The organism is Streptococcus sp. A11 (genome assembly GCF_043674225.1).
GTDB lineage: Bacteria > Bacillota > Bacilli > Lactobacillales > Streptococcaceae > Streptococcus > Streptococcus suis_V.
In genome coordinates this window covers 1-56,921 of sequence record NZ_JBIMJS010000009.1, presented here as the reverse complement: position 1 = coordinate 56,921, position 56,921 = coordinate 1, and the positions used below count along the sequence as shown (strand labels likewise).

The 56,921-nt window shown below is 45.3% G+C and carries 58 protein-coding genes and 3 pseudogenes (1 of these 61 running past the window's edge); 12 read left to right on the top strand and 49 right to left on the bottom strand.

Going from position 1 to position 56,921, the window contains the following annotated elements:
• The 4 genes from ACHBIF_RS06560 to ACHBIF_RS06545 form a co-directional block, all read left to right on the top strand.
• On the top strand, positions 1-413 hold the end of the coding sequence (locus tag ACHBIF_RS06560) for a PTS system mannose/fructose/sorbose family transporter subunit IID (RefSeq protein WP_105118524.1). 499 nt of this gene lie to the left of the window's left edge; only the last 413 of its 912 coding nucleotides appear in the window; its start codon lies beyond the left edge, outside the window; it ends in the stop codon at positions 411-413.
• A gap of 63 nt (positions 414-476) precedes the next feature.
• On the top strand, positions 477-851 hold the full coding sequence (locus tag ACHBIF_RS06555; protein ID WP_105160027.1) for a DUF956 family protein: 375 nt from the start codon (positions 477-479) through the stop codon (positions 849-851).
• A 214-nt stretch (positions 852-1,065) separates the two neighbouring features.
• Complete coding sequence (gene serS / locus ACHBIF_RS06550) at positions 1,066-2,340, top strand: serine--tRNA ligase (RefSeq protein ID WP_394719421.1); 1,275 nt, start codon at positions 1,066-1,068, stop codon at positions 2,338-2,340.
• Between the two features lie 18 nt (positions 2,341-2,358).
• The gene (locus ACHBIF_RS06545; RefSeq protein ID WP_172060284.1) at positions 2,359-2,574 is read left to right on the top strand and encodes a PspC domain-containing protein; all 216 of its coding nucleotides are present in this window, start codon (positions 2,359-2,361) and stop codon (positions 2,572-2,574) included.
• A 293-nt stretch (positions 2,575-2,867) separates the two neighbouring features.
• On the opposite strand, the gene ACHBIF_RS06540 is transcribed toward ACHBIF_RS06545, so the two are convergent.
• From ACHBIF_RS06540 to ACHBIF_RS06515, 6 genes and pseudogenes are all read right to left on the bottom strand, one after another.
• A complete protein-coding gene (locus ACHBIF_RS06540; protein WP_394719419.1) occupies positions 2,868-4,457 on the bottom strand; it encodes a type I restriction-modification system subunit M in 1,590 nt (529 codons plus the stop codon).
• A 47-nt stretch (positions 4,458-4,504) separates the two neighbouring features.
• Positions 4,505-5,023 (bottom strand): annotated as a pseudogene (locus tag ACHBIF_RS06535) (restriction endonuclease subunit S); the annotation flags it as partial.
• Between the two features lie 71 nt (positions 5,024-5,094).
• Positions 5,095-5,763, bottom strand: coding sequence for a Fic family protein (locus tag ACHBIF_RS06530; protein WP_394719417.1), 669 nt, complete (start codon positions 5,761-5,763; stop codon positions 5,095-5,097).
• A 12-nt stretch (positions 5,764-5,775) separates the two neighbouring features.
• Positions 5,776-7,032, bottom strand: a complete 1,257-nt coding sequence (locus ACHBIF_RS06525) for a restriction endonuclease subunit S (RefSeq protein WP_394719415.1) — start codon at positions 7,030-7,032, stop codon at positions 5,776-5,778.
• A 107-nt stretch (positions 7,033-7,139) separates the two neighbouring features.
• Entirely contained in the window at positions 7,140-10,346 is a 3,207-nt protein-coding gene (locus tag ACHBIF_RS06520) for a type I restriction endonuclease subunit R (protein WP_394719413.1), read from the bottom strand.
• Positions 10,339-10,914 carry a restriction endonuclease subunit S gene (locus ACHBIF_RS06515; RefSeq protein ID WP_257104856.1) on the bottom strand — a complete coding sequence of 192 codons (576 nt, stop codon included), beginning with the start codon at positions 10,912-10,914 and terminating at the stop codon, positions 10,339-10,341. The genes ACHBIF_RS06520 and ACHBIF_RS06515 overlap by 8 nt, the downstream gene beginning before the upstream one ends.
• A 120-nt stretch (positions 10,915-11,034) precedes the next feature.
• Between ACHBIF_RS06515 and ACHBIF_RS06510 the strand changes: the two genes are divergently transcribed.
• Complete coding sequence (locus ACHBIF_RS06510) at positions 11,035-11,961, top strand: site-specific integrase (protein WP_105111582.1); 927 nt, start codon at positions 11,035-11,037, stop codon at positions 11,959-11,961.
• Between the two features lie 79 nt (positions 11,962-12,040).
• Here ACHBIF_RS06510 and ACHBIF_RS06505 read toward each other — a convergent pair whose 3' ends face one another.
• The 17 genes from ACHBIF_RS06505 to ACHBIF_RS06425 all read right to left on the bottom strand — a co-directional run bounded on the left by ACHBIF_RS06505 (position 12,041) and on the right by ACHBIF_RS06425 (position 25,663).
• On the bottom strand, positions 12,041-12,706 hold the full coding sequence (locus ACHBIF_RS06505) for a CPBP family intramembrane glutamic endopeptidase (RefSeq protein ID WP_394719410.1): 666 nt from the start codon (positions 12,704-12,706) through the stop codon (positions 12,041-12,043).
• Between the two features lie 178 nt (positions 12,707-12,884).
• Positions 12,885-13,517, bottom strand: a complete 633-nt coding sequence (locus tag ACHBIF_RS06500; RefSeq protein WP_394719408.1) for a hypothetical protein — start codon at positions 13,515-13,517, stop codon at positions 12,885-12,887.
• Positions 13,510-13,875: a GNAT family N-acetyltransferase gene (locus tag ACHBIF_RS06495; protein ID WP_394719406.1), complete on the bottom strand. Its 366-nt coding sequence runs from the start codon at positions 13,873-13,875 to the stop codon at positions 13,510-13,512. Before ACHBIF_RS06495 ends, ACHBIF_RS06500 begins: the two co-directional genes overlap by 8 nt.
• Positions 13,876-13,939: 64 nt before the next feature.
• Complete coding sequence (locus ACHBIF_RS06490) at positions 13,940-14,713, bottom strand: acetyl-CoA carboxylase carboxyl transferase subunit alpha (protein ID WP_394719404.1); 774 nt, start codon at positions 14,711-14,713, stop codon at positions 13,940-13,942.
• Complete coding sequence (accD, locus tag ACHBIF_RS06485; protein WP_394719402.1) at positions 14,710-15,576, bottom strand: acetyl-CoA carboxylase, carboxyltransferase subunit beta; 867 nt, start codon at positions 15,574-15,576, stop codon at positions 14,710-14,712. The genes ACHBIF_RS06490 and accD overlap by 4 nt, the downstream gene beginning before the upstream one ends.
• Before the next feature lie 232 nt (positions 15,577-15,808).
• Positions 15,809-17,176 (bottom strand): acetyl-CoA carboxylase biotin carboxylase subunit, encoded by a 1,368-nt coding sequence (locus ACHBIF_RS06480; protein ID WP_394719400.1) that lies wholly within the window; start codon positions 17,174-17,176, stop codon positions 15,809-15,811.
• Between the two features lie 24 nt (positions 17,177-17,200).
• The gene (gene fabZ, locus ACHBIF_RS06475) at positions 17,201-17,623 is read right to left on the bottom strand and encodes a 3-hydroxyacyl-ACP dehydratase FabZ (protein WP_024378919.1); all 423 of its coding nucleotides are present in this window, start codon (positions 17,621-17,623) and stop codon (positions 17,201-17,203) included.
• Positions 17,620-18,096, bottom strand: coding sequence for an acetyl-CoA carboxylase biotin carboxyl carrier protein (gene accB, locus ACHBIF_RS06470; RefSeq protein ID WP_394719397.1), 477 nt, complete (start codon positions 18,094-18,096; stop codon positions 17,620-17,622). Before accB ends, fabZ begins: the two co-directional genes overlap by 4 nt.
• Positions 18,097-19,332: a beta-ketoacyl-ACP synthase II gene (gene fabF / locus ACHBIF_RS06465; protein WP_394719395.1), complete on the bottom strand. Its 1,236-nt coding sequence runs from the start codon at positions 19,330-19,332 to the stop codon at positions 18,097-18,099.
• 13 nt (positions 19,333-19,345) lie between these two features.
• Positions 19,346-20,080: a 3-oxoacyl-[acyl-carrier-protein] reductase gene (gene fabG / locus ACHBIF_RS06460; protein ID WP_105160814.1), complete on the bottom strand. Its 735-nt coding sequence runs from the start codon at positions 20,078-20,080 to the stop codon at positions 19,346-19,348.
• Positions 20,081-20,089: 9 nt separating this feature from the next.
• Positions 20,090-21,010 carry an ACP S-malonyltransferase gene (gene fabD / locus ACHBIF_RS06455; protein WP_394719393.1) on the bottom strand — a complete coding sequence of 307 codons (921 nt, stop codon included), beginning with the start codon at positions 21,008-21,010 and terminating at the stop codon, positions 20,090-20,092.
• A 1-nt stretch (position 21,011) separates the two neighbouring features.
• Entirely contained in the window at positions 21,012-21,977 is a 966-nt protein-coding gene (gene fabK / locus ACHBIF_RS06450; protein ID WP_248049831.1) for an enoyl-[acyl-carrier-protein] reductase FabK, read from the bottom strand.
• A gap of 165 nt (positions 21,978-22,142) precedes the next feature.
• The gene (locus ACHBIF_RS06445) at positions 22,143-22,367 is read right to left on the bottom strand and encodes an acyl carrier protein (protein ID WP_105111570.1); all 225 of its coding nucleotides are present in this window, start codon (positions 22,365-22,367) and stop codon (positions 22,143-22,145) included.
• A gap of 61 nt (positions 22,368-22,428) precedes the next feature.
• Complete coding sequence (locus ACHBIF_RS06440; protein ID WP_105111569.1) at positions 22,429-23,406, bottom strand: beta-ketoacyl-ACP synthase III; 978 nt, start codon at positions 23,404-23,406, stop codon at positions 22,429-22,431.
• Complete coding sequence (locus tag ACHBIF_RS06435) at positions 23,403-23,837, bottom strand: MarR family winged helix-turn-helix transcriptional regulator (RefSeq protein ID WP_105111568.1); 435 nt, start codon at positions 23,835-23,837, stop codon at positions 23,403-23,405. The genes ACHBIF_RS06440 and ACHBIF_RS06435 overlap by 4 nt, the downstream gene beginning before the upstream one ends.
• A 240-nt stretch (positions 23,838-24,077) precedes the next feature.
• A complete protein-coding gene (locus ACHBIF_RS06430) occupies positions 24,078-24,869 on the bottom strand; it encodes an enoyl-CoA hydratase (protein ID WP_394719389.1) in 792 nt (263 codons plus the stop codon).
• Positions 24,870-25,018: 149 nt separating this feature from the next.
• A complete protein-coding gene (locus tag ACHBIF_RS06425) occupies positions 25,019-25,663 on the bottom strand; it encodes an HAD family phosphatase (RefSeq protein WP_105122932.1) in 645 nt (214 codons plus the stop codon).
• Positions 25,664-25,808: 145 nt separating this feature from the next.
• Here ACHBIF_RS06425 and ACHBIF_RS06420 point away from each other — a divergent pair, with 145 nt between their 5' ends.
• Positions 25,809-27,164 carry an aspartate kinase gene (locus ACHBIF_RS06420; RefSeq protein WP_105122931.1) on the top strand — a complete coding sequence of 452 codons (1,356 nt, stop codon included), beginning with the start codon at positions 25,809-25,811 and terminating at the stop codon, positions 27,162-27,164.
• Between the two features lie 147 nt (positions 27,165-27,311).
• Here ACHBIF_RS06420 and ACHBIF_RS06415 read toward each other — a convergent pair whose 3' ends face one another.
• On the bottom strand, positions 27,312-28,526 hold the full coding sequence (locus ACHBIF_RS06415; RefSeq protein ID WP_105160820.1) for a pyridoxal phosphate-dependent aminotransferase: 1,215 nt from the start codon (positions 28,524-28,526) through the stop codon (positions 27,312-27,314).
• 312 nt (positions 28,527-28,838) lie between these two features.
• On the opposite strand from ACHBIF_RS06415, the gene ACHBIF_RS06410 reads away from it, so the two are divergent.
• Positions 28,839-29,291, top strand: a complete 453-nt coding sequence (locus ACHBIF_RS06410; protein ID WP_172079639.1) for a universal stress protein — start codon at positions 28,839-28,841, stop codon at positions 29,289-29,291.
• 33 nt (positions 29,292-29,324) lie between these two features.
• On the opposite strand, the pseudogene ACHBIF_RS06405 reads toward ACHBIF_RS06410, so the two are convergent.
• A pseudogene (locus ACHBIF_RS06405) lies at positions 29,325-30,687 on the bottom strand (Cof-type HAD-IIB family hydrolase).
• 70 nt (positions 30,688-30,757) lie between these two features.
• Here ACHBIF_RS06405 and ACHBIF_RS06400 point away from each other — a divergent pair.
• Both ACHBIF_RS06400 and ACHBIF_RS06395 read left to right on the top strand, forming a co-directional pair.
• The gene (locus tag ACHBIF_RS06400; protein ID WP_394719385.1) at positions 30,758-31,717 is read left to right on the top strand and encodes an asparaginase; all 960 of its coding nucleotides are present in this window, start codon (positions 30,758-30,760) and stop codon (positions 31,715-31,717) included.
• A gap of 36 nt (positions 31,718-31,753) precedes the next feature.
• Positions 31,754-32,395 (top strand): annotated as a pseudogene (locus ACHBIF_RS06395) (HAD family hydrolase).
• 50 nt (positions 32,396-32,445) lie between these two features.
• Here ACHBIF_RS06395 and hisE read toward each other — a convergent pair.
• The 11 genes from hisE to hisC all read right to left on the bottom strand — a co-directional run bounded on the left by hisE (position 32,446) and on the right by hisC (position 40,430).
• Positions 32,446-32,760, bottom strand: coding sequence for a phosphoribosyl-ATP diphosphatase (gene hisE / locus ACHBIF_RS06390; RefSeq protein WP_105122925.1), 315 nt, complete (start codon positions 32,758-32,760; stop codon positions 32,446-32,448).
• Between the two features lie 13 nt (positions 32,761-32,773).
• Positions 32,774-33,088 (bottom strand): phosphoribosyl-AMP cyclohydrolase, encoded by a 315-nt coding sequence (gene hisI / locus ACHBIF_RS06385; protein WP_105111558.1) that lies wholly within the window; start codon positions 33,086-33,088, stop codon positions 32,774-32,776.
• Positions 33,081-33,845 (bottom strand): imidazole glycerol phosphate synthase subunit HisF, encoded by a 765-nt coding sequence (hisF, locus tag ACHBIF_RS06380; RefSeq protein ID WP_394719382.1) that lies wholly within the window; start codon positions 33,843-33,845, stop codon positions 33,081-33,083. Before hisF ends, hisI begins: the two co-directional genes overlap by 8 nt.
• Before the next feature lie 2 nt (positions 33,846-33,847).
• A complete protein-coding gene (hisA, locus tag ACHBIF_RS06375) occupies positions 33,848-34,567 on the bottom strand; it encodes a 1-(5-phosphoribosyl)-5-[(5-phosphoribosylamino)methylideneamino]imidazole-4-carboxamide isomerase (protein WP_394719380.1) in 720 nt (239 codons plus the stop codon).
• Positions 34,568-34,578: 11 nt separating this feature from the next.
• Complete coding sequence (hisH, locus tag ACHBIF_RS06370) at positions 34,579-35,187, bottom strand: imidazole glycerol phosphate synthase subunit HisH (RefSeq protein ID WP_394719378.1); 609 nt, start codon at positions 35,185-35,187, stop codon at positions 34,579-34,581.
• 1 nt (position 35,188) lies between these two features.
• The gene (gene hisB / locus ACHBIF_RS06365; RefSeq protein ID WP_394719376.1) at positions 35,189-35,773 is read right to left on the bottom strand and encodes an imidazoleglycerol-phosphate dehydratase HisB; all 585 of its coding nucleotides are present in this window, start codon (positions 35,771-35,773) and stop codon (positions 35,189-35,191) included.
• Between the two features lie 71 nt (positions 35,774-35,844).
• A complete protein-coding gene (gene serB, locus ACHBIF_RS06360) occupies positions 35,845-36,492 on the bottom strand; it encodes a phosphoserine phosphatase SerB (protein WP_394719374.1) in 648 nt (215 codons plus the stop codon).
• Positions 36,479-37,762: a histidinol dehydrogenase gene (gene hisD / locus ACHBIF_RS06355; protein ID WP_394719372.1), complete on the bottom strand. Its 1,284-nt coding sequence runs from the start codon at positions 37,760-37,762 to the stop codon at positions 36,479-36,481. Before hisD ends, serB begins: the two co-directional genes overlap by 14 nt.
• Positions 37,759-38,406: an ATP phosphoribosyltransferase gene (gene hisG / locus ACHBIF_RS06350; RefSeq protein ID WP_394719370.1), complete on the bottom strand. Its 648-nt coding sequence runs from the start codon at positions 38,404-38,406 to the stop codon at positions 37,759-37,761. The genes hisD and hisG overlap by 4 nt, the downstream gene beginning before the upstream one ends.
• Positions 38,407-39,381: an ATP phosphoribosyltransferase regulatory subunit gene (locus ACHBIF_RS06345; protein ID WP_394719368.1), complete on the bottom strand. Its 975-nt coding sequence runs from the start codon at positions 39,379-39,381 to the stop codon at positions 38,407-38,409.
• On the bottom strand, positions 39,378-40,430 hold the full coding sequence (gene hisC, locus ACHBIF_RS06340; protein WP_394719366.1) for a histidinol-phosphate transaminase: 1,053 nt from the start codon (positions 40,428-40,430) through the stop codon (positions 39,378-39,380). Before hisC ends, ACHBIF_RS06345 begins: the two co-directional genes overlap by 4 nt.
• A gap of 401 nt (positions 40,431-40,831) precedes the next feature.
• On the opposite strand from hisC, the gene ACHBIF_RS06335 reads away from it, so the two are divergent.
• Positions 40,832-41,572: a PHP domain-containing protein gene (locus tag ACHBIF_RS06335; RefSeq protein WP_105111548.1), complete on the top strand. Its 741-nt coding sequence runs from the start codon at positions 40,832-40,834 to the stop codon at positions 41,570-41,572.
• A gap of 444 nt (positions 41,573-42,016) precedes the next feature.
• Here the strand turns inward: ACHBIF_RS06335 and sufB are convergent, their stop codons facing one another.
• From sufB to ACHBIF_RS06285, 10 genes are all read right to left on the bottom strand, one after another.
• Entirely contained in the window at positions 42,017-43,432 is a 1,416-nt protein-coding gene (sufB, locus tag ACHBIF_RS06330; RefSeq protein WP_394719364.1) for a Fe-S cluster assembly protein SufB, read from the bottom strand.
• A 92-nt stretch (positions 43,433-43,524) separates the two neighbouring features.
• Positions 43,525-43,959 (bottom strand): Fe-S cluster assembly sulfur transfer protein SufU, encoded by a 435-nt coding sequence (gene sufU, locus ACHBIF_RS06325; protein ID WP_125266147.1) that lies wholly within the window; start codon positions 43,957-43,959, stop codon positions 43,525-43,527.
• Positions 43,946-45,166 carry a cysteine desulfurase gene (locus ACHBIF_RS06320; RefSeq protein WP_125266148.1) on the bottom strand — a complete coding sequence of 407 codons (1,221 nt, stop codon included), beginning with the start codon at positions 45,164-45,166 and terminating at the stop codon, positions 43,946-43,948. Before ACHBIF_RS06320 ends, sufU begins: the two co-directional genes overlap by 14 nt.
• A gap of 9 nt (positions 45,167-45,175) precedes the next feature.
• Entirely contained in the window at positions 45,176-45,394 is a 219-nt protein-coding gene (locus ACHBIF_RS06315; RefSeq protein WP_394719361.1) for a hypothetical protein, read from the bottom strand.
• A 3-nt stretch (positions 45,395-45,397) separates the two neighbouring features.
• Positions 45,398-45,724 carry a GNAT family N-acetyltransferase gene (locus ACHBIF_RS06310; protein ID WP_394719359.1) on the bottom strand — a complete coding sequence of 109 codons (327 nt, stop codon included), beginning with the start codon at positions 45,722-45,724 and terminating at the stop codon, positions 45,398-45,400.
• 1 nt (position 45,725) lies between these two features.
• Positions 45,726-46,988, bottom strand: a complete 1,263-nt coding sequence (gene sufD, locus ACHBIF_RS06305) for a Fe-S cluster assembly protein SufD (RefSeq protein ID WP_394719357.1) — start codon at positions 46,986-46,988, stop codon at positions 45,726-45,728.
• Between the two features lie 16 nt (positions 46,989-47,004).
• Positions 47,005-47,778 carry a Fe-S cluster assembly ATPase SufC gene (sufC, locus tag ACHBIF_RS06300; RefSeq protein WP_105111544.1) on the bottom strand — a complete coding sequence of 258 codons (774 nt, stop codon included), beginning with the start codon at positions 47,776-47,778 and terminating at the stop codon, positions 47,005-47,007.
• A gap of 170 nt (positions 47,779-47,948) precedes the next feature.
• On the bottom strand, positions 47,949-49,130 hold the full coding sequence (locus ACHBIF_RS06295) for an undecaprenyl/decaprenyl-phosphate alpha-N-acetylglucosaminyl 1-phosphate transferase (RefSeq protein ID WP_172059647.1): 1,182 nt from the start codon (positions 49,128-49,130) through the stop codon (positions 47,949-47,951).
• The gene (gene mecA / locus ACHBIF_RS06290) at positions 49,127-49,834 is read right to left on the bottom strand and encodes an adaptor protein MecA (protein ID WP_172068288.1); all 708 of its coding nucleotides are present in this window, start codon (positions 49,832-49,834) and stop codon (positions 49,127-49,129) included. The genes ACHBIF_RS06295 and mecA overlap by 4 nt, the downstream gene beginning before the upstream one ends.
• Positions 49,835-49,952: 118 nt before the next feature.
• Entirely contained in the window at positions 49,953-50,789 is an 837-nt protein-coding gene (locus ACHBIF_RS06285) for an undecaprenyl-diphosphate phosphatase (protein WP_105160839.1), read from the bottom strand.
• Between the two features lie 292 nt (positions 50,790-51,081).
• Here ACHBIF_RS06285 and ACHBIF_RS06280 point away from each other — a divergent pair, with 292 nt between their 5' ends.
• Positions 51,082-52,647 carry an ABC transporter substrate-binding protein/permease gene (locus ACHBIF_RS06280; RefSeq protein ID WP_105160840.1) on the top strand — a complete coding sequence of 522 codons (1,566 nt, stop codon included), beginning with the start codon at positions 51,082-51,084 and terminating at the stop codon, positions 52,645-52,647.
• Positions 52,640-53,380 carry an amino acid ABC transporter ATP-binding protein gene (locus tag ACHBIF_RS06275; protein ID WP_105111539.1) on the top strand — a complete coding sequence of 247 codons (741 nt, stop codon included), beginning with the start codon at positions 52,640-52,642 and terminating at the stop codon, positions 53,378-53,380. The genes ACHBIF_RS06280 and ACHBIF_RS06275 overlap by 8 nt, the downstream gene beginning before the upstream one ends.
• Before the next feature lie 347 nt (positions 53,381-53,727).
• Here ACHBIF_RS06275 and ACHBIF_RS06270 read toward each other — a convergent pair whose 3' ends face one another.
• From ACHBIF_RS06270 to ilvA, 3 genes are all read right to left on the bottom strand, one after another.
• A complete protein-coding gene (locus ACHBIF_RS06270) occupies positions 53,728-53,937 on the bottom strand; it encodes a hypothetical protein (RefSeq protein WP_024391394.1) in 210 nt (69 codons plus the stop codon).
• Between the two features lie 86 nt (positions 53,938-54,023).
• Positions 54,024-54,902, bottom strand: a complete 879-nt coding sequence (locus ACHBIF_RS06265) for an SPFH domain-containing protein (protein WP_394719450.1) — start codon at positions 54,900-54,902, stop codon at positions 54,024-54,026.
• Positions 54,903-54,942: 40 nt separating this feature from the next.
• Positions 54,943-56,193 carry a threonine ammonia-lyase IlvA gene (gene ilvA, locus ACHBIF_RS06260; RefSeq protein WP_105111537.1) on the bottom strand — a complete coding sequence of 417 codons (1,251 nt, stop codon included), beginning with the start codon at positions 56,191-56,193 and terminating at the stop codon, positions 54,943-54,945.
• Positions 56,194-56,921 lie beyond the last annotated feature (728 nt).

Sequence of the window (56,921 nt, the reverse complement as noted above, 5' to 3'; positions counted from 1 at the left end):
AAGAAATCACTAAAGATATGTCAGGTGGTATCCTCCAAGACATCACTAAAGGGGCTTCTATCCTCGGTATGTTCATCCTTGCCGTACTTGCTCAACGTTGGGTATCTATCGGCTTCAACTTCACGGTTTCTGAAGTTCCACTCTCAGAAGGTGCCTACATCGAGTGGGATAAATTGCCAGAAGGCTACGAAGGTATCCAAAAAGCCTTTGAATTGGTTGGTCAAGGTTTGTCACAAACTCCAACTAAAGTTACTACTTTCCAACAAAACTTGGACGGTCTTATCCCAGGCTTCATGCACTTGCTTCTTACCTTCCTATGTATGTGGTTGTTGAAGAAAAAAGTTTCTCCAATCACTATCATCGTTGGTTTGTTCGCATTCGGTATCGCAGCTCGCCTACTTGGAATTATGTAATCCATTAAGAAACCCCGCTCATGCGGGGTTTTATGGTATAATTAAACAAGAAATGAGGTAACTATGGCACAATCATTAAACAAACACGTCGAACTATCCACAACAGGCGTTTCCTATCTCAGTCTTGCAGGTGGAACGGTTGGCAAGTTCCTGCTAGGTGATCAAGCTCTGGAATTTTATGCTGATAACAACGTTGAAAATTACGTTCAAATTCCTTGGACATCTATCGATCAAATCGGTGCCAATGTTTCCAACAAGAAAATCAGTCGCCACTTCGAAGTCTATACTGATAGCGGTAAATTCCTGTTTGCTTCTAAAGATTCTGGTAAAATCCTAAAAATTGCTCGTGAACATATTGGCAATGATAAGGTGGTCAAATTACCAACTCTCCTGCAAATTCTAGGACAGAAAATCTCAAATCTATTTGCAAAAAAATAAAAAATCAAGTATAATAAGACAAACGGATAAGTAGTATCAGGCGTTTTTCAGAAAGTCTGCGGTCGCTGTGAGCAGATAAACAAGGGATATGAAATTCTACCGTTGGCTAAAAATGACATACTTAAAGTGCACAGAATGTGAAGCTGGATGGAACCGCGGTAACTATCGCTCCAGCATCTCTCATTCTGTGTTTTTTATTCTAAAGGAGACATCTATGCTAGATATCAAACGTATTCGTACAGATTTTGACGGAGTAGCTGCCAAACTTGCTACTCGTGGTGTGGCTGCTGAAACCTTGGCAGACATCAAGGACTTGGATGCTAAACGCCGCGAAATCTTGGTTACTGTAGAAGAATTAAAAGCAGAGCGCAACACCGTTTCTGCGGAGATTGCCCAAGCAAAACGCAATAAGGAAAACGCTGATGACAAGATTGCTGCCATGCAAAAATTGTCTGCGGATGTGAAAAACTTAGACGCTCAACTCTTGGAAATTGATGAAAAACTAAATGCCATTCTTGCAGTTCTTCCAAATACGCCTCACGATTCTGTCCCTGTTGGTGCAGACGAAGAAGAAAACGTGGAAGTTCGCCGTTGGGGAACACCTCGTGAATTCACTTTCGAGCCAAAAGCTCACTGGGATTTGGGCGAAGACCTGGATATTTTGGACTGGGAACGTGGGGCAAAAGTAACCGGTGCCCGCTTCCTCTTCTACAAGAACTTGGGTGCCCGCTTAGAACGTGCCCTCTACAACTTCATGTTGGACGAGCATATCGCAGAAGGCTACCAGGAAATCATCACGCCTTACATGGTCAACCACGACTCTATGTTTGGTACTGGTCAGTATCCAAAATTCAAGGAAGATACTTTCGAGTTGGCGGATACCAACTTCGTCCTTATTCCAACTGCGGAAGTGCCATTGACCAACTACTACCGCAACGAGATTTTGGAAGAAAAAGATCTACCTATTTACTTCACTGCTATGAGCCCTTCTTTCCGTTCTGAAGCTGGTTCTGCTGGTCGTGACACCCGTGGTCTTATCCGCCTTCACCAATTCCACAAGGTTGAAATGGTCAAATTTGCCACACCGGAGCAATCTTATGATGAATTGGAAAAAATGACCGCAAATGCAGAAAATATCCTTCAAAAATTAGGCTTGCCATACCGCGTTTTAGCCCTCTGCACAGGCGATATGGGCTTCTCAGCTGCTAAGACCTACGACTTGGAAGTCTGGATTCCAGCCCAAAATACCTACCGTGAAATCTCAAGCTGTTCCAACACAGAAGATTTCCAAGCTCGCCGTGCCCAAATCCGCTACCGCGACGCTGCTGACGGCAAGGTTAAATTGCTCCACACCCTCAATGGGTCTGGTTTAGCAGTTGGTCGTACCGTGGCTGCCATCCTTGAAAACTACCAAAATGAAGACGGTTCTGTCACCATTCCAGAAGTTCTCCGTCCGTATATGGGTGGGGCGGAAGTAATCAAACCTTAGCCTTAGGAGGACAAGAGTATGAAAAAGACGTTATACAAAGATAAAAACCGCAAGGAGCTTGCTGGTGTCATCGCTGGCCTGTATGATTACTTCAATCTATACGAAAACTACGGTTGGAAATTAGAAAACGTTCGATTGGTAGTCATCTTCTTGGCCATTATCACTAATTTACCTTTTTTAACTGCCTATATCATTCTAGCCATACTTTTACCAGATAAATCTGAACTTAACTAAAGCTAACAAAGAACAGATGGATATAACAAAACGCATAAAAGCAAGTTTTAACTACATAATTTTATGCGTTTTTTTGTTTCGGAAAAAACTATAGACATTTGAATTAGCTTTGAAACATTGCAACTTTCGAATTGCTCTACTCTAGTACTGCCTGCACCTCAGTTCCTTGTCTGAAAGCTAATTCATTCGACTATATAAAAACCGGCAGCAGAATGGTAAGCGAATTCTGATTTGTATTGCAATTGTGGATATTCAAAAAGCAAGTAGAATTCCTACTCGCTCTTTTCATTTATCTAAAAATCTACTCCCAAAGTCTTTAATTGTTGACGAATCTTATCTTCTAGAGCCCGAATCTCTAGTCTATCTTGTTCTAGTTGCTGCGTTACTTGCCCGATATCAATCTCTTCCTCTTCCTCAAAAGTATCAACATAACGAGGAATATTTAGATTGTAGTCGTTTTCTACAATTTCTTCTATTGATGCCAAATGAGCATATTTGTCAACTGACTGACGATTGTGATAGGTCTCAACAATTTTTTCTACCATGTCATCGGAAAGGTGATTCTGGTTCTTCCCTTTTTCAAACTCCTTGCTCGCATCGATAAAGAATACATCCTTGGTCTGACGATTTTTTTTGAAGACTAGAATAGTGGTTGGAATGCCTGTGCCATAAAACAGGTTAGCTGGCAAGCCAATAACTGCATCCAGGTAATTTTTGTCAATAATCAGTTTGCGAATATGGCCTTCTGCCGCTCCCCTAAAGAGCACTCCGTGTGGTAAAACAATGGCCATGGTCCCTGTATTATTCAGATGATAAAGACTGTGTAAGATAAAAGCAAAGTCCGCTTTAGAGGCTGGTGCTAACTTACCGTATTCCATAAACCGTGGATCCTTCAATTTGGACTCACGATTGTCCCATTTAGCAGAGTAGGGTGGGTTTGCGACGACCGCATCAAAACTACGTGGCTGATCGATTCCAAGTTCATCCACCCCGTCCGGCCAGTCACTTTCTAAGGTATCAGCATTATTCAAAATCATATTGCTGTAGCCGACCTGATGCATCATCAGGTTCATCCGCGCCAAGTTATAAGTAGTTGTGTTCATTTCTTGGCCATAGAATTTGATATGCTGGCCCTGAGGTAGTTCATTACGCACTGTTAGTAGCAAGGACCCTGAACCCATGGTTGGATCGTAAACAGAGAAGCTAGTATCTGATTTTTCCAAACCTAAAGTAACAATCTTGGCTAAAATCTTACTCACTTGATGCGGGGTATAAAATTCTCCACCTTTTTTACCTGCCGAAGCAGCAAACTGTCCAATAAGGTACTCGTAGATTTCTCCCAGAATATCCTTTCCTTCGTCATTTTTATACTCAATGCTGTCAATCAGCTTCACAATACTGTTCAAGGATTTTGCACGCGCAACTGTTGAATTGCCCAAACGAGAGTCCCCTAGATTGATGTCATTAAAGACGCCTCTGAAATCTTCCATAGCATCCTGATTGAGTTCTACATTGGCATTAAAATGATCGAAAATCGTCTGGTAATCACTCGCTACAATCTCACTGTTATCAATTTTGGCTACCAGTCTTGCCCATGTATCTTCAGGCTCGATGGCATACCCAAGGTGAGAAGCTGTATTTTCCAAATGCTCTACCAAGTCATTCCCAACTGCTTCTCGCGCATAGGCATCCTGAACAGTTTCCCCTAGAGCAGGACTGATAATTTCATCTTCCACCAAGAAACGCTCTTGATGCTCAGATAGGTAGCGATAAAACATGAAGGCTAGGATATAGTTCTTATATTCCGAAGCATCCATGTTTCCTCGCAATTCATTAGCCATAGACCAAATTTGATTGGTAATGGCTTGAATAGTTTTTGACATGTTTTTGTAATCCTTTCATGTTGTTTCATTTTTTACTCAAAATCTCATTTTCGCTGATGAAGAGTAATAAGCTGATCTAGGTCGGAGAAGAAGCTGCCGATGGCTTCTTGTTCGGGGAGGGTGGGGAGGGAGAGAGGCATTTGAGACATTTGTTTACCTGATACCTCAACAAAAGTTGAACCTGCCCCTATAACTTCTCCATGCTTTTTTAGCATATTAGTGAGCGAAAAAATAAAGTAAGAATCAAGACTATCTTTTTTCGGAATAATGGACTGAAAACCTTGATTCGTTGTACCTTCTTTGGCTAAAATCGCAGTGTTACCAATTCCAGCACGTGAGGTAAATAAAACAGTTCCGATAGGTAACATTTTTGCAGAACTTTTCTCTAAACCTAAATCTGATATTTTTCGTTGACTCGAAGAAACATAAATTTTTTTACCAATTTCAGCAGGAGAATACCAATCAATATCACCATTCCAATATTCATTAATAGATGTACTCGGTGTTCCACCTCCCACTATCTCCGCCACCTCCCCCAACTTACGCTGTTTCCAAGTAGTTGTGAAAGTAGGGCTTTCATTGTATTTTCAGGCAAAAATAATAGTTCCGATTGAAAGTCGCTTTCTGAAAACTCGACTTAAAACTGGTTTTTTCGTTCTTGTTCAAACTCCAAGGAGCGTTTGAGTAATTGGGATAATCCAGTCACATCTTGTTCCGCTAACATCTCCATATAAAGAGCTCGATCTTCCTTACTAATCAGTACGGGTGCTCCCAATTTGAGCATACTTTGAAACATCAAAATCAGCCGTCCTGTCCGGCCGTTCCCATCACTGAATGGGTGAATACGCTCGAACTGAATATGCACATCTGCCAGCACCTCTAACAGCTCTGCTATTTCCAAAGACAACCTCAAGCGATAGTTGGCATTATCCACCCACTGTTGCATAAGAAAAGGCGTTTCCTCTGGCGATGCAGTCTTGAAGGTCGCACCAATAATAGCGTTTTGCACCGACTTAAACTGCCCCCGATCATGCTGGAGGCGGTCCATCAACAAGGCATGAATATCCTTAACCAGTCCCAAACTCAGCTCTTCCCCATTATCTAAGGCAAATAGCAGAGCTTGGAAGGCTTGTTTGTGATTTTCAATCTCGTAAAATTCACGGATACTCTTGTGCTTGCCAGGTAGCGTGCTTTCCAAAATAATCGAAACCGTCTCAGGCAGAGAAATGGTATTCCCCTCAATCCCGCTGGAATGATAGGCCATTCGTACCAGAAGGTCATCTAAATAATCCTGCGAATATGTCATACTGACCTCTTTCTATATAAACATCTGCTGTAACAAGGCTTTTTTCAACAGTTTCAGATGATCCAACTGACGCTGATGAAGAGTAATAAGCTGATCTAGGTTGGAGAAGAAGGAACCAATGACTTCTTGTTCGGAGAGGGTGGGGAAATCCAAGTCCACCTTTTTCAGATCTGAATTATGAAGATGTACTACAGATTTTCCCTGAGCACGTTTACTCAAGCCTTTTTGTTGTTTTCCATTAGATATAGTAAGTGCTAAAAATACAGGAAAAATCTCCGAGTGTAATCGAATTATATTTATATCTCCACCTAAGATTATGCCCTTTTTTGCAACAACGGAAGCCCTAGCAATATCTAGTGAACTTTCACCCGAAGCAGGTACTAACACCTCACCACCTTCACTATACACTACACTTTTTTTATTATCTTCAACAGATACAAAAGTATCAACTTCTGAGATAACCGTTTCATACTTCGTATATAGACGACCATATAAAATAATCGGTGAACCTTCAATAACTAAATCTTTCTTCGAATAACCGTTTCCTTTGGCAAAAGTAGCCACCTCCCCCAACTTACGCTGTTTCCAAGCGTCCGTAAATTCTGGGAATCTTAGATCAGGAAAATCGTTTCCATTCCCTTTCGGAAACATTTTCTGTAACAAAGCCTTCTTCAATTCTTTAACATCATCTAATTTTCGCTGATGAAGAGTAATAAGCTGATCTAGGTCGGAGAAGAAGCTGCCGATGGCTTCTTGTTCGGAGAGGGTAGGGAACATGATTTCATAATTTGAGTATTCCTGCGCATTGACCCCAGGTTGTCCTGAACGCATAGACGTGATACTTATAAATCTCTCATAATTTGAAGTAAGGGTATTTTGAAAAACAAAATCAGGATTAAAAGTATCTTTGATTTTTACTCTAATCAAGAACCCTGCAAAATAAACTTTTCCATCTACACTTCTATAAATATAGCTTTTGCCGACACTGGCCCCTGTTCGTGCAAATAGAATATCTCCAATACTTAATCTGTATTCATCAAGACCAAATAGGTTTATTTCGGGAGAAGTTAAGTTACTAATATTGAACTCTCTGCTATCATCATCTATATCAGTAATTCTTAAATATTTATTTTCACCATCATACTCAGTTGCTGCCGAATTTAAACCATAGTCAAACGAAATCGCAACCTCCCCCAACTTACGCTGTTTCCAAGCGTCCGTGAATCCGGGGAAGCGCAATCGTGGTACGGTTGATTTTTCTTTTGTCATAGTCCCTCCTTTTCTACTTTCTTTTTGTTTCATTTTTGAAAGTTATTTTTGCAATTTTTCGGACGATTTCCATTCTATTATACGCTATCATCCAACAAAATCGCAACCTATTGCCCAACCAAGTCGTCGGCCAAATCATATAGTGCTTGTCTCAACTGATTACGGTACTGAATCTTGCTCAAGCCTTTAACAGCATCACCTTCTGCCCAGGTCTGGTAATCGCGACTAGCTTCTTTTATCAAGGTACGTAAGTGTCCGGTATCATCCAAGTCATTCTGACCATATCGATGTCTCGCCAACAACTCTCGTAGTTCTTGGTTGCGGATATGTTCCGTCAAGCCCCATTGGATTCGGAAAGCAAAGAGCTTCTTGTCAATGTAAACATGCGAGGCTTCTTGGATAATCTTCTGACTATCAATCCCCTTGACTGGATAAGCAAAGTTCATATCTTGTGTCGGAAAATCACCTCGATAGATTGCATCCCCTGTTTGACGAATCTGGTCAGCATAGTTGAGGTCTTCCAAACCGCTTGCAAATCTATCCAATTCATCCCTGGTAGCTGCGGCTTCTACCATCTTCTCTTCGTAAACCTGATTCAGCAAGAGCTCAACCAGTTCGGTCAATTTATCGTAGTCAATTGTCACTTCCTTGATGTGAGTCATCTTGAGTTCAATTTGGTGAATGCTAACTTTTTGCTCTTTCGCCAAGGTTCGTTTCAATTCGTTGGCTAAGACCGTCGTCAAAAGTTTTTCTTCCTCTACAGACATTCCCAAACTTTCAATAAAGCGGTCCGGCTGATTGTAATCAAATCCTTCAATCACCCCATCAACCTCCTCCGGCTGATACTGTTTGAGCTTAGACAGACCTTGATTGTAAGCACGGAGCAATTCCAACATAGCCTCACGCTTTTTCTCAGACTTCGGAATATCATTGAAATCACCCGTCAACTCTCTCAATTGGTCGACCGTTTGTTTGACTTCAGCAAATACTTCCTTGAAAGGCTTAGCCACCAATCCATTTTTTTCATTGTTGTTTTTTTGTTCCGCATCTGATAAATTGGCAGCACTATCATCTGCATAGATGGCCAAGGCCTGATTCATCAATTTCTCATTATGAGCTGGCCAGCGGTAATTGACCACCCGTCCAAAAGGTTTATTATCCATATCCTCCACACGATTGGTACGAGAATAGGCCTGGATAAGACTAGCTCCTTTTAAGGTTCGGTCAACATAAAGAGTATTGAGCTCAGGAGCATTGAAACCTGTCAATAACTGATCCACGACAATCACCAAATCTAAGTAGTTCTTGTCCTTGGCTGTTCTATTGAGGCGACTAACCAGGTCCTCTGTATAAGAAGCAACATCTGACAAGCCAAATGACGTCCCAAATTCTGTGTTATAGATCGTAATAGCTTCAAGCAAACCAGTATTTGACACGACCATGCTATCATTATTTTGAGTATTCAAGGCAAAGGTCACTCCCACCTTCAAGACCAGACCTCCTTGCTCTCGATGCAGTTGATTGATTCGTTGAAACTCTCGGAAATACATCATAGCCATGGGTGTGGAGGCCCTGCCTCCACCTACGTGGGTGGTGAACAAGGCATTGTAACGGCCATTGCCGGAGCGATTTGCCCAGTGTTTGAAGACATCTTCGACTACCAATCGAACATGCTCTGGATTTTCATCATAGACGCTAGAAGTCACCGCATCATCCATATCATCTGGACTTAGATTGGCAATCTTTTCTTCAATCTGTGCACTTGTCCACTTCGGGTATTTTTGCCGATAAAAATCTGGTAAGTAAGTTGTTTTTAGTTTTTCCTGATCGATGGTTGTCTCAAAATCCACCTTAAACCCTAGTACATTGCGGTCACTAATGGCATTTTTAATAGTGTAGGCATGAAGAAGAGGGCCAAAAATATCTTGCGTCCGCAGACTAGCACCTGTATCATCTAAGTTGGGAGTTCCTGTATAGCCAATCCAAGCCGCTTTCTTAAAGGCCTTTTGAATCCCTGCAAAACTATCTCCACCAGTTGAGCGATGGGCTTCGTCAACGATAAACACGATATGCTTATCTGGTGATTTGAAGGATTTTCTCTTCACCAGTGTATCCAATTTTTGCACAGAAGTAACGATAATCCCACTATCCTTACTAGTCAACTGCCGTGCCAAGGCTGTGGTATTTTGAGTTTCTCGAATACTGCCAAAACTATTTTCCCCAGCTTCTGGATCATAAGCCAGATAATCATCCTTAGTCTGATTGGTCAAAGCGATACGATCCACTAGAAAGACAACCTTGTCTACCTTGGGCATTCGACTTGCCAGCCAAGCTGTTTTAAAACTAGTGATCGTTTTCCCTGAGCCTGTAGTATGCCAGATGTAGCCAACCTTGTTACAGCCTAGTTCAAAATCGACTTTTTTTATCCCCTCAATGACCGCCTGAGTGGCGTAAACTTGATAGGGACGCATGACTTTCAGCATTTGTTTCTGCGGTGTCCCGTCTAAGATCATGTAGTTGGTCGCCATCTGATGGGCCATTGGAATGCTGAGCATGGAATCCGCAAATTCTTTCCAATTCCGAACTTTACTACCGTCAGATTTACGCTGCCAGTGGAAAGCAAAGTCCTTATTAAATTTCTCCGCAGTGGTATTGGCCATATAGCGAACATTGTTGGGGGCGATAGCGACTAGAATCTGCAAGGTAGAAAAAATATCCGTATATTGCCGTTCCTGGATATATTGGTGCATTTGGTTCAATGCCTTGTCCACATCTACCGTATCCTTTTTCTCTTCAATCTGAATAATAGGTAAGCCATTAATCAGCAAGGTTGTATCGAATATACATTCTCGTCGTCCAGGGATTTTAGGAGCCCTACGAATTTGGTTCACCACTTGGTAGACAGTGTCCCCACCGCCTATCTTACGTTGGTCGAATACTGTCAAAAATGTATGCCGTCCATCATCAAGCGTAATTTCCAATTCGGAAACACCGCTAATTCCATATAAAAACTGGCCAGCCTCATAAGGTGTCTTCAGATCTGAAATAATCTGCTTGACTTGAGCAAACTCGGTATCGCTCAAGGGGTTGTCCAATCGATGTTGGTTGTGTTGCCAGAGAATATTACGAAAATTTTCCCATAATTGCTCCGTTGTCTTGATACCCGGCTCATAAGTCCACAGTTTAGATTTGACTGCATACAGGGCCGAAGAATCACTAACAGACCATTCTAGACCTTCTAGGTGCTCCGGTTGTGTAATAGTCCCTGTCGTAATATATTGAATCAATTCTGTTTCAAATGCTAATTCATTCATGTGCGTAAACTTCCTTTAACAAATATGTTAGTCGTAAAAAATCTCCTTGCGCATAAGCTTGCCGCTTCTGCCGTAAGGCTAATCCATCTAAATAAATTTTTCCTAGTTTCTGCTGACTATCTAAAGGAGGCAAGGCGCCTAGCTGTAAACTTTTCAGTTGCTTGACTGTATATTTCATTACCTCACTCCCCTGTAAGCTTTGGTAAAACTGCCGTCTAATAGCCGAGGATTCATTGATCAGATACAGCAAGAAGACCTTATCCAGCTTTGCATTGGGTTCAATTTTGATATAGTTTTGTGTATAGAGTAAGCCTGCGTGCTCCGCTCTCACTAAAACAGCCTTCCCTGAAAGTAAACTAAAGAGCAAATCACCTTCTTCTAGCACAGTCACTTCTCTATCTGTCCTCACAGTCCGACTATCTATCACTTCTTCTATCACCTCATAACCATCCAATTGATGATGTTGCTGATTGTAGAGGATATAGTCTCTAGCATCTTCCCAGCTGGTAGTATCCAAGCGAACCTGTAAACTACCTCCCGTAAAGTGAGCCAGTTCTTCTAATTTCATAATTTTCCTTTCTTTGAAATTTTTCATAATTACATTTTTTGTTAAACTTAATATAGCATCTTCTCAGGAATATGTCAATAAATTATGTAATTTAAAAAAATTAAAAAAGGAGCTTCTGCCATGAACTTATCAAAAGAAAAACAGCTTTTCCATCACTATTATGCAAATTGGCTACGAATTTACAAGGAAGGAGCCATTCGAGAAGTCACTCTCAAGAAATATAGAATGACATTGCAGTGGCTTATCAGGCTAGCTCCTAGTCTGTTGTTGGAAGATTTGAATCGGGTTCGTTACCAAGAATTGATTAACAGCTATGCTAAAACACATGAACGACAGACAACCATGGATTTTCATCACCAGTTGAAAGGAGCTATTTTAGATGCTGTAGATGAAGGAATTATTGAACGAGATCCGACACGTAAGGTGATTATCAAAGGAAGACTTCCTCGAAAGAAAAAGACAAAATACCTCAACCAATTTGAACTTCATCAGTTGATACAAGAATTACGTCTCGGAGAGGAGCTGAATTGGGATTGGCTCATCTTATTGATTGCTAAAACAGGTATTCGATTCTCCGAAGCCCTTGCTCTCACTACTCAAGATTTTGATTTTCACCGACAGCTATTGACCATTGATAAAACATGGAATTATAAAGGAGATGGCGGATTTTTACCTACAAAAAATAAATCTTCAATTCGAAAAATCCAACTCGACTGGCAAACCAGCACCCAATTCGCCAACTTATTGAAGCACACCCAACCTGATGACCTACTTTTCGTGAAGAAAGAGCGGATATACAACTCTACCATCAATGCCATTCTTGAAAAGCGTTGCCTAAGTGCAAACCTTCCTGTCATCACCATTCATGCCCTGCGACACACCCATGCATCTATTTTATTATTTGCCGGGGTTTCTATCGCAAGTGTTGCTAGACGACTTGGTCATGCAAGCATAACAACGACCCAGAAAACCTATCTTCATATCATTCGTGAATTAGAAAACCAAGATGTTGATTTAATTATGCGGTCACTGTCAGGACTTTGTTGACATTCCTATCTCTATCGTGACAAGGCTTGTACTGGTCATTGCAAAAGACGACTCCACTTGGAATCGTCTTTTCTGTTGCTTATTGAAAATAGTAGAGTGCCACTACCGACCAGGCATTGTTGATAAAATGGACAGCGATGGGATAAATCAAGTAGCCTGTCTTATGATAGAGGATACAAAAGATGAGGCCACCTCCCCCATAAATCAGCCAAGAGGCAAGATCGGTCGGTCCATGAAGGGCTCCGAAAAGCAAGCTTGAAACAATGATTCCAACAACTGCTTGCGACCCAAACAATTTCTTAAAGAAATAACCCCGCAATATAACCTCTTCTGCAATTGCTGGCAAAAATGCTGTTGTCAAGAGTGCCAGCCCAAAAGGAACTCCCTTCAAAGATTCGATAATGAAGGCGTCGTTAGCTGTCGTCGTAGCCCCCTGCAATTCCAACAAATAGAAACCAAGCATGTCTATCAGTTGCATGGTAGCAAAGGCTAGTATGACTATTGCCAGACCGTCCCAAGAAAGAACGTTTTTGTCCCAGATAGGTAGATTATTTTTCTCAGCCCGCCACCAGAAGAAGACCAGAAGACCCAGTGTCACCAGTCCAGCCATTACCAAGGCAGTTTGTGACTTGGACTCTTCCAAAATCATATCTGGAATCACACAAAATACCAAAAATATAAAAACTCGCAGCAAAACCCAAATCTTCCGACCAATCCATTCCAAACCTTGACTCAGTTTCTCCATACTCTTCTCCTCTTCCGCTCCATCATATAGAGTGCCTTCAATCTATTATAGGATTTCACGCAATGTCAATCAATCTGTTCTGTTGTTGTAATGCAATTTTACAAAAATTCAATGAATTTGTCAATATACACTAAAAAAACAAATACCCTTACGATGTTTGTTGCCATCACCCCACTGATTATCCAGCGGGGTGTGTCATCTTCAAGTAGGGTTCTAGTAGAGAAAAACCCTGAATCAAGCGTTCCAGCAGTTCCTCCTCGGAGGCAACGGTTCTAAACGGTACATCATACTTGACCAATACTTTACGAATCCGTCCTGCTTCAACGGCTTGTAATAGGCTCTGTCTATTCTCCTCCGTTCCATCCAGGCGATAAAATACCTGTCCCTCTTGCACCCAATAATAAAGCGGTGCCGCAATCGAGCAGTTCAGAACGCGATTTTGCTGAAGCAGAGAGGTCTCCACTTTCTTTCGCTCAATAAAACTGACTTCTACTGAAATCCCTGCCTCAACTCCCTTACCATACAGACGAATAGCTAGAGCTGAGTCCGTTAGACTGGCAGAGGGCAAACGGTAATAGGTCCAAAAATGTGGTCTGCAAATTTGGGCTTGATTCATCCATTGACTGACCCTCTCAGGCACAAAGGGACTGACGTGCTCAGCTAAGACTAAACTTAATGTCTGAAACTCCTTGCGTGCTACCTGTGCTACATTTCTTAAGGCTATCATATCGCCTGCCAAAGCTCCTGCTTTTTCAGGCTTGCAATAATGAACCCCTTGATAATCCAGGTATCTGCGACACTGTTCAAGCATCTGAATCTCCTTTCCACTTCTCCATATAGACCATGTCCATACCTTCCTGTTCAGGCTCTGTTTTGATGGCCTTGTGACCATAGCCTTTTCTTCTGTGGTCTGGATCAATACCAATCAAGCCTAGCCAGCCCTGCTCAGCGTCTTCAGCGACCGTTGTCCGTACTAGTCCGACTGTGTGCTCTTCCTCGATAATCTTGTAATAGCTACAATTTGGTCGTGCAAAGCGTGATTGGAAATAGTCCATGGTTTCAATAGCAGAATTGTACTGGTCATGATAGGTTTCATAGAGGGCTGCAAAGGCTCGGTGCTGAATGGGTAGCAATTCTTCTGCGTTTGATAGATTTGCTTTTACTAACATGGAAAACCTCCTGGAAACTATTTTATTTATTATATCAAATATCACAAAAAAATACTAGGTCTTCCTAGTATTTTCTAAAGCGCTGATAGCGGTTTTCGAGCAATTTATCAAGTGGTAAGGCTTGTAAGGAAGCCAACTGACTGACCAAGTTTTCTTTGATGTCAGCCAAAACTTCCTTGGTCGCTCTGCCATTTTCCAAAACAACCCGATCGACCACCTGGAGCTTCTCCAACTCGTATGACGTGATCTTCATGAGTTCTGCCGCTTCCATGGCTCGACTGCCGTCTTTCCAGAGGATAGAGGCGAAACCTTCGGGGCTGAGGACGGCGTACATGGAGTTTTCCAGCATCCAGACCTGGTCTGCCACCGCTAGAGCCAGAGCCCCTCCAGATCCCCCCTCGCCGATAATGATGGCGATAATAGGTACCTTGAGGTCGCTCATCTCCATGAGGTTGCGGGCAATGGCCTCACCCTGTCCACGCTCCTCGGCACCGACACCGGGATAGGCTCCAGCAGTATTGATGAAGGTGACAACGGGACGGCCGAACTTCTCCGCCTGTTTCATGAGGCGAAGGGCCTTGCGATAGCCTTCTGGGTGGGGCTGACCAAAGTTACGTTTTAGGTTATCTTGAAGGTTCTTGCCCTTTTGGATACCGATAACTGTCACAGGCTGACCTGCTAGAAAGCCGATACCACCCACAACTGCTCCGTCATCGCGGAAATTGCGATCGCCGTGCAATTCGATAAAGTCATCAAAGAGTTGTGTGGCATAGTCCAAGGTCGTCAGGCGAGCCTGGTCACGTGCCAAACGGATCATACGTGCTACATCACTGGTCATCTGACACCTCCATGCATTCTCAACAAGCGACCAATGGTCGTTGGCAAGTCCTGGCGTTTGACAATGGCATCGACAAAGCCGTGTTCCTGTAAAAATTCAGCCTTCTGGAAGTCGTCTGGCAGATTTTCTCGAACGGTTGACTCAATAACCCGTCGTCCTGCGAAACCAACCAAGGTCTGCGGCTCAGCTAGGATAATATCGCCTTCCATGGCAAAACTAGCCGTCACACCTCCTGTTGTGGGGTCTGTCAAGACCGTCAAGTAAAAGAGCCCAGCATTTGAGTGGCGTTTCACGGCTGCAGAAATCTTGGCCATCTGCATCAGGCTCATGATGCCTTCCTGCATGCGAGCACCACCAGAAGCTGTAAAAAGAACGACTGACAAACGCTCTTCAATCGCCAACTCAAAGAGGCGGGTGATTTTCTCACCGACCACCGTGCCCATAGAAGCCATGATAAAGTGCGAATCCATGATACCAAGGGCAACTGGTTGACCGCCGATGGTCGCCTTGCCTGTCAAAACAGCCTCGTCCAAGCCTGTCTTTTGACGGGTGGCTGCCAGTTTTTCGAGATAATTTGGAAAGTCCAAGGGATTTTTGGTTACAATCCCTGTAAACAATTCCTCGAACGAGCCATCATCCACTGTCAAAGCCAGGCGTTCCTGGGCTGTAATCCGGAAATTATAGGAACAGTGTTGACAGGTTTTCTCTGGTCCCAAATCATTCTTGTAAAGGATGATCTTACAAGCAGGACATTTGGAAAAGAGTTCATCTGGCACCTCTGGCTTTGCTTGAGGTGCTGACTCTATCCGCGAACGATTGGGATTGATGCGGATATATTTGTCCTTTTTGCGAAACAAAGCCATAGCATTCTCCTAGTTTACTTTTTTTATCGTCATTTAGTTGACTTTTATTACTTCGACGAATGAGGAAACTTTGTTTCCTTATTTCCAACTTCAAATACTCCACTGGAGTGTTTGAACTCGCCTTGCCTGATTGAAACAGTCTGGGGGACTGTTTCAAGTCAATGCCTAGAAACAAGAAAGTATTGAGTTATGCCTGTGGCTCGTTGCCTAGTACTAAAAGTAAACTAAAAGACTATAATTCTGCTTGATAGCGAGGTAAAAATTCTTCCATGAGATAGGCAGTATCGTAGTCACCTGCCACCACTCGCTTGTCGGAAATCAAGTCCAGCTGGAAGTCGGTATTGGTCACCACTCCGTCAATTTCCAATTCGTAGAGGGCTCGCTGCATCTTCATCAGGGCTTCAAAACGATTTTCTCCATGCACGATGACCTTGGCAATCATAGAGTCATAGTAAGGTGGAATGGTGTAGCCTGGATAAACTGCTGAATCCACACGCAGACCGACTCCTCCGCTTGGCAGGTAGAGATTGGAAATCTTACCTGGACTTGGAGCAAAATTGAAGGCTGGATTTTCAGCATTGATGCGGCATTCAATGGCATGACCTGTAATCTTCACATCTTCTTGGCGGACACTGAGTTCCTGACCAGCCGCAATCTTGATTTGCTCCTTGACAATATCCACACCGGTAACAAATTCGGTAACAGGATGTTCCACCTGCACCCGTGTGTTCATTTCCATGAAGTAAAATTCGCCCTTGGCTTCGTCCAAGAGGAACTCAATAGTTCCCGCATTTTCATAGCCAACAGACTGGGCTGCCCGCACCGCTGCTTGACCAATCCGATTCCGCATGGTATGACCAATGGCGATGGATGGAGCTTCTTCTAAGACTTTCTGGTTGTTGCGTTGAAGGGAACAATCCCGTTCTCCCAGATGAATAACATGGCCATGTTGGTCCGCTAAAATCTGCACCTCGATATGCCGGGCTGGATAGACAACACGCTCCATATACATGGCTCCGTTTCCAAAGGCTGCCTTGGCTTCGCTGGAAGCTGATTCGAAGGCTGGCACTAGGTCTTCGGCTTTTTCCACCTTACGAATTCCCTTACCGCCACCACCTGCCGATGCCTTGAGCATGACAGGGTAGCCAATTTTCTCAGCAATTTCAAGGGCTTCTTGGCTGGTTAAGACTTCACCGTCTGATCCTGGAATAACAGGCACTTGAGCCTTAATCATCTCTGCCCGAGCATTGATTTTATCCCCCATGGTATCCATGACCGTCCCAGAAGGTCCGATAAATTTGATACCGACCTCTTCACAGAGGGTGGCGAATTTAGAGTTTTCACTCAAAAATCCAAAGCCAGGATGAATGGCCTGGGCACCTGTCACAACAGCCGCCGAGATGACCGACTGCATATTGAGATAGGAGTCTGTCGAACGGGCCGGGCCGATACAGATCGCCTCATCTGCCAACATGGTGTGGAGGGCTTCCTTGTCCGCCTCAGAATAGACTGCCACGGTCGCAATCCCTAATTCCCTGGCGGCACGAATGATACGCACCGCAATCTCACCACGATTGGCAATCAAAATCTTCTCAAACATGATGAATCCTATCTCCTTTAGATACTATTTCCCAATGGCAAAGGTTAATACCCCCGACGCAGCCAGTTTTCCGTCCACCTCTGCCTTTGCTTCAACAACCGCAATGGTTCCACGGCGTTTGACAAATTTAGCTGTCATGATCAACTGGTCACCAGGTACAACTTGCTTCTTAAATTTAACCTTATCCATGCCGGCATAAAAGACCAGCTTGCCCTTGTTTTCTTCCTTAGATAACTCCAAGACACCTGCGGTTTGAGCCAAAGCCTCCATGATGAGAACTCCTGGCATAACAGGATAGTCTGGAAAATGCCCGTTGAAGAAGGGCTCGTTAATGGTCACATTTTTAAGGGCGACAATCTCATCTTCTGATACTTCAAGGACACGATCGACCAGGAGCATAGGGTAGCGATGAGGAAGAGCCTCTTTAATTTTCAAAATATCAATCATTTGATGCGTACCAATCCTTGTCCAAATTCTACAACATCCTGGTTGGCCACCAAAATCTCTGTGACCACACCATCACGATCAGCAGGCACTTCATTCATGACCTTCATGGCTTCGATAATCATGAGGGTCTGCCCCTTTTTGACCGTATCACCAACTGCTACAAAGGCTGGCTTGTCTGGGGCTGGTGACAAATAGGCCACACCAACAAGTGGACTTTCCACTACCGCACCCTCTGCCACAGAATTTGAGCTAACTTCTAGTGGAGTTGGCTCACTGGTTTCAACTGCTGGCACAGGGGCTGGGCTTGCAGGAGCTACTGGAGCAAGCGGAGCTTCTACGATTGGACTTGGAGCCACTGTCGCCTGCTGGTTTTTACTGAAATGCAAGGTTTCCCCAGCATTGCTATATGAAAATTCTCGCAAACTTGACTGGTCAAACTGACTCATCAGGTCCTTAATTTCTGTAATATTCACTTAGGCCTCCCAACGTTTGAAAGCGATGACTGAATTATGCCCACCAAAGCCAAATGTATTTGAAATGGCATGACGGATTTCCATGTCACGACCTTGACCGTAGATGACATCTGCCTCGATGTAATCAGACAACTCCGTCGTACCTGCTGTCTTTGGTGCATGAGAATGACGCATCGCCTCAATAACAGCCGCCGCTTCAACGGCACCAGCTGCACCTAACAAGTGACCAGTGAAGGACTTGGTGGAAGAAACTGGCGTGTTCTTGCCGAAGACAGATACAATAGCTTGGCTTTCTCCTTTTTCATTAGCCGGTGTTGAAGTCCCATGGGCATTGATGTAGTCAATATCAGCTGGCTCTAGACCTGCTTCTGAAATGGCCAACTTCATAGCCTTGATAGCACCCAAACCTTCTGGGTGCGGAGAGGTCATGTGGTGGGCATCGCAGGTATTTCCATAGCCGACGATTTCAGCCAAGATGGTTGCCCCACGCGCCTCTGCATGCTCCAAACTTTCCAAGACCAAGACCGCAGCACCTTCTCCCATTACAAAACCATTGCGGTCCTTGTCAAAAGGAATGGAAGCACGACTTGGATCCTCAGTTGTCGACATAGCTGTCAAAGCCTGGAAGCCACCGATGGCAAAGGGAGTTATAGCCGCTTCTGAACCACCTGCCAACATAACATCTTGGAAGCCAAACTTGATTTCACGGAAGGCTTCACCCAAGGCATCATTTGACGAAGCACAGGCCGTTATGACACACTTGCAGACACCATTGGCACCGACCTGCATGGCAATATTTCCGGCCGCCATGTTTGGCAAAGCCTTCGGAAGTGCCATCGGACGAATCCGTTTTGGTCCTTTTTCGTTCATGCGAGCAACCTGCTCCTCGATTTCCAAAATCCCACCGATACCTGTTGACAAGATAACACCGAAACGGTCGCTGTCAACGGCTTCTGTATCCAGACCAGCATTGGTTACTGCCTCACGAGCTGCATAGAGCGCATAGAGGGAGTAGTTGTCGTAGCGGTTAGTATCTTTTTTAACAAAGTATTTGTCAAAAGGAAAATCCTTGATTTCTGCCGCATTATGGACAGTATATTCACTAGTATCAAACTTGGTAATCTTTCCGATACCAATCTTACCATTGACCAAGCTATCCCAGAATTCTTCTGGTGTATTTCCAATTGGAGATGTCAGACCGTAGCCTGTCACTACTACACGATTTAGTTTTGTCATTTTCAAACCTCTCTTATTGCATGGTCAAACCGCCATCAATGGCAATGACTTGTCCAGTTAAATATTCTTGTTTAGCCAAGAAGACAGCGACATCCGCTACTTCTTCCGTTAAACCGAAACGTTTCATAGGAATTTGCCCCAACATGGCATCCTTGATTTTATCAGACAGAACATCTGTCATATCGGACTGGATAAAGCCTGGTGCGATAGCATTGACACGAACATTGCGACTAGCGACTTCACGAGCAATGGATTTTGTAAAGCCGATAACACCTGCCTTAGAAGCGGCATAGTTTGCCTGACCAGCATTCCCTGTCAAACCGACCACACTAGAAAGGTTGATAATAGCCCCTTCACGTGCCTTGGTCATCGGCTTCAAAACAGCCTGGGTCATGTTAAAGGTCCCTGTTAGATTGATACTCAAAACGCTCTCGAAATCCTCTTCCGTCATTCGCAAGGCCATACCGTCTTTGGTAATTCCTGCATTGTTGACCAAGATATCAACACTTCCGAGTGCCTCAACTGCCTCAGCCACCATCCGTTTGGCATCTACCGAGCTGGAAATATCACCTGAAATCGCCACCACTTTGACACCGTAACTTGAAAAGCTGTCCAGCAAGTCCTGCCCCAACTGACCACGACCATTCAGCACCACATTGGCACCAAGACTGGCAAACTTATGGGCAATGGCCAAGCCAATTCCACGACTTGAACCTGTCACAAACACATTTTTATTGGTAAGCTCCATGTTTTCTCCTTATTGGCTAGTCAACAAGCCTTCTAGACTTGCCACATCTTCTACTGTTACCACCTCGGCTGTCTTATCAATTTTCTTGATAAAGCCTGCCAAAACCTTACCTGGACCGATTTCGATAAACTTGGTCACACCAGCCGCCTGCATGGTGGCAATGGACTCATAAAAACGGACAGGCTCCATGACCTGACGGGTCAAGAGGGACTTGATGTCCTCTTTTCTCATGACCTTGGCTTCTGTATTGCCAACTAAGTCTACTTGGAAATCTGAAAACTCCACCTCTTCCAGAGCCTGAGCTAATTGCTCCGACGCTGGACGCAAGAGAGCTGTATGGAAAGGCCCCGACACGTTGAGGGGAATCATGCGTTTGACACCCGCCGCCTTCAAGGCTTCCACCGCCTCATCCACAGCTGCCACCTCGCCACCGATAACGATTTGGGCTGGTGTATTGTAGTTGGCTGGAGAAACAATTCCAGAGGTAACTGATGAACAGACCTCTTCGATCAAGCTGACATCTGCATTGAGGACTGCGACCATCTTACCAGTCCCTGCTGGTGCAGCAGTCTCCATAAACTCACCCCGTTTGGCAATCAAGGAAATGGCATCTTCAAAGGCCAGAGCACCTGAGGCAACCAAGGCAGCGTATTCTCCCAAGGACAAACCAGCCACCATGTCTGGATCAATTCCTTTTTCAGCCAATAAACGATAAATGGCAAGGGAGGTTGTCAAAATCGCAGGCTGGGTATAGCGGGTCTGGTTGAGCTTGTCTTCCTGATGGTCAATCAAGTCCCGCACATCATATCCCAGAATCTGACTAGCCTGGTCGTAAGTTTTCTTGACAATGGGATAGGTGTCATAGAGGTCACGGGCCATACCGAGTGTCTGGGCCCCCTGACCTGCAAATAGAAAGGCTGTTTTTGTCATCTTATTCTCCAACGGAAGCCCAGCGACTCGCTTGTTCCTGAATCACCTTAGCAGCTCCAAAATATAAATCTTTCAAAATCTCTTCACAGGTTTCTTCCTTGGTCACCAAGCCAGCAATCTGACCTGCCATGACCGAGCCATTGACCACATCACCATCTACAACGGCATTGCGAAGGGCACCTGCACCTAATTCTTCAATGGATTCTGCAGAAATTTTCCCAGCAAGGAAGTCTTTTTCCGCAGCTGCATAGGCTGTGGAAAGTTTGTTCTTAATGGCACGCACCGAGTGACCTACAACAGATGCCGATACAGTTGTATCAATATCCTTGGCCTTGAGAACCTTTTCCTTGTAAGCTGGGTGGGCATTTGACTCCTTGGCAACGACAAAACGTGTTCCCACCTGAATTGCTTCTGCCCCCAACATAAAGGCTGCGGCAGCACCTGCACCGTCTGCGATACCACCTGCTGCGATAACAGGAATGGATACGGCATCCACAACCTGACGAACCAAGGTCATAGTTGTCAATTTACCGATGTGACCACCTGCTTCCATCCCTTCAGCAATGACGGCATCCACTCCTAATTTTTCCATCCGTTTGGCAAGAGCCACACTCGGCACTACTGGAATCACAATGATACCAGCTGCGTGCAAGCGTTCCATGTATTTTCCAGGGTTCCCAGCTCCCGTTGTCACCACCTTGACACCTTCTTCGATGACCAAGTCAACAATATCATCTGCAAAAGGCGATAGGAGCATGATATTGACACCGAAAGGCTTGTCTGTGATGGACTTGACTTTATCAATATTTGCCTTGACAACTTCCTTGGGAGCATTACCCCCACCAATGATGCCTAAACCACCAGCATTTGAAACCGCACCAGCCAAGTCACCGTCAGCCACCCAGGCCATACCACCTTGGAAAATCGGATAGTCAATGTTCAATAATTCTGTAATCTTTGTTTTCATAGTTCCCTCAATCTTTTTTTGCTTAGCTAATCATTTGAACATCAAACCATTAGCTAAACAAGCGAGGGGCAAGCCCTCACTTGAAATTTAATTTGAATCTTCAATGTTTTGAATATCAAAGTATTGACTCTAAGAAAAATGCTTATCGCATCTTTCTAACAACATTTATTTTGTTTTTTCTTCAACGTACGCAACCAAATCAGCTACTGTTGTCAATCCTTCTTCTGTATCGATTTGGATGTCAAATGCATCTTCGATTTCAGAAATCACTTGGAAAAGGTCCAATGAGTCTGCATCCAAATCTTCAAAAGTTGTTGTAAGGGTTACTTCTTCAGCATCCTTACCCAACTCCTCAACGATAATTTCTTGTACTTTTTCAAATACTGCCATGATATGTGTCTCCTTTATTTAAATAAATATTTTTTTAATCTTGCCAAAGGCAAGGGATTAACTAAATTTTAAGTAGAAGGGCTCCCCAAGTGAGACCTCCGCCAAATCCGGCCATCAAGACTGTCTGGCTACCGTCCAGCTTTATCCGGCCGTCCGCCACGCATTCTGATAGGAGAATGGGCAGGCTGGCTGCACTGGTATTGCCATATTTGTCCATATTGGCTGGGAATTTTTCCGATGCCACACCCAGCTTTCTAGCCATCTTATCCAAGATTCGACTATTGGCTTGGTGAAGCAGGTAGAAATCAATCCGGTCTGCTAGCAGACCTTGCTGACTGAGCAGCTCTGCTATGGTTCCCGTCACATCCCGAGTCGCAAATTCAAAAATCGCGCGCCCCTCCATCTGGATGTAGGGTTGGGAGCAAGTAGCATCAGAAAATGGGGTGCATTTCTGATCAATACCTGCAGTCAAACTCGCTCCACGACTGCCATCAGTCCGGAGAATTTCCCCCAGAAAGCTAGGCTGAACGCAAGCTTCAAGTAAGACGCCGCCGGCACCGTCTCCAAAGAGCACTGCTGTCGAGCGGTCCGACCAATCGACCACGCGCGACAAGGTCTCCGCACCGATGACCATCCCTTTCTGGTAACGGCCTGATGCAATCAACTTTTCTGCTGTCGACAAGGCATAGACAAAGCCGGAACAGGCCGCCACCAAGTCGTAGGCAAAAGCCTTGGTCGCTCCGATTTTAGCTTGAACCAAAGCCGCTGTGGATGGCATCACCGAATCGGGTGTCATGGTGGCCAGGATGATAAAATCAATCTCCTCCGCACCAATCTGCGCCTTCTCCAGCAAGTCCTGCGCCACGGCAGTGGCCAAATCACTTGTCGTCTGGTCTGTGACAACATGTCGTTGACCAATTCCTGTCCGACTGCGGACCCAGTCGTCAGTGGTATCCATTATCTGAGCCAAATCGTCATTGGTCACAATCTTTTTTGGAAGATAGTGGGCCACCTGACTTATTTTAGTATGGGTTCTCATTTCAAATCCTCCAAAAAGTGATAGAGTTTCATGAGCCCTTTCTTCATGACCTGGTATTCCGTCTCATCCATGCCATCCGTAATCTGCTTGACCATTTCATTGTGGAAACGCTGATGCAGCCGATAGACCAAGCGTCCTTTTTTGGTCAAGTAGAGATGAATGACCCGCCTGTCTCTGGTCGAACGCACACGCTCCACGTAGCCCTTTCGCTCCAGATTATTCAGACTGGTTGTGACAGTTCCCAAGGTCACCATCAAAGCGCGAGAGACATCTGTGGGTGTCGCATCCGGTTTACTTCCTATCACATCAATGGTGTGCATCTCCTTGATAGAAATATCCTTAAATCGGCTCCCCCGTAGACTTGTTTCTTCAATCACCAGTACATTATTAAATATAGCTGTTAGGTAATCATTTACTTTTTGATCTTCCAAAACAGGCCTCCTTAACTTTGATAGTCAAAGTATAGAGCAAAAAACTTTGATTGTCAAATATTTTTTGTCATTTTGTTTTTCTTTTATTGCTTCGACGACCGAGGAAACCTCGTTTCTGAATTTCGAACCTCAAACAATTAATATTATTTGAGCTCACCTCGCCTAACTTCAGTTACGCCTTTGACTCGTTACCTAGTACTAAAAGAAAACAAATAGACGTATTCGGTAATAAATTTTAGCTCATTGACCGGTAAATACTGGTCTTCGGCGTTCGGCATGGGCTCGGACACCTTCCTTGAAATCTTCCTTGAAGGCCAATTCCTCCTGCAACTGCAATTCTAACTTGCGATAGGTTTCCCAGTCCTTGAACTGGCTTTCCCAGACCAGCTGCTTGATGGCAGCGTAAGAGTTAACAGAGCCTCGTAACAGTTTTTTGATGACCTGAGCGACTGTTTTTTCCAGCTTTTCAGGTTCGGACAATTTGTAAACGATGCCATAGTCCAGGGCCCTATCAGCAGACAAGCCTTGGCCTGTCATGGCTAATTGGCTAGCCCGATTGGCACCAATTGCCCGACTGAGGAGAAAGAGCCCGCCGGCATCAGGTGCCAGACCCACTCCGACAAAGGCCTGGATAAATTTTGTTTTAGTAGAGGCAATCACGAAATCTGCTGCTACTGACATGTTGGCCGCCGCACCAGCGACAGCTCCATCGGTCACCATGATGACAATCTTTGGCAATTTCTTGATAGCGAATGAGATATCATTGACCAGCTCTGCTATTTTTACAAGAGAAGGAATATCATCCTCATCCACTGCCCGCTTCATCTCGACCAAGTCGCCACCGACCGAGAAAACAGAGCCCTGGGCCTGAATTTGCAGGATTTTCACAGTAGCATCTCGATCAACTGCGTCAATCGCTGCCAAAATTTCCTCACACATGAGAATGTTAAAGCCATTGGCCACATCTGGACGATTGAGGGTCAGAAGCGCTATTCCGTCCCGAACATCATAGGTAATTGTTTGATAGGTCATCGCCTGCTCCACTTCATTTGAAGATGAAATAGTTTGAAAAGCAAACCACATCTTTCTTGTTATCCATTCTAGCACAGAAAATCATTTTGTCACGTCCTTACCAGAAAAGAAGTGTGACATCGGAAAAAGGCTGACTCTCGCCAACCCTCTTACATCTTGTCCAATTCTCTCAATCCTTGGCTCAAATTGTCCACCAAGCGATCTGCTTGACTCTGGTCAATGCCATAATGCTGGTCTCGGATGGCCCAGACCATCAAGCCTGCTGCTTTTGCTGCCGCGATGCCTTTTGCACTGTCTTCAAAGACCACAATCTCTGATTTGTCCACCCCAGTCGCCTGGGCTGCGAGATTGTAGACATCCGGAGCTGGCTTGGGCGCTCCGCATTCCATGGCTGAAAAGACCTGTTTAAAATAAGGTCTAATTCCAGCTTCTTCCAAGGCACGTTCGATTTCTTCCCTGTCCGTATTGGAGGCCAATACCAGAGGTACGCTCTTGTCTGTCAAAGCCTGCAAGACTTGTTTGACATCAGGAAAAAGCCGCTGACCATAGGGTGTCGGCCGGTTTTCCTTATATATACGGTACTCCTTTTCCAAGGCAGGCACATCCCACTTGTCAAAGTCATTCGCCAAAATCCGACGCCACATTTGACTGGCCCTGCCACCCACAAAAATACTTGGGTCCAGGTGATCGACCGACAGTCCCTTGGTCGCTAAAAAATCGATGCGTCTCTGGAAATAAAAGGTCTCTGTATCAAACAGGACTCCATCCATATCAAAAATAATTGCTTTTACCATGCTTTCTCCTCTTTCCACTAGTTTACCACAATTCCCAGAAAGTTTCATGAATGTAATTTTCAATAAATTCTGAAAATTTCCCAGAAAATACTGACAAAGCCCCCATCTTCTGCTATAATAGTAAAAAATATCTGAGGAGATTCTTATGAAAGTAACCAAATTTGGAGGTAGCTCGCTCGCGTCTGCCAGCCAATTAGAAAAAGTATTTAGCATCGTTCAATCGGACCCTGAGCGCCGTTTTGTTGTCGTATCAGCACCAGGTAAACGCAATGCCGAAGATACGAAAGTGACAGACGCTCTGATTAAATATTACAAGGAATATACAAGTGGTAAGGATGTGACAGCCAGCCAAGAATGGATTATCAATCGTTACCAGGCTATGGTTGACGAGCTTGGTTTTACAGCTAAAAGTATGGCGAAGATTGCTGACAGCATCAAGGACCTGGCGACCCTGCCAATTGAAAATAATGAATTTCTTTACGACGCATTCCTAGCGGCCGGCGAGGACAACAATGCCAAGCTAATTGCAGAATATTTTACCCAAAAAGGACTTCCTGCCCGCTATGTCCACCCTAAGAAAGCTGGTATCATTGTCAGCTCAGAACCTGGAAATGCCCGTATCCTACCGTCTAGCTATGATAAGATTGAAGAATTGCGCGATGCGGATGAGGTCTTGATTATCCCTGGCTTTTTCGGTGTGACCATCGACAATCAAATCTGTACCTTCTCCCGTGGTGGTTCGGACATTACAGGCTCTATCGTAGCGGCCGGTGTCAAAGCCGACCTCTACGAGAACTTTACCGATGTTGACGGCATTTTTGCTGCCCATCCTGGTATCATCAAAAATCCACATTCTATCAAGGAATTAACTTACCGTGAGATGCGTGAATTGGCCTATGCAGGTTTCTCCGTCCTTCATGACGAAGCCCTCCTACCTGCCTACCGTGGACGTATTCCTTTGGTTATCAAAAACACGAATAACCCTAGCCACCCAGGCACCCAAATCGTCCTGGAGCATACTGACCAGACCCTGCCTGTTGTCGGAATTGCAGCAGATGATGATTTCACAAGTATCAACATTTCCAAGTACCTGATGAACCGTGAAGTTGGTTTTGGTCGCAAGGTCCTACAAATTTTAGAAGACTTGAATATTCGTTTCGAGCACATGCCGACTGGTATCGACGACCTGTCCATCGTACTCCGTGGCCGCGAATTGACCCCTATCAAGGAAGCTGAAATCCTTCGCCAGCTCAAAACGCAGCTGGAGGTTGATAAGGCTGAAATCGAGCGTGGCCTATCCACCATCATGATCGTTGGTGAGAACATGAAGAGCCATGTCGGTGTAACAGCCACGGCAACGACTGCCCTATCTAACCAGAATGTCAACCTGGCCATGATTTCACAAGGTGCCAGCGAAGTTTCTGTCATGTTTGTTGTCAAAACGGAACAAAAAGAGCAGGCCCTACAGGCACTTTACACAGCATTTTTTGAGGGTAAATAAGAATTTTTTCAGTTCCATACTGGACATACAAATGAAACAGGTAGTGTATAAATCAAATTTATTTTAGTCGCCGCAAGGATTCTACCTAATCCCTCTCACATCATCCCACAAAAATAAGCTCTCACCTAAACGGTTTGAGCTTATTTTTTATCTACGATATTGGGCCAAGAAGCGGGTCATTTTTTCTTGGATTTCTGCTAGCTCGTCTACACGTGGAAGGTAGACAATACGGAAGTGGTCTGGGTCCTTCCAGTTAAATCCACGACCATGGACCAAGAGAACCTTTTCTTGCTTGAGGAAGTCCAATACAAACTGCTCGTCATCATCAATCCGGTACATTTCACGATCAATTTTCGGGAAGATATAGAGGCCTGCCTTAGGCTTGACAGCTGAAAGCCCTGGAATATCTTGGATAGCCTTGGTGATGAATTCTCTCTGCTCATAAAGTCGGCCACCAGGTATCAACAATTCATCGACTGATTGGTAGCCTCCAAGCGAAGTTTGGACAACTTGCTGAGCCAGGACATTGGAACAGAGCCTCATGTTGGACAACATATTGAGACCCTCGATATAGCCTTTCACATGCTTTTTAGGACCTGATAGGACCATCCAGCCCACACGGAAGCCACAGATACGATGGGATTTGGACAGACCATTCATAGTCACGACAAAGACATCTGGTGCCAATGAAGCAATTGGGATATGGACTGCGCCGTCAAAAACCATGCGGTCATAGATTTCATCCGAGAAAATGATAAGCTCATGCTGGCGGGCAATCTCTACAATCTCCAACAATAATTCTTTTGGATAAAGGGCACCTGTTGGATTATTGGGGTTAATCAGGACAATCGCCTTGGTGCGGCTGGTGATTTTTGAACGAATATCGTCCAAATCTGGATACCAATCTGCCCCCTCGTCACAGAGATAATGGACCGCATCGCCACCTGCCAGGCTAACTGCCGCTGTCCAAAGTGGATAGTCGGGCATTGGCACCAGGACCTGGTCTCCATTGTCTAGCAAGCCCTGCATAGACATGGTAATCAGTTCACTAACTCCATTTCCGATGTAAATGTCATCGATGTCAACATTTGGAAACTTCTTGACCTGGCAATACTGCATGATGGCCTTACGGGCAGAAAAAATCCCCTTACTGTCGGAATAGCCTTCTGATTTACGGGCATTGTGAATCAAGTCGTGAATAACCTCATCTGGCGCCGTAAAACCAAATTCAGCTGGATTTCCTGTGTTCAAGCGGAGAATCTTCTCACCATTTGCCCGCATGCGCATAGCTTCCTCCAAGACTGGACCACGGATATCGTAAGCAACATGTTCGAGCTTTGTTGACTTTTCAAATTGTCTCATAACTATACCTCCTCAACTTTCTTGAGTCTATGAATACTACTATCATAATGGAATTTGGTTATTTTAGCAATCATTTTCATAGTAAATCTATCACTAAATGTTATAAATCGCAGGAAATGTAGGGAAATGATACTACTCGAATGACATGAACACTCTATCTGTCTCTGGACACTTCAATCTGACTATCATTTACGGTTGCTTATATTATTTTTCTCCATCTATCAATAAATACTTTACATTTTTTGTAAAATACCTTATAATATAAATGTATAATATTCCCTTACAAAAATTGTCTAAAAGGAGGTAAGGATCATGTCACAAACCTATCAATCTATTTTAGTTGCTGTTGATGGTTCAACAAATGCCGAAGTTGCTTTGCAAAAAGCCATTCAAGTTGCTAAACGCAATCAGGCAAAATTGACCATTGCCCATGTCATCGACACCAGAGCCCTATATAATGTCGTGGCTTTTGACGCATCCATCTACGAATCTCTTGAAAAAGAGGCCGAAACTCTTTTAGGAAATTATAAAAAGTGGGCTACCGATGCAGGCTTGACAGACATTGCCACTATCGTTGAGTTTGGCAATCCCAAGACCTTACTCTCCACAGACATTCCACAAGAGGCTGGTGCCGATTTGATGCTACTGGGAGCGACTGGTCTCAACACCTTCGAGCGACTGCTCATCGGCTCTTCTTCTGAATACATCATGCGCCACACAGACATTGACATCTTGATTGTGCGCAATCCAGAAAAAAGTCTATAAACATCTAGATAAATTGAAAGGCAGAGAATCGCATTAGGATTTTCTGCCTTTTTGTCTGTCTAGTTCGTCTTGAATTTTCCCTTCTGGTGCAAAACGCTCCTCCCAGCCCTCTGGCTTCAATATTTTGTGGGAAACAGGGTCGTAATGGGCCTTACCATCCGGAAAAAGCTTACCCATATTAGCCTGGTGGACAATATCGAAAATGGGTTTGGGGTCAACTCCTACCAAAACAAAGGAACCGTAAGTAAAATAGAGCAAGTCCATCAGGGCATCGACCTGACCAACCAAGGAGAGACCTGGACTTCCTTTACTGGTAACTTTTGCCACTGCCTTGTCGAGTTGCTGGTGCAGGCCCTGGACCTTACGGTCAAAATCTGCCTGGTCCGATGAGGCTGCCTGTAAAAATTCGACCAGCTCCTCCAACTTGAAACTAGCCCTGTAAAAGGCCGTATTCCCATCAAATGCCTGGGGAATTTCCTGAAGTGTGCCATCCATAGCCTTGTGAAAGTCACGAACAGCATTAACATTGGCATCCTTACTAGTCAACATTCTTCTCCTCCACGATACCAAAGTGCACCAAGGCCTTATAAATACCATCCTTATTATTGGTATCTGTCACATAGGTCGCCGTCCCTTTGGCCTGTTGGGTAGCATTTCCCATGGCAATGGCATACTGAACACCGGCTAACATTTCCAAATCATTGTTTGAATCCCCAAAAACCATCACTTCTTCCGTATTAAAGCCATAGATTTCTCCCAATTTTTGGATGCCTTGCAGTTTGGAATTGCCCTTGCTGATGACATCTGCCGCATAGGCACTGGACCTGGTAAAACCAAGAGTTGGGAATTGAAGGGCCAGGCGCTGGGTCACTGACTCAGTAGCCAACAATAAGACTTGATAAACCGGTTGATCCAGATAGGAACGAATCTTATCTGTATCCTTAGGACGGAACTTGCGAACCAGGCGGTTAATCAGGAAGTTGATGCCACCAGCCCAGGCGCTCGGTATCATGCGTGTCAATCTGTAGACCAGGTGACCAGTGCCTACGTTCATAATACCACTGCCTACAACTCCTGTCCCCAGCCCAAGTGAGTAGTCCCACTGATTGCTCTCCACCAAATCAAGAAATGTCTCCAATGTTCCCCTATCCAAGGCTTGGGCAAAGTGGACTTGGTCTCTTGAAAAAATATATTGGCCATTGTAGGTGATGGCCAGATCCAGCGATAGGCCGGCCATGTATTTCAGGACAAAGTTGGGGTCTCTGCCTGTTGCCAAGCCCACGAAAATGCCATTTTTCTTGAGGGCATTGATGGCCTGGATGGTGGATTTGCTGACTGTTCGATTATCGGTCAGAAGGGTTCCGTCAATATCAAAAAACACTGCCTTTACCGCCATCTAGCTCACCTACTTCCCTGGAATTATGTTACAATTAGTATATCACAGATTTGAAAGAAACTGAAAACTTATGAAAAAAATTCTGGCCCTCCACACTGGAGGAACCATTTCTATGCAGACCGACAATCAGGGGAGCGTCTCTTCTAGTTCCCACAATCCTATGGCCAGTCTTTCTACTCCCTTGGACACTATTCAGGTAGTGTCTGTTGATTTTTTGAATCTGCCAAGTCCCCATATTCGATTGGAACACATGATGGCGCTCTACCAAGAAATCAAGCGACAGGCGGATGAATTTGACGGCTTTGTCATCACTCATGGCACCGATACCTTGGAAGAGACAGCCTATTTCTTGGATACCATGGCCATTCCTCAAAAGCCAATTGTTATCACAGGAGCCATGCGCTCTTCCAATGATTTGGGTAGTGATGGTGTCTATAATTATCTGACAGCCCTGCGTGTCGCCGCAGATGAAAAGGCGGCAGATAAGGGGGTTTTGCTGGTCATGAACGATGAAATCCATGCCGCAAAATATGTGACCAAGACCCATACGACAAATGTTTCTACTTTCCAGACTCCGACCCACGGTCCTCTGGGGCTTGTAACCAAACGGGAAATCCTCTTTTTCAAAACTGCTGAGCCACGTGTTCGCTTTGATTTGTCAGAAATTGCAGGAACCATTCCTATCATCAAAGCTTTTGCAGATATGGAGACCATTCTCCTTGATTCTCTAGACCCTGGTAAACTTTCCGGTCTTGTGATTGAGGCCCTGGGAGCTGGAAATCTGCCTCCATCTATCTTGCCAGCAATCCACCGCTTGCTGGCAGCAGGAATTCCGATTGTGCTGGTTTCTCGTTGCTTTAACGGTATTGCCGAGCCTGTCTACGCCTACCAGGGAGGCGGTATCCAACTAGAGAAAGAAGGTATCCTCTTTGTCAAGGAGCTGAATGCTCAAAAAGCCAGAATCAAGCTCTTGATTGCCTTAAATGCAGGTCTGAAGAATCAGGAATTGTCTGACTATATACAGGGATAACACTTGTCTTATGGACCAATAAAAATGGGGGTTCCTATGTACCAAACGCTTCTCTTCGACTTAGACGGAACATTGACCGATTCTGGTCCCGGCATTATCCATTCGGCTGCCTATGCCTTGGAAAAAATGGGCATTGCTGATGACAATTCCAGTCACTTGTCTCGCTTTATCGGACCACCTCTCTACGAATCATTTGCCCAGTTTTATGGACTGAATGCGGCAGAAACCCAGCAGGCAGTCGATTATTTTCGGGAATATTTTACCAGCAAGGGAATGTTTGAAAACCATCCCTATCCCGGTATTCCGGAATTGTTGGGCAAATTGCAAGAGCAAGGGAAAACACTCCTCATAGCCACTTCAAAACCGGAAATCTTTGCCAAACAAATATTGGCCCATTTTGAATTGGACCGCTATTTTACAGTCATTGCAGGTGCAAGTTTGGATGATACGCGCACCAAGAAGGGGCAGATTATTGCCTATGCGCTGGACTAACTGGAAAAAATCAATGGCAAAGCTGTAATGATTGGTGACCGTAAACATGATGTCATCGGTGCCAAGCAACACCAGCTCGACAGTATCGGTGTCCTGTATGGCTATGGTGACCGAGAGGAATTGACAACTGCTGGTGCCAGCCACATTGTCCAAACGGTGGAAGAATTGGGAGATTTGTTGGGGTAGATACTTTTTTCGGATTTTTTCACAAACTAAAAAGCTCGTGATGAGCTTTTTTAGTAGTCACTAATTTCTCGGCGGTCGCTGGTCTTACTGACTTTTCCTTGACGAGCTTGCAAAACAGCTTCGATTTCTTCCAAGCTCACACCAGTTTCCACCAGCAGAACAGCCATATGATAGAGCAAATCAGCTGTTTCATTGGCAATTTCTTCCTTGTCGGCGTTTTTGGCGGCAATCACAACTTCTGTCGCCTCTTCCCCAACTTTCTTGAGAATTTTATCCAAGCCTTTGCCGTACAAGTAGTTAGTATAGGACCCTTCTTTTGGATTACGCTTACGGTTCAGGGCTTCATGGTACAAGGTTTCTAGCATATCTGCTCCTTTCTTAGAGTATGTTTTCAAAAAAGCAACTATAGGCACCCGTATGGCAGGCAGCCCCTACTTGCTCGACGGAAATGAGCAGGGTGTCGCGGTCACAATCTGTTTTGATGGATTTAACCGTCTGAAAATGCCCACTGGTTGCACCCTTGTGCCACAATTCCTGACGCGACCGGCTCCAGTAATGCATCTGTTTGGTTTCCAAGGTCTTTTGATAGGATTCTTCATTCATATAAGCCAGCATCAAGACCAGACCTGTCTCATGGTCAGTGACAATCACAGGCACCAGTCCGTCTTGCTTGGCAAAATCAATACTAATCATTTAATCGCACCTCAATTCCATTCTGGCGCATAGCTGATTTGGTTTCAGCAATGCTGACTTGGCCATAATGAAAAATGGATGCTGCCAGTGCTCCAGTCGCCGGTGTCTGTTCAAATACCTCAAGGATATGGTTCGTATTACCAGCGCCACCCGATGCAATGATGGGAACCGTCACCACGCTCGCCACAGCATTGAGCATGTCCACATCAAAGCCTGACTTAGTCCCGTCTTTGTCCATGCTGGTCAAAAGGATTTCGCCAGCTCCGAGCTCGACGACCTTCTTGGCCCAATCTAATAAATCTAGACCGGTATCCTTGCGACCGCCAGCCACGTAGACATGCCAAGTTCCATCTACCTCCTTGCGCGCATCAATAGCGACCACAACACATTGGCTGCCGAATTTTTCAGCACATTCTTTGATCAAGGATGGATTGGCCACCGCCGATGAATTGACCGATACCTTGTCAGCCCCTGCCTTGAGCATCTTGTTCATATCATCAACGGAACGAATGCCACCGCCAACGGTAAAAGGAATAAAGACTTGGTCTGCCACGCGCCGTACCATGTCCACAGTCGTTTCGCGTTCTTCATGCGTCGCCGTAATATCAAGAAAAACCAATTCATCACAGCCTGCCTCGTAGTAGACTTTTGCTGTGTCCACAGGGTCTCCCACATCCGTCAAGTTGACAAAATTGACCCCCTTGACTACCCGACCGTTCTTGACGTCCAGACAGGGAATAATGCGTTTTGCTAACATGTTCAACCTCCAAATTGCTGCAATTCGTCCAAGCTGACCTTGCCGCTGTAATAAGCCTTACCGACAATGGTACCGGCCACCCCGATTTGCGCCAGCTCCACCAAGTCGCTCACGGCATGGATACCACCAGAAGCAATGACATCTGCCTCTGTCAAGGTCGCCTTCAATTTTCTGTAATGGTCAAAATTAGGACCTGTCAAGGTACCGTCGCGGTCCACATCGGTGTAGACAAAAAGCCGCACACCAATTTTTTCCATCTCCTTGGCCAAGCTCAGATAGTCTACTTGACTGGTTTCTAGCCAGCCTTCTGTTGCGACAAAGCCATTTTTGGCATCGATGCCCACGACAATGGCCTGACTTCCAAAACGCTCCAAGGCTTGCTTGACAAAATCTGGATTTTTAACAGCCATAGACCCAATAATGACACGGTCAATGCCGGCATCCAGATAATCCGCAATCTGGTCCAAGGTGCGAACGCCACCTCCAACTTGAATACGGAGACCGGTCTCGCTTTTCAAACTGGCAATCAAATCCCTATTGGTCGCTCGTCCCTCTAAAGCACCGTCCAAATCCACCACATGAATAAAGCCAATCCCCGCAGCCGCAAATGTTTTGGCTTGGTCTAATACATCTGGGTTAACAATGGTCTCCTGATTAAAGTCTCCTTTAAAGAGACGCACTGCCTTCCCATTTCGAATATCAATCGCTGGATAAATCTGCATATCTTCCCTCACTATTTCTGACATAATGCCGCAAACTTTGTCAAAATGCCAAGCCCAACCTGACCTGATTTTTCAGGGTGAAACTGCGCCCCAAAGACATTTCCTTTTGAAATCATGGCTGGAATTTCCCTGCTATAATCCGCTGTTGCGTCGATATATTCAGGCGCTACAGCGGTAAAATAACTGTGAACAAAGTAAACCGACTGGTCATCAAGCCCATCTGTCAGTGGATTTTTCTGCTTGACTTCCAACTGATTCCAGCCCATGTGGGGTACAGGATAGCCCTCTTTAGATGGAATAGGACGACAAACACCGGGAATGAGGCCCAAACCCTTGGTCGGCTGGTGTTCCAGACCTTGGTCCAAAAGCAACTGCATGCCTAGACAAATACCCAAAAAAGGTTTGCCAGCCGCCACAGCTGTCTGAATAGCTGGGAGCAGTTGGCGTTTTTCTAATTCAGCCATGGCCGACGGAAAGGCACCAACCCCCGGTAAAATCAAGCCTGTAGCCGACAAAATCTTCTCACGATCCGCTGTCAATTCCGCAGCTACACCGATTTTTTCCAAGGCCCGCAGGACATTGGCTGTATTTCCTGCATCGTAATCAATCACTCGTATCATATTACAAGAGTCCTTTTGTTGAGTTGACACCCTTAATGTCAGGGTTGATGGTAATGGCCTCACGAAGAGCTCGACCTGTTGCCTTGAAGAGACTTTCAGCCTTATGGTGACTATTTTTCCCGTGCAAAATCTTCAAATGCAGATTCATCTGCAAGTTGAAAGCCAAGGCTTGGAAGAATTCTTCAACCAATTCCGTATCAAAATCGCCTAATTTTGGATTGTCAAAAGTCGCATCGAAGACCAAATAAGAGCGTCCAGACAAGTCCAGACTGGACATACCAAGCGTTTCATCCATAGGTACAAAAGAAGTCCCGTAACGATTAATACCGACCTTGTCACCCAGAGCTTCCTTGATGGCTTGTCCAAGAACAATCCCGACATCCTCAACCGTATGATGACTGTCCACCCACGTATCGCCGTCCACATGGACAACTAGAGACATGCGGCTGTGGCGGGCAAAAAGGGTCAACATGTGGTCAAAAAAGCCCACACCCGTCACAATCTCAACCGGTTCCTGCACATCCAAATTAACCGTCAGCTTGATTTTTGTTTCAAAAGTATTGCGTTCAATGCTTGCTGTTCTCATGATGTTCTTCTCTCTTTACTATATTAGAAGCTGTATTCGCAGCTCGGTACCAGACTTGTGAATAGCGTTTCTTAATTCTTCATCCTATCCAAAATCTCAATCACCTGATATAAATTTTTCTCATTGATTTGATAAGGAGCCTGTTCCTGCACAATAGGTTTGGCGCAGAAGGCGATGCCGATACCAGCTGCCTGAATCATAGGCAGATCGTTGGCACCATCGCCCACTGCAATCGTATCTTGCATGTCGAGACCATTTTCCGCCGCCCAGGTTCTGAGCATGGTTTCCTTGATATCCTTGGTCACAATGTCGCCGGTCACGCGTCCTGTCAAAACTCCGTTGACAATTTCTAGCGTATTGGCCTTAACATAGTCCAAATTGAGCCGTTCCGCCAACACATTGACCGTCTGATGAAAACCACCCGACACAACGGCTACCTTATAGCCACGCTTGTGGAGTTCTGCCACCAATTCTTCTGCTCCCGGTGTGAAATGAATGCGCCCTAAAATGCGGTCCAAAACCGTTTCGGGCAAGCCAGCCAGCAAACCAACGCGTTCACGCAAGGCCTCTTCAAAATCCAATTCCCCCCGCATGGCGCGATTGGTAATGTCCGCAACTCGCTGACCGAGACCAGCTTCTTCGCCCAGCAGGTCAATGCCTTCTTCCATGATCAAGGTGCTGTCCACATCCATGACCAATAATCCCTTAACTTCCTTCATTTCTCACCTCAATGGCCCGTGCATGAGCAGCCAACCCTTCTGAATAGGCTAAATTTGTAATGGCCTGACTAGCCTCTTGCACGGCTTTCTTACTATATTGTGTGTATTGTATTCGTTTGATAAAATCATGGACACCCAGTGCCGAATAAAAACGGCTGGTGCCTGAAGTTGGCAGAACATGATTGGTCCCTGCATAATAATCCCCAATCGGCTCACTGGTATAATGACCCAAGAAAATCGACCCAGCATGCTTGACCAAGGGAAGATAATCATAGGCATCTTCCATAGCAATTTCCAAATGTTCAGGCGCCACCAAATTCATCAAGTCAAACATGGCTTCTACCGTATCTGTCACGATAATGCGTCCGTTCTGCTCAATGGACGTCCGCGCAATTTCCTCACGAGGCAAGGTCTGCAGCTGCCGATCGATTTCTAGCTCGACTTGTTCAGCCAAGACTTCCGAATTGGTCACCAAAATCGCACGCGCCAAGCGATCGTGCTCCGCCTGTGACAACAAATCCGCCGCTACAAAAACAGGATTTGCCGTCTCGTCTGCGATAACGCCAATTTCAGATGGACCGGCAACCATATCAATTCCAACCAAGCCGTAGACCAATTTTTTAGCCGTTGCGACATAAATATTGCCCGGACCGGTAATTTTATCCACCTTGGGAATGGACTGCGTTCCATAAGCTAGCGCGGCAATCCCGTGGGCTCCGCCAACCTGATAAATCTTATCTACTCCAGCCAATCTTGCCGCCACCAAAATCGCTGGATTGTAGGTCTCTTGTGGCGGGGTAATCATGATGATTTCCTCCACACCAGCAATTTTTGCAGGGATGACATTCATCAAGACCGAAGAAGGATAGGCGGCTGTTCCTCCCGGAACATAGACGCCCACTCGCTCTAGGGGACGAATGAGTTGCCCACGAAGGACGCCTTCAGACGGTTGGTCCTCAAAACCCACTTCCACCTGTTGTTGGTGGTAGGAAGCGATATTGGCTTTGGCACCTTCTAAGGCTGAGAGAGTGTCTGGTTCAATCTGCTCAAAAGCTGCATCTATTTGCGCTTGACTGACTTCTAAGTCATCGAGCTCGATCCCGTCAAACTGGAGATTGTAGGCTTTCAGAGCTGCATCTCCTTCACGAGCGACCCGTGCCATGATTTTCTTGACGGTCTCTTCTACGGAGACCGTTTCTGCATTCAGCGCCACTTGTTCTTGATAGAGCAAGGCCGCAATGTCTTGACTTGTTCCACTTAAGCGTTTCATCTAAAAGGTACCTCCTCATTTCCGACAATGTCTTCTAATTTCTTGATAAATGATAGCACTTGAGGCTTATTCTTGATGCTGGCTTTATTGACAATCAAACGCGAGGAAATCCGACAAATATCTTCAAAGACCACTAAACCATTGGCCACCAAGGTATTGCCCGTCTCCACAATATCGACGATGGCATCGGCCAGTCCCAGAACAGGAGCAATTTCCACACTACCTTGAATAGAAATAATCTCGACATCCTCGCCCTTTTGCTTAAAATGTTCCAGGGCAACTGTTGGATACTTGGTCGCAATCCGCTTCCGCTTGTGATCACTGGGATTGTAAGTTGGAACAGAGGCAACCGAGAATTTACACAAGCCAAAGTTCAAATCCAGCATTTCCAAAAATCCTGCAGGATGCTCAATCAAGACATCCTTGCCGACAACGCCCATATCTGCCACTCCGTGGCGAACATAGGTCGTTACATCCGGAGCCTTGACCAGTAAAAAGCGAAACTGCCCATCAGGGCTTTCAAAAATCAAATTCCGCCCCTTATCGGCCATGAAAGACATATCAAAACCCGCCTTTTCCAGAAGAGCCAAGGTTTCCTTCTCAATCCGCCCCTTGGTCAAGGCAATGGTAATCTGCTCACCCATTTACTTCCCTCCTTGATAGTCTAAATCCTGCCGAATGGCTTGGTAAATGGCATCAATTTCCAAGGCCCAACCGATAGCTGTCAGCTCCTCGGCTCCAAACCGCTCAAAGAGTTTGTCATACCGCCCACCCGATAAAAAGGCGTCTGGCAATTGTTGGTCAAAAACCTTAAACATCATGCCTGTATAGTATGGAAGGCTCGGAAGTTGGGCCAAATCCACCGTGACAGGCCCCAAATCAGTTTCTGCCATGGCGATAAATGTTTCTAATTGGTCAAACGCCTGCAATAATTGCGCGTTCTGCGACACCTGCCGGGCTTCTGCCAAGACCGCCTCTACCTCTCCAAACAAGTAAGGCAAACGACTGATGAAACCATCAAATTCACTCGGATGCTGCTTGGTAAATTCATGGAGCTTGGTAATATTTTTATCCCGAATATGGAGGGACAAATCATCTGCTACCTCAGAAGTTAGTTCCAATTGCTGAAAAATCGTCTTGAGGATGGCTGCATGCGAAAACTCAAATTTGTAGTCTTTCAACCCCGAACGTTCCAAGGCTTGTTTGGCACTAGAAATGGCTTCAGCATAGGCCTCCTGTACAGGGTAGCCAATGATTTCAATCCCGGCTTGAGTGCGTTCATTTTCCAAGCCCCGCATGGCTTCTTGACTGCGAAAGACCTTGCCCGAATAAGAAAATTTAATAGGCGTCTGCACCCGAGTTGAAGCAATGACACGGGCTACTTGGCTAGTAATATCCGGCCGCAAGCTCAGAAGATGGCCTCTCTTGTCAAAAAGGTGATAATTATTGGTATCGACAGTATCTGAAAAGACTTCAAAATGCTCCAAGGTCGGCGTTTCAATCCGATGAAAACCGCGCTCTATCAATAGGTCGCTGACCGTCCGCTCAATTTCATAGGTGGCACGAGCGCGTTTGAAAAGCTTGTCGTGCAGTCCTTGTGGCAATGTTCGATTGTTCATAGGCACCCTTCCTTTATCCTTGCTAAGACCTGCTCCATCTCCTCTTGTGTGCCGATGGAGATGCGTAGTCTATCTTTTATGCGTTCTTGGTTTGGAAAATACCGGACATAAATCTGCTCCTCTTCCAAGTGCTTGAACAGTTCTCCCGCACTAACACGAGATGGTCGCACTAGGAGGAAATTGGTTGCTGACGGCAAAACGTCAAAGCCAAGTCTGGTCAATTCTTCCGCAAACCAATCGCGCGTTGCCATAATCTTCCGGCAGGTTTCTTCATAATAGGCCCAATCCTTGACCGCAGCCAAAGCCAAAGCTTCCGAAATGGCATCCACATTGTAAGGATTGATGGCATTGCGCACCGCTTGAATAACACCTATCAGCTCCTTGGAACCTATGCCGTATCCGACACGCAAACCCGCTAGTGATGCATCCTTGGAGAAGGTCCGCGTAATGAAGAGATTGGGGTATTTGTCCAAAAGCGGAATAGCTGTCTGCCCGCCGAAATTGACATAAGCCTCATCAACGATGACAATGACCTGCGGATTAGCCTTCAGAACCTCCTCAATATCGCCCAGAGACTGGAAGCATCCCGTCGGAGCGTTGGGATTGGTCAAAATCACTCCTCCACATTCTCTCTGATAATCTGCCACTCGCCAGCTAAAATCCTCCGCCAGCGGTATCTCTTTAAAAGGCACCTGATACAAATCAGCCCAGACCTTGTAAAAGCCGTAGGTCAAATCTGGAAACAAAATCGGTTGCTCCGTTTGAAAGAAGGACAGAAAAGCCATAGCCAAGATATCATCCGAACCATTGCCAATGACAAATTGGTCCGCCTCCAAACCGTGTTGCTCCGCCAAGGCCTGACGTAGTTCCGCCTGATCCAGACTCGAATAGCGACGTAGGTTTGTCGCATCAAAAGCAGCCAAAGCCGCAACTACCGCTGGATTTGGTCCATAGGCATTCTCGTTGGTATTGAGTTTAATCATATTGGCCACCTGTGGTTGCGCTCCAGCCACATAAGGTGTAATCTTTCTAAGCCCTTTTATTTCCATGTCATTACCTCTCAAACGATAAAAAAAAACACGCGCAAGATCCTTGTTTCAGGACGCTTACACGTGGTTCCACCTTCATTCAGACATACGTCGCCGTATATCCCTCAGGAAGTCAAAGACTTCAGCCCGTAACGTAGACAGACGTCAATCACTACTAGGTTCAACACCGTTGGCAATTGCACTCAAGAATGTGTACCCAAACCGATGTACCCTTTCAGCAACTAGATACTCTCTGAAAAATGGTCTGGGATTGTTTCTCTCATCGCTTTATATTTTGTACTATTTTACCAAATTTTTGATAAATTGCAAGAATTATCAGATTTTTTTATTCCATTTCCCTTGATTTCCGAACTTGTCGCTCAAAAGCGATTTTGTTACAATAGAAAGAAAGGAGAATTACCATGAGAGACAACCACCTGCATACCCACCACTCCTACGATTCCAAGGCGCGATTTCAAGATTATCTCGAGCATTACAGCGGCGAAATCGTGACGACGGAGCATTTTGATTTGTCCAATCCCTATAGCAAGCAGGATGATATTCCTGATTATGAGGCCTATTCCCAAGAAATTGCTGTGCTTAATGAAGACTATGGTAAGCGCATCAAGAAAGGCATTGAAATCGGCTATTTCCAACCGCGGGAAACCGATATTCTAGCCTACTTAGCAGACAAAGACTTCGACCTCAAATTATTATCCGTCCATCACAACGGAGTTAACGATTATCTAGACGAAGAAGTGGCAGATATGGACAAGATGGCGGTCATGACCGATTATTTGGACCGCTTGGAATATGCCGTCGGACGGGTTCCAGCTGACGTCTTGGCGCATTTTGACTACGGTTTCCGCCTCTTTGATGTGACTGTTCAAGAACTAGAGACTTTTGAGCCTCAGCTCATCCGCATTTTCAAGAAAATGATAGCGCATGATTTAGCCTTTGAACTCAATGCCAAGAGCATCTACCTCTATCACCACGAAGAACTGTACCGTTACGCTCTTCAATTGGTCAAAGAACTAGGTTGCCACCGCTATTCTCTGGGCTCCGACGGACATGTCTTGGAACATTTTCAACTGGGCTTCGAGAAGATGTTGCAGATGCTAGAAGACTACGGAATTCCAGAAGAAGAGATTATAAATTTATAATTATTGGCAAACCTCGGCTGAAAAAGAGCCTGTCTCAATCATATAAAGAATAAAAAGCGATCAAGATTAGATTTTCTGACTATCAGAATACTAACTTGTTCGCTTTTTGAATTTTAATGGTTGCTAGATAGGATTCCCTATTTTAAGAATCCTTGGTGGGAGGACCAATGCAAAAAGTAGCCCTAAAGCTACTTTGGATGTGTTGTATACTTTATTATAATGTGGACTCGCTACCGCAAGTCCTTATCTCCAACTTCAGTTGGAGAGAGTTTCTACGAAACTCCTAGCTACATATCGTTTTCTTACAGAAAACGACGAACGTGGAAGGCACGGAATTATTATAAGGTTATAAAGAGGAGCGACTGCCATCGCTCCTTATTTCCTACTTCAGTGGGGAGTTTGACGGGCTTGAACAGCTTTAAAGCTGTTCAAGTTCGCGGCAAACTATCCCACTGAACCCTCCATCTCATAGGCTATCAGTCTGTTGAGTTCGACTGCGTATTCCATTGGGAGTTCTTTGGTGAATGGTTCGACAAAGCCCATGACAATCATCTCTGTGGCTTCTGATTCAGATAGGCCGCGGCTCATGAGGTAATAGAGTTGTTCCTCTGAGATTTTTGAGACTTTGGCTTCGTGTTCGAGGGCCACCTGTGAGTTGTGGATTTCATTAAATGGAATGGTATCTGATTTGGAAATATCATCCATGATAATAGTGTCACACTCGATGTGGCTGATTGACTTGGCTGAGTTTTTTGCAAAGGTTACTTGACCGCGGTAGTTAACTTCTCCACCGCCACGGGCAATAGATTTGGATACGATAGAAGATGAAGTCCGTGGGGCGTTGTGGATCATCTTGGCACCGGTATCTTGGACCTGACCTTTGTTGGCAAAGGCAATGGACAACATGGTCCCACGGGCTCCTTCGCCTTCCAAATAAACCGCAGGGTATTTCATGGTCGTCTTAGCACCAAGGTTTCCGTCAATCCACTCGACTGTTGCATTTTTCTCGGCACGGGCACGCTTGGTTACCAAGTTATAGACGTTATCAGACCAGTTCTGAATGGTGGTATAACGCATATAGGCACCTTCGTGGGCAATGATTTCCACAATGGCAGCGTGGAGGCTAGCCGTCGAGTAAGTCGGAGCGGTACAGCCTTCTACGTAGTGAACACTTGCCCCTTCATCCACGATGATAAGGGTGCGTTCAAACTGACCTGTTCCTTCGTTGTTGATACGGAAGTAGGTTTGGAGTGGAATATCCAGCTTGACACCTTTTGGTACATAGATGAAGGTCCCGCCTGACCAAACCGCTGAGTTGAGGGCAGCTAGTTTATTGTCTGACGGCGGAACGAGTTTTCCAAAGTATTTTTTGAAGAGTTCTGGATGTTCTTTAAGAGCCGTGTCGGTATCTGTAAAGATAATGCCGTGCTTATCGTACTCTTCCTTCATGTTGTGGTAGACCACTTCTGATTCGTACTGGGCAGAAGCTCCTGCTAGATAGGCACGCTCAGCTTCTGGAATACCGATGCGTTCAAAGGTTTCCTTGATTTTGTCTGGTACATCATCCCAGCTACGTGCTGGTTTATCTGACGGTTTTTGGTAATAGACAATGTCATCAAAATCCAGCTCAGATAAGTCGGCTCCCCAGGTCTGCATAGGCATTTTCTTGAAGGTTTCATAGGATTTCAAACGGAATTCCAACATCCATTCAGGCTCGCCTTTGATACGTGACATTTGACGAATGACTTCTTCGCTCAAGCCCTTACCAGTTGAAGCCACTAGTTCCACGTTCTCATCATGGAAACCGAATTTATATTCCCCAAGATCAATCGGGGTTGGTTCAATTCTTTCTTCTGACATAATTAAGATACTCAGCCCTATAAATCTTGGGCCTGTTCAGTTCAGTTTACTTAACTAAACCAAACAATCCTTTCTGTATTATTTGTTTATTCTTAGCTGACATGTCTGTCCATCGCCTTTTTGAGGGCATTCCAGGATAGGGTCGCACATTTAATTCGCTGTGGGAATTTGGCAACACCCGCTAGAAGCGCGGCATCTCCCAATTCTTTTTGCTTGTCGTCTTGCTGACCTTGGACCATTTGAGAAAAGACTTCCGCCAGTTCTTGGGCTTGGTCCAGACTCTTTCCGAGAACGGCCTCTGTCATCATAGAGGCCGAGGCTGTGGAAATGGTACAGCCGACACCATCAAAGGCAATGTCTGTGATGACATTATCCTCGATTTTGACAGACAATTCAATGACATCGCCGCAGGTGGGATTGTGTAATTCAAGCTTTTCGACTCCTGAGAGGCTACCATGATGGCGAGGAGATTTGGAATGCTCTGACACAACGGCCATATAGAGCGAGTCTAACCTAGATAGGGCCATTGAAAAACTCCTTTGTTTTGAGCAAGGCATCGACCAGCTTGTCGCAGTCAGCCTTGGTATTGTAAATATAGAAACTTGCCCGAACAGTCGCCGGCACCTGCAGATAACTGAGAAGCGGTTGGGCACAATGATGACCTGCTCGAACAGCAACGCCTTCATAATCCAAGGCAGTCGCCACATCGTGTGGGTGCAAATCATCCAGATTAAAGGCAATCAAACCTGTCCGCTTACTGACGTCCTGGCTACCGTAAATGGTCAAGCCGGGAATGGCCTGCAATTTTGGCCAGATGTAAGCAATCAATTCTTCCTCGTGCTGCTGGACATGCTCCATGCCGATGTCATTTAGGTAATCAATGGCAGCTGCAAGTCCGATAGCACCCGCAATATTAGGTGTCCCCGCTTCGAATTTCCAAGGCAGTTCCTTCCAAGTTGCGTATTGTTCATAGACAAATTCAATCATTTCACCCCCGAATTCGACAGGAGACATTTGTTCTAGCAGTTCTTGTTTGCCATAGAGGACACCAATACCAGTTGGTCCCAACATCTTGTGCCCTGAGAAGGCAAAGAAATCTACGTCCAAATCCTGCACATCAATAGCCATATGCGGAGTTGATTGGGCACCGTCCACTACCAAGTAGGCACCGACCGCGTGCACCAGCTCTGCTATTTCCTTAATGGGCGCAACTGAGCCCAAAACATTGGAAATATGGGCTAGAGAGACAAACTTGGTCTTTTCAGACAGGACTTCCTTCAGGACGTCCATGTCGAGCTCGCCATTTTTCAAGGTAACATAGCGGAGCTTGGCCCCTGTTTTCTGGCAGGCCTGCTGCCAAGGAATGATATTGGAATGGTGCTCCTGAACCGAAATGATGACCTCATCGTCTGCTTGGAGAAGATCTCTAGCAAACTGAGCCACCCAATTGAGCCCCGTCGTCGTTCCTCGGGTAAAGAGGATCTCCTTGCTAGACTTGGCACGGATAAAATCAGCTACCGTCTGGCGCGCCGCCTCATAACGGGCCGTCGAGCGCTCAGACAAGGTATGCACTCCACGGTGGACATTGGCATTGTCCTTCTGGTAATAGTCTGCCAAGACATCCAATACCTGCTGCGGCTTTTGCGTCGTTGCGGCATTATCCAGATAAACCAGCGGCTCATCATTAACAATTTGGTCTAAAATGGGAAAATCTGATTTACACTCTTCTAACATGACTATCCCTCACTTCTTTATCCTTTTTTCAAAGCGGAAAACTCCCTGTGGAAATTGTTCCAGCATATCCTGTTCCTCTTTCCCTTCCAAAAACATTACTTTATGGAAGGCATTGAAGTATTCAACAATGCGAAAACCGCATCGATTGACATAGAAATGGATATTGCGTTGGTCATAGTAAGGTGTGATGGTTTGCCAAACCTTGACCTGTGGAAAGGTCGCTTCCACCACTTACCAGGTCGCAAATCCAATGCCTCGGCCATGGACTTCTGGTGAAGTAAACAGGGTTTCTAGTTCTCCCTGTTCACCATCTAAGATGAGAACAAGGCCGCCTACTCGCTGATTTTCCAGTACTATCCAGTAGGCTTGTCCATGTTCCAAAGACATGAGAACCGTTTCACGCGCTATGACCTGGCCTTCCTCCTCGAAGAAGGTATGGCGTTCTCCTAATTCTTCCAAAGCTCCGAAGTTAAACGATACTTGATTTGCCAGGATAAACGTATCCCAATCCGACTTGGCAAGGGGTTCTAATGTAACTTGGATCTTTCCTTGTTTCATCTTAGCGCTTTGACAAGCTATCTTCAATCACAGCAATCATCTGGTCGCGGACTTCCTTGACTGGGATTTCTGTGATAACAGCTCCCAAGAACCCACGGATGACCAGACGCTCGGCTGTCGCGCGATCCAAACCACGGCTCATGAGATAATACATATCCTCTGGGTCCACCTGACCGATAGAAGCTGCGTGACCGGCCGTGACTTCATTCTCATCAATGAGAAGGATTGGGTTAGCGTCGGAACGCGCCTTGTCAGACAGCATAAGGACGCGGCTTTCCTGCTGGGCATCTGCTCCCTTGGCACCACGAATAATGTGTCCAATGCCGTTGAAGGTAAGAGTACCACTTTCCAAAATAACCCCGTGTTGCAGGATATGACCGACCGAATTATTGCCGTAGTTGGTCACGCGGGTATCGACACCCTGAACCTGACGGCCAGCTGACAGGCCGACCACCTTGAGATTAGCATGGCTACCATTTCCCTTGAGGTCTGCATCCAAGTCAGCGACGACATTTCCTTTGTTAAGGAGGCCAATGGCCCAGTCCACGCTGGCATCGTTGCCAATGGTCGCACGGCGAGTCAAATAGGTATCCAGGTGCTGCCCCAAGCGGTCAATGGCTGAGAACTTAATCTGGCTTCCTGCCTGGGCAATCACTTCGACCACAATGTTGGCAGAGGTTTTCACCGCGTCGTCGCCAAGGCTCTCAAATCGTTCTAAATAATTGAGCTTGGTGTTCTTGCCTGCGATAATCAGTACGCGCTTGTTAAAAGCCACGCCACTTGTCGCGTCTTGGTAGAAAATACCTTCGACAGGCTGGTCAATTTCAACATTATCCGGAATGTAAAGAACGGCTGTCGAGTTGAAATAGGCTGTATTGTAGGCAGCCAATTTGTGCTCGTCGTAGGCTACTGCTGAGCCCAAGTATTTCTCGATGACATCTGGAATGACATCCATAGCTGAAGTAAAGTCCGTAAAGACTACCCCTTTTTCTACTAGGTCTGCTGGTAATTGTTCCAAAAGCGTCTGGCTACCGACTTGCACCAGCATAGGATTGTCACCTAGAGCTGTGAAATCCGGTACGTTTCCTACTGCATCGTTGATGGCTAAACTGCCGTCACCCAAATTCCAACGGTGAAATTTTACCCGCTCGATAACTGGCAAGTCCAGCTCTGCTATTTTCCCAAAAGCCGCCAAACGTAGGTCTGTCAACCATGTTGGCTCGGCCTGTTGGAGTGAAAATTCTTGTATCAATTCTTTGGTCATAGGTTCCTCCAAAGACTTAAATGTCATCTTCTTTGTAGTCGATGCCAAGCTCAGCAGCTACCTTAACATAGCCTTCTTTTTCCAAGCGTTGCGCCAATTCAGGGCCGCCTGACAGGACGACACGACCTTCCATCATGACATGGACCACATCAGGCGTGATGTAGTTAAGCAGGCGTTGGTAGTGGGTGATAATCATGGCACCAAAACCTTCGCCACGCATAGCGTTGATGCCTTTTGATACGACCTTGAGGGCGTCAATGTCCAAACCTGAGTCAATTTCGTCCAGAAGGGCAAAAGTTGGCTCCAACATGAGCAATTGCAGGATTTCGTTGCGTTTTTTCTCACCACCAGAGAAACCTTCGTTGAGGTAACGCTCAGCCATTTCCTCTTTCATATTGAGGAGTTCCATTTTCTCGTCCAACTTGGTGATGAAGTCGCGGACGTTGATTTTGTCCTCGTCTTCCTTGCCAGCATTCATAGCTGCACGGAGGAATTCTGCATTGGTAATACCCGGAATTTCAGATGGGTACTGCATGGCCAAGAAAAGACCCATACGAGCGCGCTCATCCACTTCCAATTCCAAGATATTGACACCGTCAAAGAGGACTTCCCCTTGCGTCACTTCGTAGCTTGGATTGCCCATGATGGCTGCTGAAAGGGTTGATTTACCGGTACCGTTTGGTCCCATGATGGCTGCAATTTCACCTGTTTTGAGGGTCAAATTGACACCCTTGAGGATTTCCTTGCCTTCAATTTCCACATGAAGGTCTTTGATTTCTAATACTGACATGGTATGCTCCTTTATTTTTCTGTCCTGTCCCTTATACATGCTGGGAAAAACTGCCCAGGCAGCTCCCCCCTTGACGCACATAAAATCTCATTGTCTGGAAATTTTAATAAACAGTATCTATCATAGTATATCAAAAAAAGAGCCAATCGGCTCTTTCCATGTTTCTAGACTTAATCTTTCTTCTGATTTCTCCGAATAATTCGTTTTTCTTTCCAGTCAGCCACCCGTTCCTGTCGATAACCACTGTTGCCAATAAAGCGCAGAAGATTGAGGAGGGGCGTTCGATTTTCACCGAAAATACCGATGAGTTCACAAAAGAGAACCAGGCCAAATCCTGCAGATAAGATCAACAATACACCGCCGACACGACTGGACACATTGAACAAGAGGGAAATCAATGAGAATAAAAAGGAAATCCCATAGATAACCAAGACTGTTCCCCGATGGGTCAAACCCAGGGACAGGAGGCGATGGTGGAGATGCATCCGGTCTGCTTCATAAATTTTCTTGCCCGACAGGGTTCGACGAATAATGGCCACAACCGTATCTGTAATCGGTACTCCAAGAATAATCATAGGCGTCACAACAGCTACAGCGGTCGAATTTTTCAGACCTTGGAGGGACAAAACACCAATCATGAAGCCAATAAAGAGGGCTCCCGTATCACCAAGATAAATAATGGCCGGATTGTAATTATAGGGCAGAAACCCAACAATCGCAACAACCAAAACAAATAAGGTCAAGGTCAAATAAATCTCGCTCTCCACCAGGAAGAAATAGGAAACCAGGCCCATGGTGGTCAGCGAAATAATCGATACCCCTGAAACCAGCCCGTCCAAGCCGTCAATCAAATTAACCGCATTGGTAATGGCTACAATCCAGAGCATGGTGAGGAAAAAGGACAACCAGGTCGGAAACTCAATATAGGGGCCACCAAAAGGCAGTTTAAAGGCATCAAAATGGAAATCCGTGAAGAACCAAATGACCAGGGCCGCAGCTGTTATCCCAAGGAATTTGGGCAAAGGACTGAGCTCCTTGATATCATCCACCAAGCCTGTCACCACCACCATACCACTCGCCAGAACCAAGGGAAGAACGTAGTCAAAATAGGTTCCCTTATGGCTCACATAGGTAACGATTTGCGGTAGAAAGAAGAGAACCGCAGCCGAAAAGGTGATAAAAATAGCTAGGCCACCAGCCGTTGGCATGGGTACCTTATTAATTCTGCGGGCATTTGGATGGTCCACCGCCCCAATTTTAAAAGCCAGAAAACGGATCAGAGGCGTCAGAATGACCGAGGTAATCAAGGTTCCAATCAGGATGAGGACATATTTCAAAGCAAAAGGCATCATGCAAGACTTACCTTCTTCAATTCCTCAACAGCGGCTAGAGGCAACAAGACTTGGCCATGTTCCTGCAGAACAGGACGGGTCACGGTAGAGTCGTCCGTGTACTCCAACATTCTAGACAGGAGGTAATCTGGATAATCTGCGGAACGGTCACTCACATCCAAGAGGACAGTCATAAAGTAGTCATCGTTCATCTTGTAGAGCTCTGATTCTTCAAAATCCACATCGATGGCCTGGGCGAATTGAACCACTTCGTGCAAATGATCAAAGTGCAGAACGTAGTAGATATAGGGCTCTGCCTCTTCTTCAGCCTCTATATCTGCCAGACGCTGTACCGCATCCTTGTCATAGGCGCTCTTATCTTTCAGGGTTTTCTCCAAAGACTGAAGAAAATCCGCCGGCGTCATCTGACTGACCTCATCTAGATTGTCAAAGTCAGCCAAGTCCTCAAAGTTGATGTGCTTATCAATCTCTGACTTGGTTACAAAAATATCGACCTTGTCAGGCTTGGGCGTTACGCGAAAACTGAGCATGCCACTTTCTCGAAATGTCAGGGGCAACTCCAATTCATCTAAAACAGAATAAAAGAATTCCTCCGTCTTCTCATGGGGCATAAGAAAATCCGCAATCTCCATGCCTCTTTCTTCCAAATCATCTAATAGAATAGTGATTTTCAAGGTCGAATCACTAATTTGTTTTACTTTCATACTTACCTCATACATCTGCCTAGATTTTCCAACAAATAGGCCACATTCTCATACAAATCTCTCACCATTATACTAAATTGCCGTCGGAAAAACAAAAGAAAAGCAGGACAGCCTGCTTTTAGGAAATAAACTTCAAGAAAGAATAAACCAATAGAATGGCCCCCAGGATAATCCGATAGTAACCAAACACTGTAAAATCATGTTTCTTCACATAATCTGTCAGCATCCGGATGACAACGACAGAAACAAGATAGGCCGTTACCGATGCGACCAAGAGAATCAAGACCTGTTCAAAATCCAGCGTATTGCCGTCGATAAAATACTTGACCGCCTTGAGCCCGCTATAGCCAAACATGGTAGGAATGGCTAAGAAGAAGGTAAAGTCAGCTGCCACCGAACGACTGGTCCCAAGAATAATGGCCCCCAAAATTGTCGCCCCAGAACGGCTAGTCCCTGGAATAATGGCCAAAACCTGGAAGAGACCGATAAACAGAGCCGTCTTATAAGGCATGGACGCCAAGTCCGTCACTGTAGGCTGGACTCTCTTATTGCGCTCTTCAATCCAGATAAAGGCAATACCATAGACAATCAAGGCAATGGCGATGGGCACCATAAAGTTGAAGTGGGCCTCAAACCAGCTATCAAAGGGCAGGGCCACCAAGATGGATGGAATACAAGCAATGACAACCTTGGCCCATAGCTGCCAGGTCAACTGAATCTCACGCTTGCTTTTGCCAGGCTGGAAAGGATTAAGGCGATGGAAATAGATGGTCATAACGGCCAAAATCGCCCCCAACTGGATAACAATGTTGAACATCTCCACAAAGCTATTCGACTGGTTGAACTGAATAAATTCCTGGACCAAAATCAAATGACCAGTAGAGGAAACTGGCAACCATTCCGTAATTCCTTCAACAATGCCTAAGAAAATGGCTTTCAATAATTCGATAAACATAGGATACTCCTTTTAAGAACCTGCATTGACCAGCGAGCGATACCATAGGAAAGAGATAACTTGCTCACCAGGGACTTTTTTATAAAAGATACTTTTAATTTTTTAAAACCAATCATGCTCTAGATACTTTAGACATTATACCACGAAAGATGAGAGAAACAAAGAGCCAAATATAGTTTGATGCTATCGCTCAAAGAACATTTATACAATAATTGTGAATAAAAAAGCAATCGTATTGAAATTTTTCAGAATTTTTTATACAATGGTACAATACATTTTATAAGGAGATATTATGAAACATAAACTCAGTATTTTCCTGCTGACCATACTGGCTGTTTTTTCAGTCACTACAGGCGTTCGTGCAGATGAATACCTCCGTATCGGGATGGAAGCTGCCTATGCACCTTTCAACTGGACCCAGGAAGACGACAGTAATGGTGCTGCCCCTATCGAAGGGACCAACCAATACGCTAACGGATACGACGTGCAAATCGCCAAAAAAATTGCAGAATCCATGGACAAGGAACTCTTGGTGGTCAAAACCAAGTGGGAAGGTCTGGTTCCAGCATTGACTTCTGGTAAGATTGACATGATCATCGCCGGGATGAGCCCAACAGAAGAGCGCAAGAAAGAAATCGCCTTTTCTGACAGCTACTACACTTCCATTCCGACATTGGTAGTTCGTGCAGATAGTCAATATGCAACAGCCAGCAAACTGGCTGACTTTGCAGGTGCAAAAATCACTGCGCAACAAGGTGTCTACCTCTACGACCTGATTGACCAGATCGAAGGCGCAAACAAGCAGACAGCCATGGGGGATTTCTCGCAAATTCGTCAGGCCCTGGAGGCTGGTATTATTGATGCCTACGTGTCTGAGCGTCCGGAAGGCCGTACCGCTGAGGCTGCTAATAAGGCTTTCAAGATGGTCGAGCTTTCAGAAGGTTTTGAAACCAATGCCGAGGACGTGACCATTGCAGTCGGTATGCGTAAGGATGATGCACGACTTGCACAGGTCAACCAAGTCCTTGCGACCATTTCTGAAGACGACCAAGTTGCATTGATGGACAATATGATTGAAAATCAGCCGGTCGAAGAAGCAACCGACGCGCAACCAAGCTTCTTTACACAGGTCTGGAATATCATCGTCAACAACTGGCAACAACTCCTACGCGGAACTGGTATGACCCTCTTGATTTCCATCTTGGGTACCATCATCGGTACGCTAATTGGTCTTTTGATTGGTGTCTTCCGCACTGCTCCAAAAGCTGAAAACAAGGTCGCTGCTATGGGACAAAAAGTTCTCGGTTGGCTGATTAATATCTACATCGAGGTATTCCGTGGTACCCCAATGATTGTACAATCTATGGTTATCTACTACGGTACCGCCCAGGCCTTTGGGCTTAACCTAGACCGCACTCTGGCAGCTATTTTCATCGTTTCTATCAACACTGGTGCCTACATGAGTGAGATTGTCCGCGGTGGTATCTTCGCTGTTGACAAGGGGCAATTTGAAGCAGCAACTGCGCTTGGATTTACCCACAATCAAACCATGCGTAAGATTGTCTTGCCACAGGTTATCCGCAACATTCTCCCAGCTACTGGTAACGAATTTGTCATCAATATCAAGGATACATCTGTCCTCAACGTTATCTCTGTGGTTGAGCTTTATTTCTCAGGAAATACTGTCGCGACCCAGACTTACCAATATTTCCAAACCTTCACTGTGATTGCCATTATCTACTTCATCTTGACCTTCACTGTAACCCGCATCCTGCGTTCTGTCGAAAAACGTTTCGATATGGACAATTACACGACAGGTGCCAACCAAATGCAAATCGAGGAGGTTCCACATGTCTAATACCATCCTGGAAATCAAGAATCTGAAAAAATCCTACGGTCAAAACCAAGTCCTCAAGGACATTTCAGTAACCGTTGAAAAAGGCGAGGTTATCTCCATTATCGGCTCTTCCGGTTCTGGAAAATCAACCTTCCTCCGTTCTATCAACCTTTTGGAAACACCGACGGAAGGCACCATCCTCTACCACGGTCAAGACGTTTTGGCCAAGGGCTATGACCTGACCACCTACCGTGAGAAATTAGGCATGGTTTTCCAATCCTTTAATCTCTTCAACAACCTCAATGTTTTGGAAAATGCTATCGTGGCCCAAACGACCGTTCTCAAACGTGACCGCGCTGAAGCAGAGAAAATTGCCAAAGCCAACCTCAACAAGGTCGGCATGACCGAGCAATACTGGGCCGCTAAACCAAGCCAGCTCTCTGGTGGACAAAAGCAACGGGTAGCCATTGCACGCGCCCTATCAGTCGATCCAGAAGTTATTCTCTTCGACGAACCAACTTCTGCCCTTGACCCAGAAATGGTGGGTGAAGTTCTCAAAACCATGAAAGAATTGGCCGAGTCTGGCTTGACCATGGTCATCGTGACCCACGAAATGGAATTTGCCCGCGACGTTTCAGACCGTGTCATCTTCATGGACAAGGGCGTCATCGCCGAAGAAGGCACACCTCAACAAATCTTCGAAAATCCAAAAGAAGAACGAACCAAAGAATTCTTGAAACGTTTTCTCGGTTAAGCTTTGATACCAGCTCTAGCTGGTATTTTTTTGGACTCCAATACACTTCAAAGCAAACCAGGCCCCTGTTGCCACAGTATGAAGCCTGGGAGTCACTGCTTTCAGGGTACATCTTGTTGGCCCCCTTTTTCCATCCTACTCTATTCCCCCGATTGCGGTATTATACTCAACTAAAATCAAAAAGAAAAGGCGCTAGGACTGAGGCAACAGTTCTAGCACCTAAACTTTAAAAATTTCAATTACAGTATAGTACAGGTAGTGATTTTTTGCGCTTTTTTACTGTTTTTCAAATAAAAAAGAGAGGCATAGACCTCTCTTTCTTGTTTGTCTAGGTAAGATTACCTAGATTAGTTTTCAAATTTTTTGTGGTTTTTGTCGTAAAAATCAATCAAGCCCAAAGCTGTCGCGAATGAGATGTTGTCGATTTTTGCACGTCCTTGTGCAAGAGCGATAACTGACATTTCACGAGCGTTGGTCTCTTTACTGATACGGTAACCAGTGATTTTCTTTTCACGTACCCAGTTTACAACTGCGGCAACTTTTTCGTAACTAGTCATGAGAAACCCCTTTCCTTTTTATTCGTGCAATTAAGTATAATACAGCTATGCTCATTTTGTCAAGTAAAGTATTCGGTTTTTACCAATTATTTGACAGAAAGAGCTGACAATATTTGAGTGCGAATGTCTTCAACACCCTCCGGATTGCCCGGTAAGAAGATTGTATTATTACCTCCTTGTGCAAAATTATTTAAGGTATCCAAGTATTGGTTGGTCAACAAGATAGACATAATCTGCTCTTCTGACATGCTGACGTTGGAATCTTTCAATTCACGGATAGAATCTGCCAAACCGTCAACAATAGCCTTACGCTGTTGGGCAATACCCACACCGTGCAGGCGGTCTTTTTCAGCTTCTGCCTCTGCAGCAGTGACAATTTTTATCTTGTCTGCCTCTGCCAATTCTTGGGCCGCAACCCGTTTCCGCTGGGCTGCGTTGATTTCGTTCATGGATTGCTTAACCTCTGCATCTGGCTCAACCTTGGTAATCAGGGTCTTGACAATGACGTAGCCGTAGGTGGACATCTCTTCTGCCACCTGCTTCTGCACTTCCAGGGCAATCTCATCTTTTTTCTCAAACAATTCATCCAGAGTCAATTTAGGCACAGATGAGCGCAGGGCATCCTCAATATAGGACTTGATTTGAGCCTCTGGGTGCATGAGCTTGTAGTAGGCATCTGTGACGTTATTTTCATTGACCCGGTATTGGGTCGCCACATTCATGGTCACAAATACGTTATCCTGGGTCTTTGTCTCAACCACGATTTCACTTTGCAACATCCGAAGCTGAATACGAGCTGCAATGACATCCACACCGAAAGGAATTTTAAAGTTAATCCCTGAGGTAGACGTTTTTTGGTACTTACCAAACCGCTCGACAATAGCCACCGTCTGCTGCTTGACCACATAGAGGCCAGAAATAATCAAAATCAAGGCCAGAAGCAGGACGAATAAGAGAGTAAACATAAACAATATAGGTGCCATAATAACCTCCTAAGCTAACATCTTACACCAACATTTTATAGAGTGAGTCATTTTCGTGCAAATTAATATATTGTGGGTCAAAATCTTCCAAGCGCTGAATAAAGTCCGCATAGTCATTCTTATCGCCCAAAGCAATCCCGATGAGAACTGGACCTGTTCCCTTATTGGCCCGCTTGATATACTCAAACCGTGTAATATCATCATTCGGTCCGAGAATATGGTTTACAAATTCGCGCAGGGCACCCGGCCGTTGGGGGAAATTGACGACGAAATAATGCTTGATTCCCTCGTAAATCAGAGCTCGTTCTTCCATTTCTGGCATGCGGTTGATGTCATTGTTACCACCTGAAATGATACAACAGATGGTCTGCCCCTTGATTTGGTCCTTGACAACCTCAAGTGCAGCAATAGTCGCAGCACCAGCCGGTTCAGCGACAATTCCCAATTTAGAATAAAGGTCCAAAATGGTTTCTGAAATCCAACCTTCATCAACACCAATCAGCTTGTCTACATGTTTACGAGCAACTTCGTAGGTGCTTGCACCGACTTTTTGAACAGCAATTCCGTCCGCAAACTTGTCAATTTCAGCCAGCTTAACAGGTCTTCCCTTATCAAAAGCAGCCTTCATCGAACGTGCTCCGCTAGCCTCAACACCTACAATCTTGATGCCTGGTGCCTGTTCCTTCAAATAAGCCGAAACACCTGCAATCAGACCGCCACCACCAACGGGAACCAAAATCTGATCAAAATCAATCGATTGTTCCTGGGCCTCGTCCAAGATTTCGTAGGCAACAGTCCCCTGACCTGCCTGAACATTATCATCATCAAAGGGATCGATGAAGGTTTTTCCACTTTCCTGGGTATAGTCTTGAGCAGCCTGAGCCGATTCATCAAAGGTATCACCCACCAAGCGAATATCCACAAATTCCCCACCAAAGAACTTGACCTGACCAATCTTCTGCTGCGGCGTTGTAATGGGCATGAAAATTGTAGCAGGAATCTGCATTTCCTGGCAGGTATAGGCTACTCCCTGGGCATGGTTGCCCGCTGAAGCACAGACAACCCCTCGCTCTTTTTCCGCATCCGTCAATTGGGAAATAGCGTAATAAGCCCCTCGAATCTTGAAGGAACGGACCCGCTGCTCGTTTTCCCGTTTGATATAAATATCGGCTCCATAACGCTCTGACAGGTAACGATTATAATCTAGCGGTGTCTTAACCACCACATTTTTGAGAACAGAATAGGCCTGCTCAATGTTCTTTGCTGAAATCATATTGCACTTATTTCTTTCTATTATAAATATTGTACCAAAAATCCTGAAATAAACATAGGATTTATAATCAAAATTCACAAATATTTTTTATTTTATCAGAATGGTCAAAAGAGCTGGCAAGCCAGCTCTTTACTATTCTTTGACCAGAACCCCGAGACTTCTAATTCAAGTAGAGTTACCTAACTCTACGATTTCGAGATCGGACTTCAACAGTTTGGGGAACTGTTGAAGGTTGGAGATAGGGTTTGTCGGTAGACAAACTTCCCCTGGCCTCGCTATCGAATTTCTGGGCTCGGGTTAAAATAGTCCCCCGGACTTACCTCGCTTTCCAGTTTTCAAGCTCGGACTAAAACAGTCCCCCTCAACTACCTTGCTTTCGTATTTCTAGGCAAGGGCTAGAATAGCCTATCCGCAGGCTGCCTCGCTCTCTTGTTGTCAAGCGAGGGCATATGGTCGCTCTCACATTTCTAGGCGACCAGCTGAAAGAGTCTATCCCCAGACTCTTTCACTCCCCCGGACTTACCTCGCTTTCTCGTTTTTGGGCGAGGGCTAAAACAGTCCACTCAACTGCCTTGCTTTCGTATTTCTGGGCAAGGGCTAGAATAGCCTATCCGTAGGCTAACCTCGCTCTCTTGTTGTCAAGCGAGGGCGTATGGTCGCTCTCACATTTCTAGGCGACCAGCTGAAAGAGTCTATCCCCAGACTCTTTCACTCCCCCGGACTTACCT

Excerpts from the sequence above, each read along its gene's own strand:
- ACHBIF_RS06555 (WP_105160027.1), top strand. The coding sequence starts at position 477 with ATGGCACAATCATTAAACAAACACGTCGAACTATCCACAACAGGCGTT.
- serS (WP_394719421.1), top strand. The coding sequence starts at position 1,066 with ATGCTAGATATCAAACGTATTCGTACAGATTTTGACGGAGTAGCTGCC.
- ACHBIF_RS06545 (WP_172060284.1), top strand. The coding sequence starts at position 2,359 with ATGAAAAAGACGTTATACAAAGATAAAAACCGCAAGGAGCTTGCTGGT.
- ACHBIF_RS06540 (WP_394719419.1), bottom strand. The coding sequence starts at position 4,457 with ATGTCAAAAACTATTCAAGCCATTACCAATCAAATTTGGTCTATGGCT.
- ACHBIF_RS06530 (WP_394719417.1), bottom strand. The coding sequence starts at position 5,763 with ATGACATATTCGCAGGATTATTTAGATGACCTTCTGGTACGAATGGCC.
- ACHBIF_RS06525 (WP_394719415.1), bottom strand. The coding sequence starts at position 7,032 with ATGACAAAAGAAAAATCAACCGTACCACGATTGCGCTTCCCCGGATTC.
- ACHBIF_RS06520 (WP_394719413.1), bottom strand. The coding sequence starts at position 10,346 with ATGAATGAATTAGCATTTGAAACAGAATTGATTCAATATATTACGACA.
- ACHBIF_RS06515 (WP_257104856.1), bottom strand. The coding sequence starts at position 10,914 with ATGAAATTAGAAGAACTGGCTCACTTTACGGGAGGTAGTTTACAGGTT.
- ACHBIF_RS06510 (WP_105111582.1), top strand. The coding sequence starts at position 11,035 with ATGAACTTATCAAAAGAAAAACAGCTTTTCCATCACTATTATGCAAAT.
- ACHBIF_RS06505 (WP_394719410.1), bottom strand. The coding sequence starts at position 12,706 with ATGGAGAAACTGAGTCAAGGTTTGGAATGGATTGGTCGGAAGATTTGG.
- ACHBIF_RS06500 (WP_394719408.1), bottom strand. The coding sequence starts at position 13,517 with ATGCTTGAACAGTGTCGCAGATACCTGGATTATCAAGGGGTTCATTAT.
- ACHBIF_RS06495 (WP_394719406.1), bottom strand. The coding sequence starts at position 13,875 with ATGTTAGTAAAAGCAAATCTATCAAACGCAGAAGAATTGCTACCCATT.
- ACHBIF_RS06490 (WP_394719404.1), bottom strand. The coding sequence starts at position 14,713 with ATGACCAGTGATGTAGCACGTATGATCCGTTTGGCACGTGACCAGGCT.
- accD (WP_394719402.1), bottom strand. The coding sequence starts at position 15,576 with ATGGCTTTGTTTCGCAAAAAGGACAAATATATCCGCATCAATCCCAAT.
- ACHBIF_RS06480 (WP_394719400.1), bottom strand. The coding sequence starts at position 17,176 with ATGTTTGAGAAGATTTTGATTGCCAATCGTGGTGAGATTGCGGTGCGT.
- fabZ (WP_024378919.1), bottom strand. The coding sequence starts at position 17,623 with ATGATTGATATTTTGAAAATTAAAGAGGCTCTTCCTCATCGCTACCCT.
- fabF (WP_394719395.1), bottom strand. The coding sequence starts at position 19,332 with ATGACAAAACTAAATCGTGTAGTAGTGACAGGCTACGGTCTGACATCT.
- fabG (WP_105160814.1), bottom strand. The coding sequence starts at position 20,080 with ATGGAGCTTACCAATAAAAATGTGTTTGTGACAGGTTCAAGTCGTGGA.
- fabD (WP_394719393.1), bottom strand. The coding sequence starts at position 21,010 with ATGACAAAAACAGCCTTTCTATTTGCAGGTCAGGGGGCCCAGACACTC.
- fabK (WP_248049831.1), bottom strand. The coding sequence starts at position 21,977 with ATGAAAACAAAGATTACAGAATTATTGAACATTGACTATCCGATTTTC.
- ACHBIF_RS06445 (WP_105111570.1), bottom strand. The coding sequence starts at position 22,367 with ATGGCAGTATTTGAAAAAGTACAAGAAATTATCGTTGAGGAGTTGGGT.
- ACHBIF_RS06440 (WP_105111569.1), bottom strand. The coding sequence starts at position 23,406 with ATGAGAACCCATACTAAAATAAGTCAGGTGGCCCACTATCTTCCAAAA.
- ACHBIF_RS06430 (WP_394719389.1), bottom strand. The coding sequence starts at position 24,869 with ATGACCTATCAAACAATTACCTATGATGTTCGGGACGGAATAGCGCTT.
- ACHBIF_RS06425 (WP_105122932.1), bottom strand. The coding sequence starts at position 25,663 with ATGGTAAAAGCAATTATTTTTGATATGGATGGAGTCCTGTTTGATACA.
- ACHBIF_RS06420 (WP_105122931.1), top strand. The coding sequence starts at position 25,809 with ATGAAAGTAACCAAATTTGGAGGTAGCTCGCTCGCGTCTGCCAGCCAA.
- ACHBIF_RS06415 (WP_105160820.1), bottom strand. The coding sequence starts at position 28,526 with ATGAGACAATTTGAAAAGTCAACAAAGCTCGAACATGTTGCTTACGAT.
- ACHBIF_RS06410 (WP_172079639.1), top strand. The coding sequence starts at position 28,839 with ATGTCACAAACCTATCAATCTATTTTAGTTGCTGTTGATGGTTCAACA.
- ACHBIF_RS06400 (WP_394719385.1), top strand. The coding sequence starts at position 30,758 with ATGAAAAAAATTCTGGCCCTCCACACTGGAGGAACCATTTCTATGCAG.
- hisE (WP_105122925.1), bottom strand. The coding sequence starts at position 32,760 with ATGCTAGAAACCTTGTACCATGAAGCCCTGAACCGTAAGCGTAATCCA.
- hisI (WP_105111558.1), bottom strand. The coding sequence starts at position 33,088 with ATGATTAGTATTGATTTTGCCAAGCAAGACGGACTGGTGCCTGTGATT.
- hisF (WP_394719382.1), bottom strand. The coding sequence starts at position 33,845 with ATGTTAGCAAAACGCATTATTCCCTGTCTGGACGTCAAGAACGGTCGG.
- hisA (WP_394719380.1), bottom strand. The coding sequence starts at position 34,567 with ATGCAGATTTATCCAGCGATTGATATTCGAAATGGGAAGGCAGTGCGT.
- hisH (WP_394719378.1), bottom strand. The coding sequence starts at position 35,187 with ATGATACGAGTGATTGATTACGATGCAGGAAATACAGCCAATGTCCTG.
- hisB (WP_394719376.1), bottom strand. The coding sequence starts at position 35,773 with ATGAGAACAGCAAGCATTGAACGCAATACTTTTGAAACAAAAATCAAG.
- serB (WP_394719374.1), bottom strand. The coding sequence starts at position 36,492 with ATGAAGGAAGTTAAGGGATTATTGGTCATGGATGTGGACAGCACCTTG.
- hisD (WP_394719372.1), bottom strand. The coding sequence starts at position 37,762 with ATGAAACGCTTAAGTGGAACAAGTCAAGACATTGCGGCCTTGCTCTAT.
- hisG (WP_394719370.1), bottom strand. The coding sequence starts at position 38,406 with ATGGGTGAGCAGATTACCATTGCCTTGACCAAGGGGCGGATTGAGAAG.
- ACHBIF_RS06345 (WP_394719368.1), bottom strand. The coding sequence starts at position 39,381 with ATGAACAATCGAACATTGCCACAAGGACTGCACGACAAGCTTTTCAAA.
- hisC (WP_394719366.1), bottom strand. The coding sequence starts at position 40,430 with ATGGAAATAAAAGGGCTTAGAAAGATTACACCTTATGTGGCTGGAGCG.
- ACHBIF_RS06335 (WP_105111548.1), top strand. The coding sequence starts at position 40,832 with ATGAGAGACAACCACCTGCATACCCACCACTCCTACGATTCCAAGGCG.
- sufB (WP_394719364.1), bottom strand. The coding sequence starts at position 43,432 with ATGTCAGAAGAAAGAATTGAACCAACCCCGATTGATCTTGGGGAATAT.
- sufU (WP_125266147.1), bottom strand. The coding sequence starts at position 43,959 with ATGGCCCTATCTAGGTTAGACTCGCTCTATATGGCCGTTGTGTCAGAG.
- ACHBIF_RS06320 (WP_125266148.1), bottom strand. The coding sequence starts at position 45,166 with ATGTTAGAAGAGTGTAAATCAGATTTTCCCATTTTAGACCAAATTGTT.
- ACHBIF_RS06310 (WP_394719359.1), bottom strand. The coding sequence starts at position 45,724 with ATGAAACAAGGAAAGATCCAAGTTACATTAGAACCCCTTGCCAAGTCG.
- sufD (WP_394719357.1), bottom strand. The coding sequence starts at position 46,988 with ATGACCAAAGAATTGATACAAGAATTTTCACTCCAACAGGCCGAGCCA.
- sufC (WP_105111544.1), bottom strand. The coding sequence starts at position 47,778 with ATGTCAGTATTAGAAATCAAAGACCTTCATGTGGAAATTGAAGGCAAG.
- ACHBIF_RS06295 (WP_172059647.1), bottom strand. The coding sequence starts at position 49,130 with ATGATGCCTTTTGCTTTGAAATATGTCCTCATCCTGATTGGAACCTTG.
- mecA (WP_172068288.1), bottom strand. The coding sequence starts at position 49,834 with ATGAAAGTAAAACAAATTAGTGATTCGACCTTGAAAATCACTATTCTA.
- ACHBIF_RS06285 (WP_105160839.1), bottom strand. The coding sequence starts at position 50,789 with ATGTTTATCGAATTATTGAAAGCCATTTTCTTAGGCATTGTTGAAGGA.
- ACHBIF_RS06280 (WP_105160840.1), top strand. The coding sequence starts at position 51,082 with ATGAAACATAAACTCAGTATTTTCCTGCTGACCATACTGGCTGTTTTT.
- ACHBIF_RS06275 (WP_105111539.1), top strand. The coding sequence starts at position 52,640 with ATGTCTAATACCATCCTGGAAATCAAGAATCTGAAAAAATCCTACGGT.
- ACHBIF_RS06270 (WP_024391394.1), bottom strand. The coding sequence starts at position 53,937 with ATGACTAGTTACGAAAAAGTTGCCGCAGTTGTAAACTGGGTACGTGAA.
- ACHBIF_RS06265 (WP_394719450.1), bottom strand. The coding sequence starts at position 54,902 with ATGTTTACTCTCTTATTCGTCCTGCTTCTGGCCTTGATTTTGATTATT.
- ilvA (WP_105111537.1), bottom strand. The coding sequence starts at position 56,193 with ATGATTTCAGCAAAGAACATTGAGCAGGCCTATTCTGTTCTCAAAAAT.